Annotated in this window: 56 protein-coding genes, 3 tRNA genes and 1 pseudogene (2 of these 60 only partly in view); 43 read left to right on the forward strand and 17 right to left on the reverse strand. The window is 67.0% G+C overall.

Going from position 1 to position 55,746, the window contains the following annotated elements:
• Positions 1–449, forward strand: the 3' portion of a protein-coding gene (gene tpiA, locus RX333_RS05680) for a triose-phosphate isomerase (RefSeq protein ID WP_410056051.1). It extends 289 nt beyond the left edge of the window; the window shows 449 of its 738 coding nt (coding positions 290–738); its start codon lies off the left edge, out of view; the stop codon is at positions 447–449.
• Positions 450–497: 48 nt separating this feature from the next.
• Here tpiA and RX333_RS05685 read toward each other — a convergent pair whose 3' ends face one another.
• Both RX333_RS05685 and RX333_RS05690 read right to left on the reverse strand, forming a co-directional pair.
• A complete protein-coding gene (locus RX333_RS05685; RefSeq protein ID WP_316013956.1) occupies positions 498–947 on the reverse strand; it encodes a hypothetical protein in 450 nt (149 codons plus the stop codon).
• Positions 948–1,021: 74 nt separating this feature from the next.
• Positions 1,022–2,110 (reverse strand): DUF6456 domain-containing protein, encoded by a 1,089-nt coding sequence (locus tag RX333_RS05690; protein WP_316013957.1) that lies wholly within the window; start codon positions 2,108–2,110, stop codon positions 1,022–1,024.
• Positions 2,111–2,340: 230 nt separating this feature from the next.
• Here RX333_RS05690 and RX333_RS05695 point away from each other — a divergent pair, with 230 nt between their 5' ends.
• Positions 2,341–2,553 carry a DUF6477 family protein gene (locus tag RX333_RS05695; RefSeq protein WP_316013958.1) on the forward strand — a complete coding sequence of 71 codons (213 nt, stop codon included), beginning with the start codon at positions 2,341–2,343 and terminating at the stop codon, positions 2,551–2,553.
• A 3-nt stretch (positions 2,554–2,556) separates the two neighbouring features.
• Here RX333_RS05695 and RX333_RS05700 read toward each other — a convergent pair whose 3' ends face one another.
• Entirely contained in the window at positions 2,557–4,101 is a 1,545-nt protein-coding gene (locus RX333_RS05700) for a trimethylamine methyltransferase family protein (RefSeq protein WP_316013959.1), read from the reverse strand.
• 187 nt (positions 4,102–4,288) lie between these two features.
• On the opposite strand from RX333_RS05700, the gene RX333_RS05705 reads away from it, so the two are divergent.
• Complete coding sequence (locus RX333_RS05705; protein WP_316013960.1) at positions 4,289–5,152, forward strand: hypothetical protein; 864 nt, start codon at positions 4,289–4,291, stop codon at positions 5,150–5,152.
• Positions 5,153–5,223: 71 nt separating this feature from the next.
• On the opposite strand, the gene RX333_RS05710 is transcribed toward RX333_RS05705, so the two are convergent.
• Positions 5,224–5,583: an SUF system Fe-S cluster assembly protein gene (locus RX333_RS05710; RefSeq protein ID WP_316013961.1), complete on the reverse strand. Its 360-nt coding sequence runs from the start codon at positions 5,581–5,583 to the stop codon at positions 5,224–5,226.
• A gap of 209 nt (positions 5,584–5,792) precedes the next feature.
• Here RX333_RS05710 and tgt point away from each other — a divergent pair, with 209 nt between their 5' ends.
• Positions 5,793–6,920 (forward strand): tRNA guanosine(34) transglycosylase Tgt, encoded by a 1,128-nt coding sequence (gene tgt, locus RX333_RS05715; RefSeq protein WP_316013962.1) that lies wholly within the window; start codon positions 5,793–5,795, stop codon positions 6,918–6,920.
• Between the two features lie 13 nt (positions 6,921–6,933).
• Here the strand turns inward: tgt and RX333_RS05720 are convergent, their stop codons facing one another.
• The gene (locus RX333_RS05720) at positions 6,934–7,842 is read right to left on the reverse strand and encodes a hypothetical protein (protein WP_316013963.1); all 909 of its coding nucleotides are present in this window, start codon (positions 7,840–7,842) and stop codon (positions 6,934–6,936) included.
• A 192-nt stretch (positions 7,843–8,034) separates the two neighbouring features.
• On the opposite strand from RX333_RS05720, the gene lon reads away from it, so the two are divergent.
• From lon to RX333_RS05745, 5 genes are all read left to right on the forward strand, one after another.
• Positions 8,035–10,440 (forward strand): endopeptidase La, encoded by a 2,406-nt coding sequence (gene lon / locus RX333_RS05725; RefSeq protein WP_316013964.1) that lies wholly within the window; start codon positions 8,035–8,037, stop codon positions 10,438–10,440.
• A 111-nt stretch (positions 10,441–10,551) separates the two neighbouring features.
• A complete protein-coding gene (locus RX333_RS05730) occupies positions 10,552–10,911 on the forward strand; it encodes an HU family DNA-binding protein (protein WP_316013965.1) in 360 nt (119 codons plus the stop codon).
• Positions 10,912–10,986: 75 nt separating this feature from the next.
• Entirely contained in the window at positions 10,987–11,901 is a 915-nt protein-coding gene (gene yghX / locus RX333_RS05735; protein ID WP_316013966.1) for a YghX family hydrolase, read from the forward strand.
• A 200-nt stretch (positions 11,902–12,101) separates the two neighbouring features.
• The gene (locus RX333_RS05740) at positions 12,102–13,319 is read left to right on the forward strand and encodes an aminopeptidase P family protein (RefSeq protein ID WP_316013967.1); all 1,218 of its coding nucleotides are present in this window, start codon (positions 12,102–12,104) and stop codon (positions 13,317–13,319) included.
• 83 nt (positions 13,320–13,402) lie between these two features.
• A tRNA-Val gene (locus tag RX333_RS05745) sits at positions 13,403–13,478 on the forward strand.
• 462 nt (positions 13,479–13,940) lie between these two features.
• On the opposite strand, the gene RX333_RS05750 is transcribed toward RX333_RS05745, so the two are convergent.
• Complete coding sequence (locus tag RX333_RS05750; RefSeq protein WP_316013968.1) at positions 13,941–15,065, reverse strand: sensor histidine kinase; 1,125 nt, start codon at positions 15,063–15,065, stop codon at positions 13,941–13,943.
• Positions 15,066–15,308: 243 nt separating this feature from the next.
• On the opposite strand from RX333_RS05750, the gene RX333_RS05755 reads away from it, so the two are divergent.
• The 27 genes and pseudogenes from RX333_RS05755 (at position 15,309) to RX333_RS05885 (ending at position 37,552) form a co-directional block, all read left to right on the forward strand.
• Positions 15,309–15,385 (forward strand) — tRNA-Asp (locus RX333_RS05755).
• 177 nt (positions 15,386–15,562) lie between these two features.
• Positions 15,563–15,639 (forward strand) — tRNA-Asp (locus tag RX333_RS05760).
• A 167-nt stretch (positions 15,640–15,806) separates the two neighbouring features.
• Positions 15,807–16,169, forward strand: coding sequence for an NADH-quinone oxidoreductase subunit A (locus RX333_RS05765; protein ID WP_316013969.1), 363 nt, complete (start codon positions 15,807–15,809; stop codon positions 16,167–16,169).
• Positions 16,160–16,693 (forward strand): NADH-quinone oxidoreductase subunit B family protein, encoded by a 534-nt coding sequence (locus RX333_RS05770; RefSeq protein ID WP_316013970.1) that lies wholly within the window; start codon positions 16,160–16,162, stop codon positions 16,691–16,693. The genes RX333_RS05765 and RX333_RS05770 overlap by 10 nt, the downstream gene beginning before the upstream one ends.
• Positions 16,694–16,697: 4 nt before the next feature.
• Positions 16,698–17,312, forward strand: coding sequence for an NADH-quinone oxidoreductase subunit C (locus tag RX333_RS05775; protein WP_316013971.1), 615 nt, complete (start codon positions 16,698–16,700; stop codon positions 17,310–17,312).
• An 83-nt stretch (positions 17,313–17,395) separates the two neighbouring features.
• Complete coding sequence (locus tag RX333_RS05780; RefSeq protein WP_316013972.1) at positions 17,396–18,610, forward strand: NADH-quinone oxidoreductase subunit D; 1,215 nt, start codon at positions 17,396–17,398, stop codon at positions 18,608–18,610.
• Between the two features lie 17 nt (positions 18,611–18,627).
• On the forward strand, positions 18,628–18,957 hold the full coding sequence (locus RX333_RS05785) for a hypothetical protein (RefSeq protein ID WP_316013973.1): 330 nt from the start codon (positions 18,628–18,630) through the stop codon (positions 18,955–18,957).
• 4 nt (positions 18,958–18,961) lie between these two features.
• A pseudogene (nuoE, locus tag RX333_RS05790) lies at positions 18,962–19,627 on the forward strand (NADH-quinone oxidoreductase subunit NuoE); the annotation flags it as partial.
• 31 nt (positions 19,628–19,658) lie between these two features.
• The gene (locus RX333_RS05795) at positions 19,659–20,501 is read left to right on the forward strand and encodes a hypothetical protein (RefSeq protein WP_316013974.1); all 843 of its coding nucleotides are present in this window, start codon (positions 19,659–19,661) and stop codon (positions 20,499–20,501) included.
• Positions 20,498–20,722: a DUF5337 domain-containing protein gene (locus RX333_RS05800; RefSeq protein ID WP_316013975.1), complete on the forward strand. Its 225-nt coding sequence runs from the start codon at positions 20,498–20,500 to the stop codon at positions 20,720–20,722. The genes RX333_RS05795 and RX333_RS05800 overlap by 4 nt, the downstream gene beginning before the upstream one ends.
• 1 nt (position 20,723) lies before the next feature.
• Complete coding sequence (gene nuoF, locus RX333_RS05805) at positions 20,724–22,019, forward strand: NADH-quinone oxidoreductase subunit NuoF (protein WP_316013976.1); 1,296 nt, start codon at positions 20,724–20,726, stop codon at positions 22,017–22,019.
• A 62-nt stretch (positions 22,020–22,081) separates the two neighbouring features.
• Complete coding sequence (locus RX333_RS05810; protein WP_316013977.1) at positions 22,082–22,234, forward strand: hypothetical protein; 153 nt, start codon at positions 22,082–22,084, stop codon at positions 22,232–22,234.
• Positions 22,231–22,500 (forward strand): hypothetical protein, encoded by a 270-nt coding sequence (locus RX333_RS05815; RefSeq protein ID WP_316013978.1) that lies wholly within the window; start codon positions 22,231–22,233, stop codon positions 22,498–22,500. The genes RX333_RS05810 and RX333_RS05815 overlap by 4 nt, the downstream gene beginning before the upstream one ends.
• Positions 22,501–22,625: 125 nt before the next feature.
• Positions 22,626–23,087 carry a DUF5333 family protein gene (locus tag RX333_RS05820; protein ID WP_316013979.1) on the forward strand — a complete coding sequence of 154 codons (462 nt, stop codon included), beginning with the start codon at positions 22,626–22,628 and terminating at the stop codon, positions 23,085–23,087.
• A 4-nt stretch (positions 23,088–23,091) separates the two neighbouring features.
• Entirely contained in the window at positions 23,092–25,107 is a 2,016-nt protein-coding gene (nuoG, locus tag RX333_RS05825; protein ID WP_316013980.1) for an NADH-quinone oxidoreductase subunit NuoG, read from the forward strand.
• 39 nt (positions 25,108–25,146) lie between these two features.
• A complete protein-coding gene (locus RX333_RS05830; RefSeq protein ID WP_316013981.1) occupies positions 25,147–25,518 on the forward strand; it encodes a hypothetical protein in 372 nt (123 codons plus the stop codon).
• A gap of 105 nt (positions 25,519–25,623) precedes the next feature.
• Positions 25,624–26,655, forward strand: coding sequence for an NADH-quinone oxidoreductase subunit NuoH (nuoH, locus tag RX333_RS05835; RefSeq protein ID WP_316013982.1), 1,032 nt, complete (start codon positions 25,624–25,626; stop codon positions 26,653–26,655).
• A 69-nt stretch (positions 26,656–26,724) separates the two neighbouring features.
• Complete coding sequence (gene nuoI / locus RX333_RS05840) at positions 26,725–27,216, forward strand: NADH-quinone oxidoreductase subunit NuoI (RefSeq protein ID WP_316013983.1); 492 nt, start codon at positions 26,725–26,727, stop codon at positions 27,214–27,216.
• Positions 27,217–27,320: 104 nt separating this feature from the next.
• A complete protein-coding gene (locus RX333_RS05845; RefSeq protein ID WP_316013984.1) occupies positions 27,321–27,935 on the forward strand; it encodes an NADH-quinone oxidoreductase subunit J in 615 nt (204 codons plus the stop codon).
• A gap of 94 nt (positions 27,936–28,029) precedes the next feature.
• Positions 28,030–28,335 carry an NADH-quinone oxidoreductase subunit NuoK gene (nuoK, locus tag RX333_RS05850; protein WP_316013985.1) on the forward strand — a complete coding sequence of 102 codons (306 nt, stop codon included), beginning with the start codon at positions 28,030–28,032 and terminating at the stop codon, positions 28,333–28,335.
• Position 28,336: 1 nt separating this feature from the next.
• A complete protein-coding gene (gene nuoL, locus RX333_RS05855; RefSeq protein WP_316013986.1) occupies positions 28,337–30,487 on the forward strand; it encodes an NADH-quinone oxidoreductase subunit L in 2,151 nt (716 codons plus the stop codon).
• A gap of 3 nt (positions 30,488–30,490) precedes the next feature.
• On the forward strand, positions 30,491–32,044 hold the full coding sequence (locus RX333_RS05860) for an NADH-quinone oxidoreductase subunit M (protein ID WP_316013987.1): 1,554 nt from the start codon (positions 30,491–30,493) through the stop codon (positions 32,042–32,044).
• 2 nt (positions 32,045–32,046) lie between these two features.
• Positions 32,047–33,495 (forward strand): NADH-quinone oxidoreductase subunit NuoN, encoded by a 1,449-nt coding sequence (gene nuoN, locus RX333_RS05865; RefSeq protein WP_316013988.1) that lies wholly within the window; start codon positions 32,047–32,049, stop codon positions 33,493–33,495.
• On the forward strand, positions 33,496–34,236 hold the full coding sequence (locus RX333_RS05870; RefSeq protein WP_316013989.1) for a biotin--[acetyl-CoA-carboxylase] ligase: 741 nt from the start codon (positions 33,496–33,498) through the stop codon (positions 34,234–34,236).
• A gap of 4 nt (positions 34,237–34,240) precedes the next feature.
• Entirely contained in the window at positions 34,241–35,014 is a 774-nt protein-coding gene (locus tag RX333_RS05875) for a type III pantothenate kinase (protein WP_316013990.1), read from the forward strand.
• Positions 35,015–36,691, forward strand: coding sequence for a ribonuclease J (locus RX333_RS05880; protein WP_316013991.1), 1,677 nt, complete (start codon positions 35,015–35,017; stop codon positions 36,689–36,691).
• A 6-nt stretch (positions 36,692–36,697) separates the two neighbouring features.
• The gene (locus RX333_RS05885; RefSeq protein ID WP_316013992.1) at positions 36,698–37,552 is read left to right on the forward strand and encodes a serine hydrolase domain-containing protein; all 855 of its coding nucleotides are present in this window, start codon (positions 36,698–36,700) and stop codon (positions 37,550–37,552) included.
• Between the two features lie 3 nt (positions 37,553–37,555).
• On the opposite strand, the gene RX333_RS05890 is transcribed toward RX333_RS05885, so the two are convergent.
• Positions 37,556–39,145, reverse strand: a complete 1,590-nt coding sequence (locus RX333_RS05890; protein ID WP_316013993.1) for a DEAD/DEAH box helicase — start codon at positions 39,143–39,145, stop codon at positions 37,556–37,558.
• A gap of 290 nt (positions 39,146–39,435) precedes the next feature.
• On the opposite strand from RX333_RS05890, the gene RX333_RS05895 reads away from it, so the two are divergent.
• Positions 39,436–39,699, forward strand: a complete 264-nt coding sequence (locus tag RX333_RS05895; RefSeq protein ID WP_316013994.1) for a hypothetical protein — start codon at positions 39,436–39,438, stop codon at positions 39,697–39,699.
• Positions 39,696–40,013, forward strand: coding sequence for a hypothetical protein (locus RX333_RS05900; RefSeq protein WP_316013995.1), 318 nt, complete (start codon positions 39,696–39,698; stop codon positions 40,011–40,013). The genes RX333_RS05895 and RX333_RS05900 overlap by 4 nt, the downstream gene beginning before the upstream one ends.
• Here RX333_RS05900 and RX333_RS05905 read toward each other — a convergent pair.
• Positions 39,985–41,592, reverse strand: coding sequence for a peptide chain release factor 3 (locus tag RX333_RS05905; protein ID WP_316013996.1), 1,608 nt, complete (start codon positions 41,590–41,592; stop codon positions 39,985–39,987). The two genes, RX333_RS05900 and RX333_RS05905, sit on opposite strands and share 29 nt — an antisense overlap.
• Before the next feature lie 198 nt (positions 41,593–41,790).
• Between RX333_RS05905 and RX333_RS05910 the strand changes: the two genes are divergently transcribed.
• Positions 41,791–42,159, forward strand: a complete 369-nt coding sequence (locus RX333_RS05910) for a nuclear transport factor 2 family protein (protein WP_316013997.1) — start codon at positions 41,791–41,793, stop codon at positions 42,157–42,159.
• Between the two features lie 168 nt (positions 42,160–42,327).
• Here RX333_RS05910 and ccmB read toward each other — a convergent pair whose 3' ends face one another.
• A complete protein-coding gene (gene ccmB, locus RX333_RS05915) occupies positions 42,328–42,993 on the reverse strand; it encodes a heme exporter protein CcmB (RefSeq protein ID WP_316013998.1) in 666 nt (221 codons plus the stop codon).
• Positions 42,990–43,652, reverse strand: a complete 663-nt coding sequence (gene ccmA / locus RX333_RS05920; protein ID WP_316013999.1) for a heme ABC exporter ATP-binding protein CcmA — start codon at positions 43,650–43,652, stop codon at positions 42,990–42,992. Before ccmA ends, ccmB begins: the two co-directional genes overlap by 4 nt.
• Positions 43,653–43,895: 243 nt before the next feature.
• Between ccmA and acnA the strand changes: the two genes are divergently transcribed.
• Entirely contained in the window at positions 43,896–46,679 is a 2,784-nt protein-coding gene (gene acnA, locus RX333_RS05925) for an aconitate hydratase AcnA (RefSeq protein ID WP_316014000.1), read from the forward strand.
• Between the two features lie 48 nt (positions 46,680–46,727).
• Here acnA and RX333_RS05930 read toward each other — a convergent pair whose 3' ends face one another.
• Positions 46,728–47,060, reverse strand: a complete 333-nt coding sequence (locus RX333_RS05930; protein ID WP_316014001.1) for a VOC family protein — start codon at positions 47,058–47,060, stop codon at positions 46,728–46,730.
• 27 nt (positions 47,061–47,087) lie between these two features.
• Positions 47,088–48,755, reverse strand: a complete 1,668-nt coding sequence (locus RX333_RS05935) for an alpha/beta fold hydrolase (protein ID WP_316014002.1) — start codon at positions 48,753–48,755, stop codon at positions 47,088–47,090.
• Between the two features lie 154 nt (positions 48,756–48,909).
• Here RX333_RS05935 and RX333_RS05940 point away from each other — a divergent pair, with 154 nt between their 5' ends.
• The gene (locus RX333_RS05940) at positions 48,910–49,605 is read left to right on the forward strand and encodes a DUF1223 domain-containing protein (protein WP_316014003.1); all 696 of its coding nucleotides are present in this window, start codon (positions 48,910–48,912) and stop codon (positions 49,603–49,605) included.
• A gap of 10 nt (positions 49,606–49,615) precedes the next feature.
• Here the strand turns inward: RX333_RS05940 and RX333_RS05945 are convergent, their stop codons facing one another.
• From RX333_RS05945 to infC, 4 genes are all read right to left on the reverse strand, one after another.
• Positions 49,616–50,488: a lysophospholipid acyltransferase family protein gene (locus RX333_RS05945; protein WP_316014004.1), complete on the reverse strand. Its 873-nt coding sequence runs from the start codon at positions 50,486–50,488 to the stop codon at positions 49,616–49,618.
• A complete protein-coding gene (locus RX333_RS05950) occupies positions 50,485–51,786 on the reverse strand; it encodes an MATE family efflux transporter (RefSeq protein ID WP_316014005.1) in 1,302 nt (433 codons plus the stop codon). Before RX333_RS05950 ends, RX333_RS05945 begins: the two co-directional genes overlap by 4 nt.
• Positions 51,783–52,640, reverse strand: a complete 858-nt coding sequence (locus RX333_RS05955; RefSeq protein WP_316014006.1) for a DMT family transporter — start codon at positions 52,638–52,640, stop codon at positions 51,783–51,785. Before RX333_RS05955 ends, RX333_RS05950 begins: the two co-directional genes overlap by 4 nt.
• An 87-nt stretch (positions 52,641–52,727) precedes the next feature.
• Complete coding sequence (gene infC, locus RX333_RS05960) at positions 52,728–53,273, reverse strand: translation initiation factor IF-3 (RefSeq protein ID WP_410056052.1); 546 nt, start codon at positions 53,271–53,273, stop codon at positions 52,728–52,730.
• Positions 53,274–53,478: 205 nt separating this feature from the next.
• Between infC and RX333_RS05965 the strand changes: the two genes are divergently transcribed.
• The gene (locus tag RX333_RS05965; protein WP_316014008.1) at positions 53,479–54,111 is read left to right on the forward strand and encodes a lysoplasmalogenase family protein; all 633 of its coding nucleotides are present in this window, start codon (positions 53,479–53,481) and stop codon (positions 54,109–54,111) included.
• 37 nt (positions 54,112–54,148) lie between these two features.
• On the forward strand, positions 54,149–54,814 hold the full coding sequence (locus RX333_RS05970; RefSeq protein ID WP_316014009.1) for a lysoplasmalogenase family protein: 666 nt from the start codon (positions 54,149–54,151) through the stop codon (positions 54,812–54,814).
• 90 nt (positions 54,815–54,904) lie between these two features.
• Here RX333_RS05970 and thrS read toward each other — a convergent pair whose 3' ends face one another.
• Positions 54,905–55,746: the 3' portion of a threonine--tRNA ligase gene (gene thrS, locus RX333_RS05975; protein WP_316014010.1), read on the reverse strand. The gene runs 1,105 nt beyond the window's last position; 842 of the gene's 1,947 nt are visible here — the last part of the coding sequence; its start codon lies off the right edge, out of view; its stop codon occupies positions 54,905–54,907.

The raw sequence follows: 55,746 nt of genomic DNA on the forward strand, positions 1-55,746 counted from the left end.
GGCGCGCCGATCATGGTGAGGATGATGCGGCGGTGAAGGCGAAGGCGGAGGCGGCGCTGCGCGCGGGCCTGATCGCCATCGTCTGCATCGGGGAGACGGAGGAGGAGCGCGACGCAGGCCGCGCGCTCGACGTCGTTCTTGGCCAGCTCGCCGCCTCGCTGCCGGCGGGGGCCACCGCGGAGAATACCGTCATCGCCTACGAGCCGGTCTGGGCCATCGGCACGGGGCGCGTGCCCGAGATCGCCGACATCGCCCAGATGCACGACGCGCTGCGAGATGACCTGAAGGACCGGCTGAGCGACGGCGCGTCCGTGCGCCTGCTCTATGGCGGGTCGATGAAGCCTGGCAACGCGGCGGAGATCCTCGCCGTGGAGAACGTGAATGGCGGCCTGATCGGCGGCGCCTCGCTGAAGGCCGCCGATTTCGGCGCGATCATCGCCGCCGCGTGATCCCGAGCGGGGCGGCGCGGGCCGCCCCCTTCGGATTGGCTGAAATACTCAGTCCGCGCCCATCAGCTTGCGCGCCTGGCCGACCCAGTCGTCGCGCATCGGACGGTCGCGGAAGGCGGAGAGCTGGGCGCTGAGCTCCTGAATGTTCGCCTCGGTCATCTCGGCGATCTGGGCGAAGGTGGTCAGGCCCATCTCGTTGAGCTCGGCGGCGAGCTTGGGGCCGACGCCCTTGAGCTGCGTCAGGTCGTCGGCGGCCTCATCCGCCGCATCTTCCATCGCGTCGGTGGCGGCCTCGACGGCCTCCATCGGATCGCCCTCGGTCAAGAGCGCGGCACTCTCGGCGGCGGGCATGTGCCGGGTTTCGGCGGGGCCGTGCCAGAACATCGGCGAGAACCGCCAGTCGATGCCGAACAACGGGGCGGCGGGCGACAGGCTCATCCAGTAGTCGATCACGGTCTCGCCCCGGCGCGGGGCGAGGATCTGGGGCAGGGACTGCATTCGGGATCCTCCCGGATTGGAATGATTGCGCCGCAACGATAGCATGAATTTATGTTGCGGCGCAACAAAGCCGGTCAGAGGCCCATCGGCGCGGTGCGACGCAGGCCGTAATGCTGGGCGAGACGGCCGAGGGCGATCTTCAACACCACCTTGCCCGAACGGGCCGACCAGCCGAGCCGACGCTCCGCCGTTTCCAGCCCTTCGAGAAAGCAGCAGCAGCGCATTGCCACATCCGCAAGTCCCGGCCCCAGCGCGCCGAAGGCCGCCTGCACCCGGTCGCGCGCGTCCTGCGGCCCGGCCAGCGGGTCCGAGGCCGAGCCCGCACCGCCGTCGAGCGGGGCGAGGAAGCGGTCCCAGTTCTGCCCGACGCGCGGGCCCATCTGGGCGCGCTCGAACTCCTCGCGCAGACGCTCGCCCGCCTCCAGCTCCTCGGGGTTGAGGAAGGGCTTGCCGTCGCGGCCCTTGCGACGGGCGAGCAGGGCGAGCGGGCTTTCGGCGAGGTTGACGGCGAGGTTCGCGGGCGCGTCGCCCTCCATCACCGCGCGCGTCCCCGCGACGTGGTGCTGTGCTGCGAAGGGATCGGCCTCCCGCGCGCGCTTCGCCGCGGCGTCCTGTTCCAGCATCCGGGCGAGCGCGCCACGCCCGCCGGCGGTGATGGCGTAGCGCATCACGCGACCCTTGCCCTGCGGCGCGATCCAGTCGCGCACGCGGAACGCCTCGACCGCGGTGACGGGGCAGGTTGCGATGCGGGTGGTGGCGTCGCCCTGCGTTCGGAAGACGACGGCGGTGTCCATGCCCTTGGCGAGGGCGAGGAAGGCGCCGCTTTCGCCAAGGCGGCGCAGGATGCGGCGCGCCTCACGGGCGATTTCGGCGTCGGTGATGCGGTTGTCCAGTGCGGTGCGGGTCATGTTCATGATCTCCTTTGCCGGATGATCTGCGACCGCGCCCCGTCTCAGGCGATCCTCCGCGCGGGTCAAGCAGCGGTCGAGGAGGGGATCCTCGCGCCACCGCTCGACCCGCGCGACCGCCCGGCAGAAGGTCGAGGCGGCATGCCCCGTCTGACGGGCGAGCCCCCGCAGCGGCACCGACAGGCCGACATGCGCAAGGTAGCCGAGATAATGCAGGGGCACGTCGCCGGGCAATCCGGGGGCGTGTCCTGCCACGGCGAACGGGGCAGAAGGAGAAAGGGTCAAGGTCTGAATGTCCGGTCTGAAAATGGTTGGTGCGTGAAAATGCAGGTTCTTGAAATCGTCGGTGACACAAGGATTAGGCGCCGAATCTTTCCAGAGTCTTAACAACCCTTACCAACGCGCGCCGATCCGTTAATCGCGCAACACCTCGCGGATGGCGGGCAGCATCGATCCCACGCATTTACCAGCAAGGGATTCATTCGATGACCATTTCCACACGCCCCCGCATCCTGATCCGTGCCGCACGCGACATGGCGCGCAGCCTCACGGGTGCGCCGCAGGAGATCGCGAAGCTGTCGGAGCGCGAGGCAGCACTCGACGCCGCCCGCCGACAGGGGCAGGCGGGCTATTCTCCGATGGAGCATCTCGCGACGCTGGCCGCCCTGTTGGCCGGCCAGCGTGCCGCGAAGGTCTGAGGCTCAGCCGAACGCGTCCGGCTCGCTCTCCTTGCGGGTGCGGATATAGTCGTGCAGCCCCTCGGCGATGCCGGGGTCGAGGGGCGGGGCGACGTATTCCTCCAGCATCCGGGCGACCTTCGCCGAGGCGAGCGCCTGGCTGTCGGGGCCACCATCGTCGGCCCAGGTCTCGAACGGGCGGTAGTCGAGCACGCCGGTCCGCCAGAACGCCGTCTTGAAGTTCGCCTGGGTGTGTTCGCAGCCCAGGTAGTGCCCGCCCGGCCCGACCTCGCGGATCGCGTCCATCGCCTGGCCGTTCTCGCTGATATCCACGCCCTCGGCCAGCGAATGGAGGATGCCCAGCTGATCGGCGTCGAGCACGAACTTCTCGAAGCTCGCCACCAGACCGCCCTCCAGCCAGCCGCAGGCGTGCAGCATGAAGTTGACCCCGCCCATGAGCGCCGCGTTGAGCGTGTTCGCCGTCTCGTAGGCCGCCTGCGCGTCGGGCAGCTTGGAGCCGCACAGGCCGCCGCCCGAGCGGAAGGGCAGGTTCATGCGGCGGGCGAGCTGGCCCGCGCCCCACAGGATCTTCGACGCCTCGGGCGTGCCGAAGGTGGGGGCGCCGGAATTCATGTCGATCGAGGTCACGAAGGCGCCGAAGATCACCGGCGCGCCGGGGCGGATCAGCTGCGAATAGGCGATGCCCGCCATCGCCTCGGCCAGCACCTGCGTGAGCGTGCCCGCCACCGAGACGGGCGCCATCGCGCCGCCCACGATGAAGGGCGAGATGATGCAGGCCTGCATGTTGGCGGCATAAACTTCCAGCGCGCCCATCATCACGTTGTCGAAGGTCAACGGCGAGTTGACGTTGATCAGCGAGGTCATGTGCGGCCGCTCGGTCGCGACATCGCCGAACAGGATCTTGCACATCTCGACCGAATCCTGCGCGCGCGACGGTTCGGTGACGGAGCCCATGAAGGGCTTGTCGCTGAGCGTCATGTGCGCTTCGAGCATGTCGAGATGGCGCTTGTTGACCGGCACGTCCGTCGGCTCGCACACTGTGCCACCCGAATGGTGGACCCATTTGGACATGTAGGCGAGCTTCACGAACTGGCGGAAATCCGCGATCGTGGCATAGCGACGCCCCCCGGCCGCATCGCGCACGAAGGGCGGGCCGTAGACCGGAGCGAGCACCAGGTTGCGTCCGCCGATGACCACGTCGCGCTCGGGATTGCGGGCGTGCTGCGTGAATTCGGACGGGGCCGTCGCGCACAGTTTGCGCGCCAGGCCGCGGGGCAGGCGGACCCGCTCGCCCTGCACATCCGCGCCCGCCTCGCGCCAGCGCTCGAGCGCCTGGGGGTTGTCGACGAAGGCGACGCCGACTTCCTCAAGCACGGTTTCGGCGTTGTACTCGATGATCTCCAGCGCCTCTTGGGTCAGGATCTCGAAATCGGGGATGTTGCGCGTGATGTAGCGGGCGGCCTCGATCTTCGGGGCCGTGCGTTCCGCCCGGCGCGCCGCGCCGCCTCCGCCCCGCCGCCCGGTTCGCCGTGCTGCCATCTCGCTCATCGCGTCCTCCTAGAAGCCGTTGGCGCATTGTGCACTTGCAACCCGCGCGTGTTGGCGCAGATTAACGCGTGACGTGCGCGATCCCTCGGGAAATGCGCCTCTTGAAGTTCCGGATGCGACATGGTCGAAACACGCGCCGGGACTGAGGTATTGAGCAGTCGACCAAGGCAGATGGAGAACCCGAGACATGAACCGAGCCGCATTGCTGATGAGCGCCGCCGTGATCGCACTGGCAGGCTGCTGGGAGGACGAGGACGAGACCGCCGATGAAGGCGGCGAGACCGACCAGGTCGCGACCGCGCCGCTCGACGGAAACTTGCCCGAGGACGAGGGCGACACCAATATCGACGTCACCGTGACCGCCGACGCGGATGCCGAGGCGGATGCGGATACCGCAGAGGCGGACGCCCAAGCCGAGGCCGATGCCGAGCGCGAGGCCGCCGAAGCGGCGGAAGCCGAAGCCGCCGCCCAGGCAGAAGCGGAGGCGCTGGCCGCCGCGCAGGCCGAGCGCGAGGCCCTCGCCGAGGAGCGGGCCGCGCTGGAGGCCGAGATCGCCGAGCTGCGTGCCGAGGCCGAGCGTCAGGTCGAGGCGCTGCGCGCCGAGACCGCCAGCCGTCAGGCAGCGCTCGCCGCACAGCGCGCCGAGATCGCGGCACAGGAGGCCGCTGCCCGTCTGCGCGAGATGCAGATGGCGCTGGCCGAGACCGACGAGGGTGCCGAGGCCGAGGGCAACATCGCCGCGACCGAAGGCGAGGGCGACGCCGCCCCGACCGTCGCCGCCACCCCGCTGACGCCCTATACGGGTGGCTGGGCCGCGGATGCGGACGACGTCATGCCGGTCTGGGTGATCTCCGAGACCGCGCTGATCTGGAATACCGGCGCGTGCGAGATCACCGACGTGACCGACGAGGGTGACGGTCTGCGGGTCGAGGTGGGCAACTGCACCGGCGGCGTGGATGGCGGCACCATCGGCCTGAGCATGGCCGGAGAGGACCTCGACGTCGCGACCCCGATCGGCAGCTTCACGCTGGTTCCCGCCAGCGCGGGCTGATCCTCGCGAGACCCCGAAACGAGAAAGGGCGGCCCCGGTGGCCGCCCTTTTTTCGTCTGAATGATGTCCGTTTACATGAAGCCCAGTTCCAGCCGGGCCTCGTCGCTGAGCATCTCCATGCCCCAGGGCGGCTCCCAGACCAGCTGGACATTGACCGTCTTGACGCCGGGCAGCGGCTCGATCGCCTCGGCCACCCAGCCGGGCATCTCTCCGGCCACGGGGCAGCCCGGCGCGGTCAGGGTCATCAGCACGTCGACCTCGCCCCCTTCGGAGATGTCGATCGTGTAGACCAGGCCCAAGTCGTAGATGTTCACCGGGATCTCGGGGTCGTGCACGGTGCGGCACGCCTCGACCACGTTGTCGTAGAGCGGGTGATCCGTCGTGGACGGCTTGATGAGGGGCTGGCCCTCCATCGGTGCCTCGGCGTTCATGCGCGGCTCCTGTCGTAAATACCTGACAGGAGATATAGGAATTGCGGGCGGGGGCGTAAACCCGGCTTTCGGATTGGCGCAAATACTCAGGAGCGCGCGCATGCGGCGCCGTCGGATGCCTCCGGCGGGAGTATTTGGCCAATCCGAAGCGGTTGACGCGCGGCGCGTCGGGCGGCATCTGGTGCGCTTCGATCGGAAAGGACAGGGCGATGAGCGGTTTCGGGTTCAGCATTTCGGGCAGGGACGGGCGCGCGCGCACCGGCGCGATCACCACGCCGCGCGGCGAGATCCGCACGCCCGCCTTCATGCCCGTGGGCACCGCGGCGACGGTCAAGGCGATGATGCCCGAGAGCGTGCGCGCGACCGGGGCGGACATCCTGCTCGGCAACACCTACCACCTGATGCTGCGCCCGACGGCGGAACGGATCGACCGGCTCGGCGGGTTGCACCGCTTCATGAACTGGGATCGCCCGATCCTGACCGATTCCGGCGGCTTCCAGGTGATGAGCCTCGCGGGACTGCGCAAGCTGACCGAGGACGGCGTGCGCTTCAAATCCCATATCGACGGGTCCGAGCATGTCCTGAGCCCCGAGCGCAGCATGGAAATTCAGAAGCTGTTGGGCTCGGACATCGTCATGTGTTTCGACGAGTGCCCGGCGCTACCCGCCGATCGCGTGCGCATCGAGGAGAGCATGGAGATGTCGATGCGATGGGCCGCGCGAAGCCGCGACGCCTTCGGCGATCGGCCCGGGCACGCGCTCTTCGGTATCCAGCAGGGCGGGCTGGAGGAGGACCTGCGTGCCCGCTCGGCGGAGGCGCTGCGGTCCATCGGCTTCGACGGCTACGCGGTCGGCGGCCTCGCCGTGGGCGAGGGGCAGGAGGCGATGTTCGGGTGCCTCGACTACGCGCCCGAGCAGCTGCCGGACGACAAGCCGCGCTACCTGATGGGTGTGGGCAAGCCCGACGACATCGTCGGGGCGGTCGAGCGGGGCATCGACATGTTCGACTGCGTGCTGCCCTCGCGCTCCGGCCGGACGGGGCAGGCGCAGACGCGCATGGGTCAGGTCAACCTGCGCAATGCGCGCCACGCGGACGATCCGCGCCCGCTCGACCCCGAATGCACCTGCCCGTGCTGCACCAACTACTCGCGGGCCTATCTGCACCATGTCCACCGCGCGCAGGAGATGATCGCGGGGATGCTGCTGACCTGGCACAACCTGCATTATTACCAAGAGCTGATGCAGGGCCTGCGCGACGCGATCGCGGCGGGCGAGCTGGCGGGCTTCGTCGCAGCGTTCCACGCGCGGCGGGCGGAGGGGGATCTGGAGCGGGTTTGAGCGGTCCCTGTAGTCAGTCCTTCCGGGCCGCGTCGAGATAGGTTTGCATCAGCGTCGTCGCCTGGCCGCCACGGACGCGATTTCGGATGAACCGCTCCGTATCGCGCTTGGAATCGTCGAGCCAGACCTGCAGCCAGGCCGAGACGCTCGTGAAGGGATGCGTCACCACGATGCGCGCCCGCGTGGTGCCGTCGCCGGGCAGGGACAGGTCGACCGTAACCTTCGTGCCTGCAATGTTCGTCGAATGACGGTCCTCATCCGGCATCAGCTCGTATGAGCAGGACAGCGGCGCCTTGACCCGTCGCAGTCTCGCGATGACCGGCAGGTATCGCCCCTTCCTGGTGACATAATCGATGCGACAGGCGTCGAATTCCTCCTCGTGCATCACGATACCGTCCTGTGCGAGTAGCGCGTATTGGTCGGCATGTCCCGCGGTCGGAACGGTTGCCGCCCACATGTCCTCGATCGCCACGGGCAGTGCGAAATCCATCTCCAGCCGGACCGGTGCCGAGATGTTGTCTGCCAGCCATTCCGCCCCGATCACGACGGCCAGAGCCGCGAAGAGGACGCCGACGACGGGAACCCCCGGTGCCGCGATTTGCAAAACCTGCCAGACGGGCAGTATCAGGGATGCGAGGGTCAGCACTCGGAGCGCTTCGAGCCAGTAGGGCAGGCCGCTGGAGAACGCGTAGACCCCTCCGATGACGAGAGCAAAGCCCAGCAGCGCAGCCGTGACGCGCAACCAGTCACCTGTCCACATCGTGCCGCTCGACGAGGACATCATTAGCGAGACGACAAGCGCGGCCGCGATCACGGCGATCCGGCGACGGTGGACGATCACGATCTCCGCGAAGCTCGACATCTCGGCAGTCTCCCATTTGCATTGCTGCGACATCTGGTCCGCCGGGTCGGCGAAGAGCAAGGGGTCGGGCCGAGGTTATTGCAAAGGTGCCGTGATTGCCTTGCGCCCGCTATCTGCGCGGCGCAACATGAATCCGTCGACCCGTCGCACCCCTTGAACGCACCGTGAACGACGCACAGATTACAAAACCATGACGGAAGCGCCCATGTCGCCGATGGCCGGGGCGGGGCGCTTTGCGAGAAAGGACATTTCATGACCGACAACACCCAGATCACGTTGCCCGTGCTGCCCTTGCGCGACATCGTGGTGTTTCCGCACATGGTCGTGCCGCTCTTCGTCGGGCGCGAGCGGAGCGTCAAGGCGCTCGAAGCGGTGATGAATTCGGGCAAGCAGATCCTGCTCGCCGCGCAGCGCGATCCCGGCGAGGACGAGCCGACCACGGGCTCGATCTACACCACCGGCGTGCTGGCGAGCGTGCTGCAACTGCTGAAACTGCCCGACGGCACCGTGAAGGTGCTGGTCGAGGGGCAGTCGCGCCAGCGGCTCGATGCGATCCGCGATGCGAGTGAGTTCTTCGAGGCCGACGCCACGCAGATCGTCGAGACGCGCGAGGACCCGGAGGCGGTCGAGGCGCTCGTGCGCAACATCGCCGGCGATTTCGAGCGCTACGCCAAGCTCAACAAGAACATCCCCGACGAGGCTGTCGCCGCGGTCGGAGAGATCACCGATCCCGACAAGCTGGCCGACACGGTCGCTGGGCATCTGGGCGCCAAGATCGAGCAGAAGCAGGACCTGCTGGAGACCGCCGATCTCGGCGCGCGGCTGGAGAAGATCTTCGGCCTGATGCAGGGCGAGATTTCCGTGCTGCGCGTGGAGAAGAAAATCAAGTCCCGCGTGAAGACGCAGATGGAGCGGACGCAGCGCGAGTACTATCTCAACGAACAGATGAAGGCGATCCAGAAGGAACTGGGCGACGGCGACTCGAACGAGGACGCAGTGGCCGAGTACGAGGAGAAGATCGCCGCCACCAAGCTCAGCGACGAGGCGAAGGACAAGGCCGAGGCGGAGCTGAAGAAGCTGCGCAACATGAGCCCGATGTCCGCCGAGGCGACGGTGGTGCGCAACTATCTTGACTGGATGCTGTCGATCCCGTGGGGCAAGAAATCCCGCGTGAAGAAGGATCTCGGCAAGGCCGAGGCCATCCTCGACGCCGATCATTACGGGCTGGAGAAGGTCAAGGAGCGGATCGTCGAGTATCTCGCCGTGCAGCAGCGCAGTCAGAAGCTGCGGGGCCCGATCCTGTGCCTCGTCGGCCCGCCGGGCGTGGGCAAGACGAGCTTGGGCAAATCCGTGGCCAAGGCGACGGGGCGGGAGTTCATCCGCATCAGCCTCGGCGGTGTGCGCGACGAATCCGAAATTCGCGGTCATCGGCGCACATATATCGGCTCGATGCCCGGCAAAATCATCCAGTCGATGAAGAAGGCCAAGACCACCAACCCGCTGATCCTGCTCGACGAGATCGACAAGATGGGCCAGGATTTCCGCGGCGATCCGGCGAGCGCGATGCTGGAGGTGCTGGACCCCGAACAGAACGCGACGTTCAACGACCACTATCTCGAAGTGGATTACGACCTCAGCAACGTGATGTTCATCACCACGGCCAACTCCTACAACATGCCGCGTCCGCTCCTCGACCGGATGGAGATCATCTCGGTCGCGGGCTACACCGAGGAGGAGAAGGCCGAGATCGCGCGCCGTCATCTGCTGCCCAAGCAGGAGAAGGGGCATGGTCTCAAGAAGGGTGAGTTCACCCTGACCGACGATGCGCTGTTGCAGGTCATCCGCACCTATACCCGAGAGGCGGGCGTGCGGAATCTGGAGCGGGAACTGGCCAAGCTCTGCCGCAAGGCGGTGACGCAGCTGGTCAAGAAGGAGGTCCAGAAGGTCGAGGTGACGGCGGAGAACCTGTCCGACTATCTCGGCGTCGAGCGCTTCAAGTTCGGGCTGGCCGAAGAGGACGATCAGGTCGGCGTCGTCACTGGCCTGGCCTGGACCGAGGTGGGCGGCGACCTTCTGTCCATCGAGGCGCTGCGCCTGCCGGGCAAGGGCCGGATGAAGACGACCGGCAAGCTTGGCGACGTGATGAAGGAATCGATCGACGCGGCTTCCTCCTACGTCCGGGCGCGCGCCCTGACGCTGGGCGTGAAGCCGCCGGAGTTCGAGAAGCTCGACATCCACGTCCACGTGCCCGAGGGCGCCACGCCCAAGGACGGGCCGAGTGCCGGCATCGCGATGGTGACCTCTATCGTATCGGTCCTGACGCAGATCCCGGTGCGCAAGGACGTCGCCATGACGGGCGAGGTCACGCTGCGCGGCAATGTCCTGCCGATCGGCGGGCTGAAGGAGAAGCTGCTGGCCGCCCTGCGCGGGGGCATCAAGACGGTGATGATCCCCAAGGACAACGCCAAGGACCTGGTCGACATCCCCGACAGCGTGACGGAGGGGATGGAGATCATCCCGGTCTCGAACGTGACCGAGGTGCTGGAGGTCGCGCTGACCCGTCAGCCCGAACCGGTCGAGTGGGACGAGGAGGCCGAGCCGATGATCGGCAACGCGCCCGCGACGGGGACCGCCGGGACCGGCGTCGCCGCGCACTGAGCGGCGGAAAGATCGCGGCCGATCCCGCGATGCGGGGTTGACCTTTCGCCGGGGCGGGTGACCACTTGGGTCATCCGCCCCGAAGCGTTTTGAGAACCGGAGCAAGACCAGATGACCGAGCAACTTCCCGAAGACGAGATCGCGCAGGACGAGGGCCACGACAGCGGCGCCGAAGCCGATCAGGACACCCCCGACTTCGTGCGCAAGCGCGAGATCGTCGCCTACACCGCCGAACAGACGGGCCAGTCCAAGGCCGATGTCCGCGCGATCCTCGACGCGGCCTTCGCCTTCATGCGCGCCGAGCTGCTGGAGGGGAAGGACCTGCACTACCCCACCTTCGGCAAGGTCCGCATCAAGTACCCCAATCGCGAGGGCGCCGACCCGATCTTCCGCGTGATCCCGGCCAAGCAGGACGCGAACGCGCTGCAGGCGATGGAGGACGGTGCCGACAGCCCCGACGAGGCGGATTGACGCGGCGTCGTGAATCGTGAACGCGGGCCCGCGAGGCCCGTGCTAGCCTTCCCGCAACCAACAGGGAGAGGCACGATGAACGACCAGACACCGCAGACCCGGCTGACGGCGGCCGATTTCGATCAGGAGCTGCTGGACCTCTACGACTACTACGCCCACGGCAAGATCACGAAGCGCGAGTTCCTCGACCGGGCGGGCAAGTGGGCGGTCGGCGGTCTTACCGCCGTCGCGATCCTCAAGACGCTGGCCCCGAACTACGCGCTCGCCCAGCAGGTGGCCGAGGACGATCCCGACATCATGGGCGAGGACATCACCTATCCGAGCCCGAATGGCACCGGCGAGATTACGGCTTATCTCGTCCGCCCCACGGACATGGACCCAGACAACCCGCCCGCCGCGGTGCTGGTGGTGCACGAGAATCGCGGGCTCAACCCTTACATCCGCGACGTGGTGCGCCGCTTGGCCAAGGCAGGCTTCGTCGCGATGGGGCCGGACGGGCTCTCCTCGCTCGGCGGCTATCCCGGCAACGACGACGAGGGGCGCGAGATGCAGCGGACGCTCGATCAGGAGGCGCTGCTCAACGACTTCTTCGCCGGGTTCGAGTATCTGCAGGCGCTCGACGGCACCAGCGGCAAGGTCGGGGCCACCGGGTTCTGCTATGGCGGCGGCGTGGTGAACAAGCTGGCCGTGGCCTATCCGGAGATGGGGGCGGGCGTGCCCTTCTACGGTGCCGCCCCCGATGCCGCACAGGTGCCGATGATCGAGGCGCCGCTGATGATCCAGCTCGCCGCCCTCGACGGGCGGATCAACGCGATGTGGCCCGACTACCAGAAGGCGCTGGAGGAGAACGACAAGCGCTACGAGGCGCATATCTACCCGGACGTGAACCACGGCTTCCACAACGACACCACGCCCCGCTACGATGCGGAGGCCGCGGCGCTGGCGGAGGAGCGCATGATCGCCTGGTTCCGCACCTATCTAGCAGGATGAACGCCGGGCGGCGGGGCTTGCCAGTCGCGCCGCGCCGCCTGTAACGTCCGGGGCAGGGGATCGGCGATGGCGTCGCCGTCGGCCTCGGGCCGAAACGTCCCCTCACCCATCCTGAACGCCGGGATCTTGCTTTGCCGCCATCGCGCGGTGGGGGGAGATCGCCTTGCCCCCCGCGTGGCGGCGTATTCAGGAGTGATCCAATGGACGGACCCATCCAGACCCGCCCCGAGTTCCACCGCTTTCATCAGGGCGAGAAGGTCCTGCCCTTCGCCGAGGCCGAATACGAAACCCGACTGGTGGGCCTGCGCGCCGCGATGGTCGCGCAGGGCGTGGACGCCTGCGTGCTCACCTCGATGCACAACATCGCCTATTACTCGGGCTTCCTCTACTGCGCCTTCGGACGGGCTTACGCGCAGGTCGTGACGGCCACCGGGACGGTGACGATCAGCGCGGGTATCGACGCGGGCCAGCCCTGGCGGCGCGGCTATGGCGATAACATCACCTATACCGACTGGCAGCGGGACAATTACTGGCGGGCGATCCGCTCCGTCACCGGCGCGGGCGGGGTGATCGGCTACGAGGGCGATCACCTCTCGCTGGCGCAGATGGCGCTGCTGCGGGACGTCCTGTCGCCGTCGCGCACCGTCGACATGGCGCCTGCCACGATGCGCCAACGGATGCACAAGTCGGCGGTAGAGATCGAGCTGATCCGCGCCGGGGCGGCGGTCGCCGATCATGGCGGCCATGCCATCCGCGACGCGATCCGCGAGGGCGTGCGGGAGATCGACGTGGCGATGGCCGGTCGCGACGCGATGGAAATGGAGATCGCCCGCCGTTTTCCCGACGCCGAATATCGCGACACATGGGTCTGGTTCCAGTCGGGCCTCAACACCGACGGTGCGCATAACCCGGTAACGTCGCGGCGGCTGGCGCGGGGCGATATCCTCAGCCTCAACACCTTCCCCATGATCTCGGGCTACTACACGGCCTTGGAGCGCACGCTGTTCCTGGGCGAGGTGGACCCGGCATCGCAGGCCATCTGGGAGGCGAATGTCGCCGCGCACGAATACGGGATGAGCCTGCTGCGACCGGGCGTGCGCTGCGCCGAAGTCACGGACGCCCTCAACGCCTTCTTCGCCGAACGCGACCTGCTGCAATACCGCACCTTCGGCTATGGCCATTCCTTCGGTGTGCTCAGCCACTATTACGGGCGCGAGGCTGGGCTGGAGCTGCGCGAGGACGTGGACACCGTGCTGGAGCCGGGCATGGTCATCTCGATGGAGCCGATGCTGACCATTCCCGAAGGCCAGCCGGGGGCGGGCGGCTACCGCGAGCATGACATCCTGATCATCACGCGGGACGGCAACGAAAACATCACCGGGTTCCCCTATGGGCCGGAACACAACGTGGTCGCTTGAAACGATCTGCGCCCGGCTCACGGCCGGGCGCGTGAAAAACCCGCTGGACCGGCACGTTCGGCTGCCTTAAACCCCGTCGCCAGGGGCGGTTAGCTCAGTTGGTAGAGCAATTCGTTTACACCGAATGGGTCGGGGGTTCGAGCCCCTCACCGCCCACCATCCATCCTTCGGCCTGAAGGCGCGCGCCAGTGATTTCGACGGTTGCAGCCGTCGTTTTTTCCGCCGCCGTCCGACGATTTCCCTGGCGAAACAGCTGGTGACCACGGCGCGGGAAGTGCTGCCGCGCGCCTTCCCGGTTCATCCCTGCATCGGGCCCGGCGGGGACTTGGACGCGGACAGGCGTTCGTATCGGATACAACAAGACGTGGGCAACATGCCTCGCTTCGGCCCCGCGATGCGGCAGGCTAGGGCAGGGGATGTCGCAGCCGAGCGCCTCGCGGCCGCGAGGAGTATGAGGAGTGGGCGTCGCATTGGCCCAATACGATTCCGGGGCCGTGGCGCCTGCGGTCGCGGATGGTGTGCGCGACACGCCTCCGTCGACCCACGCGACGCATGAAAGCCGATGATGTCCCAGCCGGATCGGGACCGCAGGCCGCGACAGCGACCGCAGCGCGCTGGAAACTATTCGGCCACGGCCAGCAGCCGGTTGGCATTCGTGCTGAGCTTGTAGAAATAACCGCGCGGGCCGAACCCCTGGTCGAGCGTGCCGCCCAGTTCCGCCGGAATGATCTTGCGCAGGAGCGTCGCGCCGAAGCCCTGACGCTCGGATCGCGGTCCGTTGGCGCTGCCATCCTCGACCCAGTCGATATGGAAGCTGCCATCTTTCTCGACACCCCAGCTCAACCGGACCCGGCCGCCCTCGTCGCGCAGCGCGCCATGCTTGATCGCGTTGGTGCCGAGCTCGTTGATGAGCAGGGCGATCGACATCGCGCCGCGCGCCCCCACCTCGCAGGTCTTGCCCGTAAGCGTCACCTGGTCCGAATAGCCGCCCGCACCCCCGAAATCACGCACCGCATCGCCGATCAGTGCGGCGAGGTCCGCGCTCGCGAAGTCGCGATCGGCCAGCCGCCGCTGCGCGTTGGCCATCAGGCCCAGCCGCCCCTGCAGCTCCGCCATGAACTCCGCATGGCTGAGCGTGCCGTCGTCCGAGTTGCGGATCAGCGCGCCGATATTGGAGTAGAGATTGCCCATCCGATGCTTCAGCTCGGCGATCACGACCTCCTGGTCGGCGAGCCGCCGCGCGGACAGCGCATCGGAGACATGGGCCTCGATCTCGATCAGCAGGGTGGAGGCGAGATCCTCCAGCTCCGCTATCCCGCGAATCTCGTCCCCGCGCCGCGGCTTTGTGTCGATGACGCAGAGCGAGCCGATGCAGTGCCCGCTGCGCAGCCAGAGCGGCACGCCGGCATAGAACCGGATCTGCGGATCACCGGTGACCAGCGGATTGTTCACGAAGCGCGGATCGTTGAGCGCATCCTCGACGATCATCGTGCGCTGGTGCTGGATGGTGAAATCGCAGAACGCGTCCGAGCGGGGCGTCTCCGACACCGCCAGTCCGACGCGCGACTTGAACCATTGCCGCCGGTCGTCGATCAGCGAGATCAGCGCGATCGGGCAGCCGGTCAGCGCGCCGGCCAACCGCGTGTAGCGATCGAAGCGCTCTTCCCTGGCAGAGTCGAGAAGACCCGTCGCGACGAGCGCGTCGAGCCTGTCTTCTTCTTCGCGATGTTTCCTGGTCGTCGTCATCCCGGAGGGACCTTGCATGAAGTGCGGGTGTTGTCGCTGCTTATACCACAGATGCGGGCAGTTACAGCCACAAATTGTCGAGAGGTGATAGGTAAGTTTCTGAAACTTCAGGTTTAACGATTGCGAGAACGCCTTCGTCGGACCCTTCGCGCAAACCGCCGATTTTTTGCGCTTGACGCCCCCCGGCGGCCTGCCTAAACACCTCCCCACGCCGCCGGGGACACCCCGACCGGCACGAGGCGAGCGGTTGTAGCTCAGTTGGTTAGAGTACCGGCCTGTCACGCCGGGGGTCGCGGGTTCGAGCCCCGTCAACCGCGCCATCGCCTCCCGATCATTAGATCAGTCGCCGGACAATTCACTCCCCCGAACGGGGGAGGGTCGCGGCGATGATCTGCCATCCGACACCCGCCCGGAAATCTGCGCCTGGCCCGCGCGATTGCGCTTGACCGCCCCTGTCGCTGCGACTAGACCGCCCCCATCCCGCCAGTCGGGATCGCGCGGTTGTAGCTCAGTTGGTTAGAGTACCGGCCTGTCACGCCGGGGGTCGCGGGTTCGAGCCCCGTCAACCGCGCCACTTTCCTCCCCCTTCATCCGATGATGTTCGCGAGGCGTTCGGCCTGTCCCGCGATCGCGCATGTGCTCTCAAACCGCATGCAGAAATGCGGCAGATGCGTTGACCCTATCCTGCGCTGGGTTTAGATCGTCTCCAAACAGCGATCCAACGTGAAGAGGAGTCGCGGCATGGAGCTCGTCCTGCGCGAATATCTGCCCATCCTGGTCTTTCTGGGGCTCGCCATCGCGCTCGGCCTGATCCTGATCTTCGCGGCGATCATCGTCGCGGTGCGCAACCCGGATGCCGAGAAGGTGTCGGCCTACGAGTGCGGGTTCAACGCCTTCGATGATGCGCGGATGAAATTCGACGTGCGCTTCTACCTCGTCTCGATCCTCTTCATCATCTTCGATCTGGAGGTCGCGTTCCTGTTCCCGTGGGCCAACGCGTTCCCGCATAACGACGTGGCCTTCTGGTCGATGATGCTGTTCCTCGCCGTCCTGACCGTCGGCTTCGTCTACGAGTGGAAGAAAGGGGCCCTCGAATGGGAGTGAGCACCAATATCAACACCGCAGGACCCGATCGCGAGGTCGCGACGCGCCAGCTGACCAATCAGCTCGCGGACAAGGGCTTCCTGCTGACCACCACCGACGACATCATCAACTGGGCGCGCACCGGCTCGCTGCACTGGATGACCTTCGGTCTTGCCTGCTGCGCTGTCGAGATGATGCACACCTCCATGCCCCGCTACGATCTGGAACGGTTCGGAACGGCGCCGCGCGCCTCGCCGCGCCAGTCGGACCTGATGATTGTCGCGGGCACGCTGACCAACAAGATGGCGCCCGCGCTGCGCAAGGTCTACGACCAGATGCCCGAGCCGCGCTACGTCATCTCCATGGGGTCCTGCGCCAATGGCGGGGGCTATTATCACTACAGCTATTCGGTCGTGCGCGGCTGCGACCGCATCGTGCCGGTCGACGTCTACGTGCCCGGCTGCCCGCCGACGGCGGAGGCGCTGCTCTACGGCATCCTCCAATTGCAGCGCAAGATGCGCCGCACCGGCACGATCACGAGGTAACGGCATGTCGGAAGCCCTGCGCGAACTCTCCGGCCATATCGAGACGCATCAGGGCGATGCGGTGCTCGAGACGGCCATCACCGGCGGCGAGCTGACCATCACGGTCGTGCCCTCGTCGCTCGCCAAGTTCCTCGCCTTCCTGCGCGAGGACAAGACCTGCAATTTCGGTACGCTGGTGGACATCACGGCGGTGGACTGGCCCGGCCGCGACAAGCGGTTCGACGTGGTCTACCACCTGCTGTCGATGTACCAGAACCACCGCATCCGCGTGAAGGCGGGCGTGCGCGAGAAGGAGATCGTCCCCTCGATCACCGGCGTCTACAAATCCGCCGACTGGTACGAGCGCGAGATCTTCGACATGTTCGGTATCCTGTTCTCGGGCCACCCGGACCTGCGGCGGATCCTGACCGATTACGGCTTCCGCGGCTATCCGCTGCGCAAGGATTTCCCGACCACCGGCTATACCGAAGTCCGCTACGACGAGACCGCCAAGCGCGTGGTCTACGAGCCGGTGAGCCTGGTGCAGGACTACCGCACGTTCGACCTGATGAGCCCGTGGGAGGGTGCCGACTACATCCTGCCTGGCGACGAGAAGGCGGAAGACGCGCCCAAGGGCTGACGCCCGACAGGTGCCATACGCTTGCCATACGCATCGCATACGCATGGCAGCCCCGGTTTTTGACCTCGAAGGAGGGGTGACAGATGGACGGTTCGAAATTCGACGACGTGCTCACGGGTGAGCAGCAGATCCGCAATTTCAACATCAATTTCGGTCCGCAGCACCCCGCGGCCCACGGCGTTTTGCGCCTGGTGCTGGAGCTCGACGGCGAGATCGTGGAGCGGTGCGATCCGCATATCGGCCTGCTGCATCGCGGCACCGAAAAGCTCATGGAATCACGGACTTACCTCCAGAACCTGCCCTATTTCGACCGGCTCGATTATGTCAGCCCGATGAACCAGGAGCATGCCTGGTGCCTCGCCATCGAGAAGATGACGGGCACCGAGGTGCCGCGCCGCGGCTCGCTGATCCGCGTGCTCTATTGCGAGATCGGCCGCGTTCTCAACCACCTGCTGAACGTGACCACGCAGGCGATGGACGTGGGCGCCCTGACCCCGCCGCTCTGGGGCTTCGAGGAACGCGAAAAGCTGATGGTCTTCTACGAGCGCGCCTGCGGGGCGCGGCTCCACGCCGCCTATTTCCGGCCCGGCGGCGTGCATCAGGACCTGCCGCAGGCGCTGTGCGACGATATCTGGCAGTGGACCGAGGAGTTCGGCCATGTGCTTGATGACATTGACGGATTGCTGACCGAGAACCGGATATTCAAGCAGCGCAATGTCGATATCGCCATCGTCAGCCAGCAGGAATGCCTCGACCTCGGCTTCTCGGGCGTGATGGTGCGCGGCTCCGGCATGGCGTGGGACCTGCGCCGCTCGCAGCCCTACGAGTGCTATGATGAGATGGATTTCCAGATCCCCGTCGGCACCAATGGCGACTGCTACGACCGCTACCTGATCCGCATGCAGGAAATGCGCGAAAGCGTGAAGATCATCCGTCAATGCCTTGAAAAGCTTGAGCTGGTGAAGGGCGAGCCGGTGCAGACCAAGGGCAAGATCGCCCCGCCGCGCCGCGACGACATGAAGACGTCGATGGAGGCGCTGATCCATCACTTCAAGCTTTACACCGAGGGTTTCCGCGTCCCGCCGGGCGAGATCTACGCTGCGGTCGAGGCCCCGAAGGGCGAGTTCGGCGTCTATCTCGTGTCGGACGGCACCAACAAGCCCTACCGCGCCAAGCTGCGCGCGCCCGGCTTCGCGCATCTGGAAGCGATGGACCACCTGTGCAAGGGCCACCAGCTGGCGGACGTGTCGGCGATTTTGGGCTCGCTGGATATCGTGTTCGGCGAGGTGGATCGGTGATGCGAGTTGCGGCGGCCATGTTATTTTCCGTTGGCCTGTCCGCGTGCGGCTCGGACTGGGAATACTCCACACCGGGCCTTGCGGAAGCGGCATGGGCCAATGGTTTTGCGGAATTGGGGTGTAGCACGCCCGTAGATGGAGCAGACGCTGCATTGGCGTCGACGACGGCTTTCCAGAACTATAGCGGGTGGGGAAATTGGGTGACCGAGCACGGTATCGACCAGATGGGCCGCCAAAATTATATCAAGCAGACCGCCGGAAACTACCTCGAAGATGCGATCGAGCAGGGCAACGTCGTTCGCGAAGGCGACCTCTACCGTTTCCTTGCCGGTCCTTGCGCAGAGTGATCGAATGCTACGTAGACTTCACAAAGACCAACCCGACAGCTTCGCCTTCACCGACGCCAACCAGGCGTGGGCGGAGAAGCAGATCGCCAAATATCCCGAGGGGCGGCAGGCATCTGCCATCATTCCGCTCTTGTGGCGCGCGCAGGAGCAGGAGGGCTGGCTGACCCGGCCCGCGATCGAGCATGTGTGCGACATGCTGGGCATGGCCCATATTCGCGGGATCGAGGTCGCGACCTTCTATTTCATGTTCCAGCTCGCCCCCGTTGGCGATGTGGCGCATGTGCAGGTCTGCGGCACCACGTCGTGCATGATCTGCGGGGCGGAGGATCTGATCGCCGTCTGCCGCGACAAGATCGCGCCCAAGGCCCACGAACGCTCCGCCGACGGCAAGCTGAGCTGGGAGGAGGTCGAGTGCCTCGGCGCCTGCTCGAACGCGCCCATGGCCCAGATCGGCAAGGATTACTACGAGGACCTGACGGCGGAAAGCTTCGCCGAGATCCTCGACCAGCTCGCCGCGGGCGAGGTGCCGGTGCCTGGCAGCCGCAATGGTCGCTTCGCCTCCGAGCCCGCTTCGGGGCTGACCTCGCTGACCGAGCTGGCCGAAGGGCGCAACGACGCCAACATGTCCGTGACCCTCGCCAAGCAAAAGGGTGATACGATCGCCCGCATCACCGACGGCTGACCCGAACAGGAGAGAGACGATGAGCGATCAGGCCCCCCAGATGTCCCGCACCGTCTTCGCGATGCTCGTCAGCGTCGCGGTGGCGTTCCTCGCGGCGCTCATCATGATCTTCGTGATCGGACTGGCGGTCGGGACCGGCGTGTTCGTCGGGCTGACGCTGGTGCTGATCCTGTTCGCGCTCATCATCTACTTCCTCGGCGATGCGGAGCTGGTCGATCAGGTGCAGAGCCGGACGGGTGTCGAGCTGCCGGTCGCCACGCCGAAGGCGGAGACCGCGTCACCCGAGGCAGCGGCCCCCGAGACCGCGCCCGCCCCGCAAACGCCCGCCGTTCCGGCGGCGGAGCCCGCGCCGGTTGCCGCAACCGCCGAGGAGACCGCGCCCGCTAAGGCGGCGACCCCCGAACCCGGCCCGGTCGCCGAACCTGCGCCTGCGCCCGAGACGATGCCCGAAGCAGAGGTCGAGACGACCGAGGCGCAGATGGGCGATGTCGATCCCGCAGCCGACCCCGCCGCCGTGCCGGTGGACGAGCCCGAGGATGTGCCCGCGCCCCGCGCGGCGGAGGAGGAAGTCGCCCCCGTCGCGACGTCCGCCCCCGCACCGGAGGAGACCGGCGACGACCATGCGAAGCCCGCGACGCTGGACGCGCCGCGCGAAGGTGGGGCGGATGATTTCAAGCAGATCAAGGGTATCGGTCCGAAGCTGGAGGAGCTTCTTCATTCGATGGGCTTCTACCATTTCGACCAGATCGCATCCTGGAGCGATGCGGAGATCGCCTGGGTCGATGCCAATCTCGAAGGGTTCCGCGGCCGCGTGACCCGTGACGACTGGGTCGGGCAGGCCCGCGAACTGAGCAAGGGATGACGGAGGAGCGCGAGGCGCAACTGAGGCGGCAGACACGGGCGGCGGCGGCGGTCATCGTCATCGGCTTCCTCGGCTGGATGGGGTTCAGCCTTCTGGGGGCGGAATTGGAATTGCCGGTCCGCTTTGCCTTCCTCGCCGATTTCGCGATGCTCGCGGCGCTGATCTGGGCGCTCTACGTTTTGTACAATGTCCGGCGCGCGCGTCGGAGCGAAGGGGACTGAAATGCTGACCGACAAGGACCGCATCTTCACCAATATCTACGGCATGGCCGACCGCTCGCTGAAGGGCGCGCAGAGCCGGGGCGCCTGGGACGGCACCGCCGACATCATCGGCAAGGGCCGCGACTGGATCATCGAGGAGGTCAAGGCCTCGGGCCTGCGCGGGCGCGGCGGCGCGGGCTTCCCGACGGGTCTCAAGTGGTCCTTCATGCCGAAGGAGAGCGATGGGCGGCCGTCCTACCTGGTCGTCAATGCCGACGAGTCGGAGCCGGGCACCTGCAAGGACCGGGAGATCATGCGGCACGACCCGCACCTGTTCATCGAGGGCTGCCTGATCGCCAGCTTCGCGATGAACGCCCATGCCTGCTACATCTACATCCGTGGCGAGTACATCCGGGAGCGCGAGGCGCTGCAGATCGCCATCGACGAGGCCTATGATGCGGGCCTTCTGGGCAAGAACGCCGCCGGGTCGGACTGGGATTTCGACATCTACGTCCACCACGGGGCAGGGGCCTATATCTGCGGCGAGGAAACCGCGCTGCTCGAGTCGTTGGAAGGCCGCAAGGGCATGCCGCGTCTCAAGCCGCCCTTCCCGGCGAATACCGGCCTCTACGGCGCGCCGACCACGGTGAACAACGTCGAGTCGATCGCGGTGGTCCCCACCATCCTGCGCCGGGGTGCCGGCTGGTTCGCGAGCTTCGGGCGCGAGAACAACGCGGGCACCAAGCTTTTCGCCATCTCGGGCCATGTCGAAAACCCCTGTGTGGTCGAGGAGGCCATGTCGATCCCGCTGCAGGAACTGCTGGAGAAGCATTGCGGCGGCGTTCGCGGTGGATGGAAGAACCTCAAGACCGTGATCCCCGGCGGGTCCTCCGTCCGTTGCCTGCCGCATACGAAATGCGACGAGGCGATCATGGATTTCGACTGGCTGCGCGGCGAGGGCTCGGGCCTCGGCACCGCCGCCGTGATCGTGATGGATCAGTCGACCGACATCATCAAGGCGATCTGGCGGCTGTCGAAGTTCTACAAGCACGAAAGCTGCGGCCAGTGCACGCCTTGCCGCGAAGGCACCGGCTGGATGATGCGCGTGATGGACCGGCTGGTGACGGGCGAGGCGGAGGTCGAGGAGATCGACATGCTGCTCGACGTGACCAAGCAGGTCGAGGGCCACACGATCTGCGCGCTCGGCGATGCCGCGGCCTGGCCCATCCAGGGCCTGATCCAGCACTACCGCGACGAGATAGAGGACCGCATCAAGCACAAGCGCACGGGCCGCGTCAGCGCGGTGGCGGCGGAGTAGGGGTGCTTAGCCCGCCCATTAGAAGCGAAGTCGCGCTGGCCCTCTGCAAGGATTGCGGCGAAATGCAACTGTCGTCCGGGCATGTTTGCGATGGTTGCGGCGGGGAACTGGAGGATCGTCGGCTGCGCACCGACCGGCTCGTCTGGTGGCAGATCGTACTCGGCGGTACCGTGCTGGCGGCGGTGATGGTTCTGATCGGCGTGGTGCTGGGATGACGCGCAAGGAGAGCATCGGGCTGACCGCGCTGATCTGGCTGTGCGTCGCACCTTGCGTGATGTTCGTGAGCTACCTGTTCGAGTGGTTCGACATCGACTGGCCGCTCTGGGCGCGGGTGCTGGTCTCGACCGGGTTCACGGTGCCGTTCATCGAGTTCATCGTGACGCCGCGGGTAGAACGGATTATAGCTGCGGCGCAGGACAAGACCCGCGCCGAGTTGAAACGGCAGGAGGCGCGCGAGGCCTCCGATGGAGCGGACCCGTGATCGACGCGACCGGCGCGTGTTAAGTGCAGTGACTTGAAAATCGTCCGACCGGACGCGCGACCTACGGCCACAGCCTGACTGGCCATGTCGCGAAATTGGAAATTCCCGAAATACGAAGGCCCAGAATGACGACCACCCTTTCCGCCCAGAAAAATACCGCGCGCCCGGTCCGGACCACAGCGCTTGCGATCCTGTTCGGGCTAGCAGCCTGTGCGCCGCAGCCTGCCATCCGCAGCGACGGGTCGCCGATCGTCATGCCGCCGGAGGTCCTGAATACGATCACGGCACAGCAGCTCGCGCGTCAGGTGGCGGGCGAATGCAGTCGTTACACCTTCAATTTCGGCCGCGAGCAGTCCGAGCAGCGCGCGCTGATTCCCGTGGTAAGGGCGTCGGGTTTGACCGAACGCGACCTGAGGCTCTGGGCCAACAACATTCCCGATGACGTGCAGCGCGACCTTCAGGGCCGCGTAATTGGCTTTATCGACGAACACGATATCCTTATGACCGATCCCGACTCCTTCTGCGCGGCCGGCGATACGGAAGTGGCAGATGGCAGCGAAATCGGCAGCTATCTCATTGCGAGGTGACCCCATGACCGACCTGAGAAAAATCATCATCGACGGCGCCGAGGTCGAGGTCGATCCGGCCATGACGATCCTTCAGGCCTGCGAGACGGCGGGCGTCGAGATCCCGCGCTTCTGCTATCACGAGCGGCTGTCCATCGCGGGCAACTGCCGGATGTGTCTGGTCGAGGTCGTGGGCGGCCCGCCCAAGCCCGCCGCCTCCTGCGCCATGCAGGTGCGCGACCTGCGCGGCGGCCCCGACGGCCAGCCGCCCGAGGTCAAGACCCGCAGCCCGATGGTCAAGAAGGCGCGTGAAGGGGTGATGGAGTTCCTGCTCATCAACCACCCGCTCGACTGCCCGATCTGCGACCAGGGCGGCGAATGCGACCTTCAGGATCAGGCGATGGCCTACGGCGTCGATTTCTCCCGCTACCGCGAGGAAAAGCGCGCGGCGGTCGATCCCGATCTCGGGCCACTGGTCGGCACCAAGATGACGCGCTGCATCTCCTGCACGCGCTGCGTCCGCTTCACGACCGAGGTCGCGGGCGTGGCCGAGATGGGCCAGACGGGGCGCGGCGAGGATTCGGAGATCACCTCCTATCTCGGCCAGATGCTGACCTCCGAATTGCAGGGCAACGTGATCGACCTGTGCCCGGTGGGCGCGCTGACCTCGAAGCCCTACGCCTTCACCGCGCGGCCCTGGGAGTTGAAGAAGACCGAGAGCATCGACGTGATGGACGCGCTCGGCTCCTCGATCCGGGTGGACACGCGGGGGCGCGAGGTCATGCGGATCATGCCGCGCAACCACGATGGCACCAACGAGGAATGGCTGTCGGACAAGTCCCGCTTCGTCTGGGACGGGCTGCGCCGCCAGCGGCTCGACCGTCCCTATGTGCGGCGCGACGGCAAGCTGACGCCTGCAAGCTGGACCGAGGCTTTCCTGGCCATCGCCGAGGCGGCGAAGGGCAAGAAGGTCGCGGCACTGGCCGGGGACCTCGCCCCGGTCGAGGCAATGTTCGCGCTCAAGCAGCTTGTCGAGGGGCTGGGCGGCACGGTGGAATGCCGGACCGATGGCGCGAAGCTGCCGGTCGGCAACCGCTCGGCCTATGTCGGCACGGCGCGCATCGAGGATCTGGACCGGGCGCAGGCGATCCTGCTGGTCGGGACGAACCCGCGCAAGGAAGCGCCGGTGCTCAACGCCCGCATCCGCAAAGCGTGGCTGCACGGCGCGGATATCGCGCTGGTCGGCGAGGCGGCGGATCTGACCTATGACTACCACCACGCGGGCGACACCATCGCCGCGCTGACTCAGATGGCGGACAAGGGCGTCTCGGACGAGACCCGCGACAAGGACACGATCGTCGTGATCGGGCAGGGCGCGTTGATCGGCGATCACGGCGCGGCGAACCTCGCCGAGGCCATGCGCATGTGCGAGGTCTCGGGCTCGAAACTGCTGGTGCTGCATACGGCGGCCAGCCGCGTGGGCGGCATAGATGTCGACTTCACCAACGATGCCGGACTCGGCGCCATCAACGAGGCGGACGTGGTCTGGAACCTCGGCGCGGACGAGGTGGAGATCGGAGCGGGTCCCTTCGTGATCTACCAGGGCAGCCACGGCGACCGCGGCGCGCACCGCGCGGACGTGATCCTGCCCGCGGCGGCCTGGGTCGAGGAAAGCGGGATCTTCGTCAACACCGAAGGTCGCCCGCAGCTGGCGGTCCGCGCGGGCTTCGCACCGGGCGAGGCGCGCGACAACTGGGCGATCATCCGCGCGGCCTCTGCCCATCTCGGCTCCGCGCTGCCCTACGATTCGCTGGCGGACCTGCGCAAGGCGCTGTTCGAGGCGGTGCCGCACCTCGCCACGCTCGACACCGTGCCGGAAAACGAGTGGCAGCTGGTCGACCGCGGCGAGACGGGCGACGCGGTGATCGGCACCACCGTGCTCGACCACTACCGCACCAACCCGATCGCGCGCGCGTCCGAGGTGATGGCGGAATTGTCGCGGCTCGCGCATGAGCGGGACCTGCCGGTCGCGGCGGAATAGGCCAGACTGACCCGGTTCAACCGGGAGAGGAGTGACGCGATGCGACTGAGAGTTATGGCAACCGGGCTGGTCCTGATCGCGCTCGCCGCGTGCAGCGGGCGGTCCGACAACTTCGCGGGGCAACCGATCGAGAAGGTGGCGCGAAACCTGGGCTACCCCACGCGGGTGATCGACCTGCCCGACGGGCGGCGCACCTTCAGCTGGGATATCGAGCAGCGCGCCGCCGTCGGCCCGATCCGCCCGCAACTGGGCGGCATCGTCATCGGCACGGGCGGCGCCAGCGTCGGTGTCGGACTGGGCCGCGACGTGGTCAGCACCGGGACCTGCACCTACACCCTGACGGGCGAGCGCGTGGGCGAGACCTACGTGATCCAGCCCGGACCGGTCGGCAACCCCGGCTGCGTGATGTGAAACAGTGCCCCGCCATGCCGGTTTCGCTGGCAGCGCGGCGCCAAATACCTTAAGCGCAGGGCCTGACGGGCCCCGCGCCGAGACGAGACGAAGGACAGCACCGACATGAGCTTCTGGGACGGGAATTTCGGGATCTTCCTTATCATCCTGGCGCAGTGCCTCGCGGTGACGGTCAGCGTCCTGGTGGCGCTGGCATTCCTGATGTATGCGGACCGCAAGGTCTGGGCCGCGGTGCAGATGCGCAAGGGACCGAACGTGGTTGGCGTGTTTGGCCTGCTGCAAAGCTTCGCCGATTTCATCAAGTACATCGTCAAGGAAGTCGTGGTGCCCGCGGGCGCGGACCGGACGGTGTTCTTCCTCGCGCCCATGATCGCCTTCGTGTTGGCAGTCGTTTCCTGGGCGGTGATCCCCTTCGCCGAGGGCTGGGTCGTGGCCAACATCAATATCGGCATCCTCTATATCTTCGCCATCTCCTCGCTCGAGGTCTACGGCGTCATCATGGGCGGCTGGGCGTCGAACTCGAAATACCCGTTCCTGGGCTCGCTGCGCTCGGCCGCGCAGATGATCTCCTACGAGGTGTCCATCGGTTTCATCATCGTGGGTATCCTGATCTCGACCGCGTCGCTGAATCTGACCGACATCGTGCTGGCACAGTCGGGCGGCTGGTTCTGGAACTGGTACTGGCTGCCGCATTTCCCGATGGTGTTCCTGTTCCTGATCTCAGCCCTGGCCGAGACGAACCGCCCGCCCTTCGATCTGCCCGAGGCGGAGGCCGAATTGGTCGCCGGCTATCAGGTCGAGTACTCCTCTACGCCGTTCCTGCTCTTCATGATCGGCGAGTTGATGGCCGTCGTGCTGATGTGCGCGCTCATCACCATCCTGTTCTTCGGCGGCTGGCTGAGCCCGGTGCCCTTCCTGCCCGACGGCGTGTTCTGGTTCGTCATCAAGGTGCTGTTCTTCTTCTTCATTTTCGCGATGGTGAAGGCGATCGTGCCGCGCTTCCGCTATGACCAGCTGATGCGGATCGGCTGGAAGGTTTTCCTGCCGCTGAGCCTCGGCTGGGTCGTCTTCGTCGCCTTCGCCGCGCATTTCGGCTGGTTCTGGGGTGCCTACCAGCGCTGGATCATCGGCGTCTGAGACTGAATGATGGGGGCGCGCACCAGGGGGTGCGCTGCCGCCCGCAATCGAATTCGAGGGGAGTTTCCCATGGCAGTCACATTCGAACGGGCCGCGAAATATTTCCTGCTTGCCGACTTCTTCGGCGGGTTCAAACTGGGCCTCAAGTACTTCTTCGCGCCCAAGGCGACGGTGAACTACCCGCATGAGAAGGGGCCGCTGAGCCCGCGCTTCCGCGGTGAACACGCGCTGCGCCGCTACCCGAACGGGGAGGAGCGCTGCATCGCGTGCAAACTGTGCGAGGCGATCTGCCCCGCGCAGGCGATCACCATCGATGCGGAGCCGCGCGAGGACGGATCACGCCGGACCACGCGCTACGACATCGACATGACCAAGTGCATCTATTGCGGCTTCTGCCAGGAGGCCTGCCCGGTCGATGCCATTGTCGAGGGACCGAATTTCGAGTTCTCGACCGAAACGCGCGAGGAGCTTTTCTACAACAAGGAAAAGCTGCTGGCGAATGGCGAGCGGTGGGAGGTCGAGATCGCCCGCAATCTCGAACTGGATGCGCCGTATCGCTGAGCGGATTTCTGCCCGCCCCGACCTTGAGCCGGGACGGGCCTGACGTTAGAGAGACGCCAACCGGGGCTCTTGATCCCGGACCGGCCTCAAACCAAGGGATCGCCATGACCGTCGCGGCCTTCGTCTTCTACCTCTTCGCCAGCATCGCCGTCGCGGCCGGCCTGTTCGTCGTCCTGGCGCGCAACCCGGTCCACTCGGTGCTGTGGCTGATCCTCACCTTCTTCTCCGCCGCGGGCCTGTTCGTCCTTATGGGGGCGGAGTTCGTGGCGCTTCTGATGGTGGTGGTCTACGTGGGCGCGGTCGCGGTGCTGTTCCTGTTCGTGGTCATGATGCTCGACGTCGACTTCGCCGAACTGCGGCAGGGCATGGCGCGGCACATGCCGCTGGCCATGCTGATCGGCATCGTGCTGGTGATGGAACTGCTGCTGGTGATCGGCGCGAACATCTGGGCCGATCCCGAGACGACGACCCGAGTCGCGGTCACGCCGGTTCCGACCGAGCTGCAGAACACGCAGGCGCTGGGGCGTCTGATCTACGACCAGTACATCTACCTGTTCCAGGCCGCGGGCCTGATCCTCTTCGTCGCCATGATCGGCGCCATCGTGCTGACCTTGCGCCATCGCGCGGACGTCAAGCGGCAGAACGTGCTGCGCCAGATGTACCGTGATCCGGCGGAGGCCATGATCCTCAAGGATGTGAAACCAGGACAAGGACTGTAAAAATGGGCGACCTCATCTACTACGCACTGATCATTGCGGCAGGCGTCATCGGCTACGGCATCGGCCGCAAGACGAGCGAGCGGGAAGACAAGAAGTGATTTCACTCGGCCACTACCTGACCGTTGCCGCGATCCTGTTCGTGACGGGCATCTTCGGCATCTTCCTCAACCGCAAGAACGTCATCGTCATCCTGATGTCGATCGAACTGATGCTGCTGGCCGTGAACATCAACATGGTCGCGTTCTCCTGGCATCTGGGCGATCTGGCCGGGCAGGTCTTCACCCTGTTCATCCTGACGGTCGCGGCGGCAGAGGCGGCGATCGGGCTGGCCATCCTCGTCTGCTTCTTCCGCAACCGGGGCACGATCCTGGTCGAAGACGTCAACGTGATGAAGGGCTGACATGTACCACATCATCCTCTTCGCGCCGCTGATCGCGGCCATTCTCGGCGGGTTCTTCTGGCGCTTCATCTCCGAGAAGGGCGCGCAGATCGTGACCACCGGGGCCGTGATGCTGGCCGCGGTGCTCAGCTGGGTGCTGTTCCTGGGGATGGACGGGTCCGTCTCCGACGTGATCCCACTGTTCCGCTGGATCGACAGCGGCGCGATGGAGGCCTACTGGTCGATCCGGGTCGACACGCTGACCCATGTGATGCTGGTGGTGATCACGACCGTCTCGGCGCTCGTGCATCTCTACTCCTTCGGCTACATGGATCACGACCCGGAATGGCGCGAGGGGGAGACCTACAAGCCGCGCTTCTTCGCCTACCTGTCCTTCTTCACCTTCGCGATGCTGATGCTGGTGACGGCGGACAACCTCGTGCAGATGTTCTTCGGCTGGGAAGGGGTCGGCGTCGCCTCCTACCTCCTGATCGGCTTCTACTGGCGCAAGCCCTCGGCGGGGGCCGCGGCGATGAAGGCGTTCATCGTCAACCGCGTGGGCGATTTCGGCTTCGCGCTGGGGATCTTCGCGCTGTTCCTGCTCACCGACAGCGTCGAATTTGGCGTGATCTTCGACATGGCGCCGCAGCTGGCGGAAACGACGATCGGCTTCCTCGGCATGGAGCTGGCCGCCCTCGAAGTGGTCGGGTTCCTGCTGTTCATCGGGGCGATGGGCAAGTCGGCGCAGCTGATCCTGCACACCTGGCTCCCCGACGCGATGGAAGGTCCGACGCCGGTCTCGGCGCTGATCCATGCCGCGACGATGGTGACGGCGGGCGTGTTCCTCGTCTGCCGCATGGCGCCGATCTACGACCTCACGCAATACGCACCGGCCTTCATCACCGGGCTCGGCGCCGTCACGGCCTTCTTCGCCGCGACCGTTGGCTTGGTGCAGAACGACATCAAGCGGGTGATCGCCTATTCCACCTGTTCGCAGCTGGGCTACATGTTCGTTGCGGCGGGCGTCGGCTTCTACGAGGCGGCGATGTTCCACCTGTTCACGCACGCGGCGTTCAAGGCGATGCTGTTCCTAGGTGCGGGTTCGGTCATCCACGCGATGCATCACGAGCAGGACATGCGCCATTACGGTGGCCTGCGCAAAAAGATCCCGATGACCTTCTGGGCGATGATGATCGGCACGCTCGCCATCACCGGCGTGGGTATCCCGTTCAGCTACGACATTATCGGCCTGCCCATCGGGTTCGCCGGGTTCGTGTCCAAGGACGCGATCATCGAGGGCGCCTTTGCCGGCCATGCTTATTTCGCCTTCACCGCGCTGGTGATCGCGGCACTGTTCACCAGCTTCTACAGCTGGCGGCTGATCTTCCTGACCTTCTACGGCACCCCGCGCGGCGATGCGCACACGCATGACCACGCGCATGAGAGCCCGGCGGTCATGACCATTCCGCTCGGCGTGCTGGCGGTGGGTGCGGTGCTGGCGGGCATGGTCTACTACAACAGCTTCGTCGGCAAATACGCCGAGGACTTCTTCGGCCCGTCCCTCAACTACGCGGCGGCCGACGCGGCCCATGCGGATGACGAGGGCGACGCGTATGGCGAGGATGTCGTCAGCGTGGACGAGGCCGAGGTCGCGGCGGACGAGGCCGGTCATGGGGCCGATGAGGCTGCCGAGGGTGATGCGGCCTACGCGGACGATCATTCCGAGGACGCCTATGGCGACGACCACCACGGCGACGACGTGCTGCATTCCTATCACTACGTCCCGTGGTGGGTGAAGCTGTCGCCCTTCCTCGCCATGCTCATCGGACTCGCGCTGGCCTACCAGTTCTACATCCGCGATCCGGCGACGCCGGGCCGGGTGGCGGCGCGGATGCCGGGGCTCTACCGCTTCCTGCTGAACAAGTGGTATTTCGACGAGGCCTACGACGTGCTGTTCGTCCGGTCGTCCAAGTCGCTGGGCCGCTTCCTGTGGAAGAAGGGCGACGGCAAGGTCATCGACGGCGGCATCAACGGACTCGCCATGGGCATCGTGCCGTTCCTGACCCGCATCGCGGGCAAGGCCCAGTCCGGCTACGTCTTCCACTACGCCTTCGCGATGATCGCCGGTCTGGTCGCGATCATCACCTGGTTCGCGATCCGAGGGGCCTCCTGACCGATGGATAACTACCTGCTTTCCCTCGTCACCTTCCTGCCTGCGATCGGCGCGGTCGTGATGGGCCTGCTGCTGCGCGGCGAGGACCGCGCGGCGGTGCGCAACGCGCGCTGGCTGGCGCTGTTCGTGACGGTCGCGACCTTCCTCGCTTCGCTGTTCATCATCACCGGCTTCGATCCCGACGATACCGGCTTCCAGTTCGTCGAGGAGGCGGAGTGGCTGGGCGGTCTGACCTACCGCATGGGGGTCGACGGTATCTCGGTCCTGTTTGTCATGCTGACCACGGCGCTGATGCCGCTGGTGATCGGTGCAAGCTGGGGGGTGGAGCACCGGGTCAAGGAATACATGATCGCGTTCCTGCTGCTCGAGACGCTGATGATCGGTGTCTTCTGCGCGCTCGACCTGATCCTGTTCTACCTGTTCTTCGAGGCGGGTCTGATCCCGATGTTCATCATCGTGGGCATCTGGGGCGGCAAGGACCGCGTCTACGCCGCGTTCAAGTTCTTCCTCTACACGCTGCTCGGCTCCGTCCTGATGCTGATCGCGATGATGTTCATGATCGCGGATGCGGGCACGACCGACATCGCGGCGCTCCTGATGCACGAGTTCGGGTCCGACACGGTCTCGATCGCCGGCATCCATATCGTCGGCGGCGCGCAGACCCTGTTGTGGCTGGCCTTCTTCGCAAGCTTCGCGGTGAAGATGCCGATGTGGCCGGTGCACACATGGCTGCCCGACGCGCACGTGCAGGCGCCCACCGCGGGCTCCATCGTGCTGGCGGCGATCCTTTTGAAGATGGGCGGCTACGGCTTCCTGCGGTTCAGCCTGCCGATGTTCCCGGTCGCCTCCGACCTGATGGCGGATTTCGTGATGTGGCTGTCGGTGATCGCCATCGTCTACACCTCGCTGGTCGCGCTGATGCAGGACGACATGAAGAAGCTGATCGCCTATTCCTCGGTCGCGCATATGGGCTTCGTCACGATGGGGATCTTCGCGGCGAACCGGCAGGGGGTCGACGGCGCGATCTTCCAGATGATCAGCCACGGCTTCATCTCGGGCGCGCTGTTCCTCGCCGTCGGCGTGATCTACGACCGGATGCACACGCGGGAGATCGGGGCGTTCGGGGGCCTCGTGAACCGGATGCCCGCTTTCGCGCTGGTCTTCCTGCTGTTCACGATGGGCAATGTCGGTCTGCCGGGCACCTCGGGCTTCGTGGGCGAGTTCCTGACGCTGTCGGGCGCGTTCCAGGCCAATACGTGGATCGCCTTCTTCGCCACCACGGGCGTGATCCTGTCGGCGGGTTATGCGCTGTGGCTCTACCGCCGGGTCGTCTTCGGCGATCTGGTCAAGGAAAGCCTGCGCGGCATCCGCGACATGACCGGACGGGAGAAGCTGCTCTTCGTGCCCTTCGTGTTCTTCACGCTGCTGCTGGGCGTCTATCCCAGCCTCGTCACCGACATCATCGGCCCCAGCGTCGAGGCGCTGCTGGGCTCCTACGAGCAAGCGCTTGAGCAGGCGGGCACCACCCTCGCCGCCGCGCCCGAGACGGGACACTGATCATGCTGAGCCAGTCCATCTCCATCGTCCTGCCCGAGATCGTGCTCGCGGCCTACGCAATGGCTGCGCTGATGTTCAGCGTGTTCACCGGCAAGGATCGCAACGCGAACGCGGTGCTGCTGCTGACCTCGGCCGTGCTGGCCGTGATCGCGCTCTGGATCGCCACCCGCGACCAGGGCCCGACTGCAGCCTTCGGCGGCATGTTCATCGACGATGCATTCGCGCGCTTCGCCAAGGTCACGCTGCTGCTCGGCTCGGCGATCATGTTGCTGCTCAGCCGCGACTACCTGCGGCGGGTCAACATCCTGAAATTCGAGTTCCCGGTCCTCATCGCGCTCGCCAATGTCGGTATGATGATGATGGTCTCGGCGGGCGATCTGATGGCGCTCTACATGGGGTTGGAGCTGCAGTCGCTGTCGCTCTACGTCGTCGCGGCCTTCCGGCGCGATTCCCTGCGGTCGACCGAGGCGGGGCTCAAGTATTTCGTTCTGGGCGCGCTCAGCTCGGGCCTGCTGCTCTACGGGGCGAGCCTGGTCTACGGCTACACCGGCACCACGCTGTTCGCCGGGATCGAGGCGGTCATCGCGCTGGAGGGCGTGTCGCTGGGTCTGCTCTTCGGCCTCGTCTTCGTGACCACGGGCCTTGCCTTCAAGATCTCCGCCGCGCCGTTCCACATGTGGACGCCGGATGTCTACGAAGGCTCGCCCACGCCGGTCACCGCCTTCTTCGCCACGGCGCCCAAAGTCGCGGCGGCGGGGCTGTTCGCGCGGGTGCTGGTCGACGGGTTCGGCGGCGCGGTTGCTGACTGGCAGCAGATCCTGACCTTCCTCGCGATCCTGTCTATGTTCATCGGCTCGATTGCGGCGATCGGTCAGACCAACATCAAGCGCCTGATGGCCTATTCCTCGATCGGTCACATGGGCTTCGCGCTGGTCGGGCTCGCCGCCGGCACGGTCGAGGGCGTGGCGGCGCTGCTGCTCTACATGGCGATCTACGTGGTGATGAATGTCGGCACCTTCGCCTTCATCCTGAACATGGAGCGGGACGGCCGCCCCATTACCGACATCAATGCGCTGGGGCTCTATTCCCGCGTCGCACCCGCGCGCGCGCTGGCGCTGGCGATCCTGATGTTCAGCCTTGCGGGCATCCCGCCGCTGGCCGGGTTCTTCGCGAAATACTACGTCTTCCTCGCAGCGGTCGAGGCCGGGCTGGTGCCGCTCGCCGTGCTGGGCGTGATCGCGAGCGTGATCGGCGCGTTCTACTATCTGCGCATCGTTCTCCTGCTCTATTTCGGCGAGGAGGTCGATCCGTTGACCGGCCGGATGCCGGTGATGCACGGGCTTGCGCTCGGCGTCGCCGCGGTGGTCATGCTGATCGGTGCGCTGCCGCTGGTGAACCTCTTCGGGGTCGAGGCGCTGGCCGTCGAGGCCGCCGCATCCCTGTTCCGCTGAATGGAGGTCTGGCCCCAGGGGACCGGGCGCCTGATCCTCGATGAGACCGGCAGCACGCAGGGCGAGGCCTTCGCCCGTGCGGGCGATGCGCCGATCTGGGTGATGGCCCACCGCCAGACCGCCGCGACCGGGCGGCGGGGCCGGGCCTGGGCGATGCCCGACGGCAATTTCGCAGCCACGCTGGCCATCCGCCCAGACGGTCCGGTCGCGCGCCGCGCGCTGCGCTCCTTCATCGCGGCGCTGGCCTTGCGGGATGCGCTGATCGAGCTGACGGGCCAGCCTGCGCTGTTCACCCTGAAATGGCCGAACGACGTGCTGTGCCGGGAGCGGAAGCTGGCGGGCATCCTGCTAGAAAGCCGCGGCGACGTGCTGCTGGTCGGGATCGGTGTCAACCTCGTGGCCGCACCGCCGCAGGTCGAGCTGGAGCCGGGCGCGAGCCTCGCCACCGATCTGCTGAGCGCGACCGGCATGCGCTACGACCCAGAGGCGCTGCTCGACCCGCTCGCGCGCAGTTTCGCCGCGCGCGAGGCGCGGTTGGCGCAGGAGGGGTTCGGCCCACAACAGGCCGAATGGATGCGGGGCGCTGCCCGGATCGGCGAGCAGATGACCGCGCGGCTGGTGGGCCGCGAGGTGACGGGCCGTTTCGACGGAATAGACGCGGACGGCGCGCTTCTGCTCGCCACCGCCACGGGTATCGAGCGGCTGCCCGCCGCCGAGATCTACTTTCACGAAGGGGGATGACCCGATGCTCCTCGCCATAGACGTGGGCAACACCAACACCGTCTTCGCGGTGCATGACGGCACGCGGTTCCTCGGGGAATGGCGTTGCTCGACCTACGCGGCACGCACGGCGGACCAGTACTACGTCTGGCTGCGGCAGCTGATGGAGTTCAACGGGCTCGACGTGACCATCGACGAGGTAGTGATCTCCTCTGTCGTGCCGCAGGTCGTCTTCAACCTGCGCGTCCTGTCCGACCGCTACTACCACTGCCGCCCGCTGGTGGTGGGCAAGCCCGATTGCGCGCTGCCCGTCGACGTGCGCGTGGATGCGGGCACGACTGTCGGTGCGGACCGTCTCGTCAACACCGTGGCGGGCTTCGACAAGTTCGGCGGCGACCTCGTCATCGTGGATTTCGGCACCGCCACCACCTTCGACGTGGTGGACGACGACGGCGCCTATATCGGTGGCGTCATTTCGCCGGGTGTTAATCTGAGCATCCGCGCCCTACATGAGGCTGCAGCGGCGCTGCCCAATATCGACGTGACCAAGCCCGATCGCGTGGTCGGCACCAATACGGTGGCCTGCATGCAATCGGGCGTGTTCTGGGGCTATGTCGGCCTCGTCGAGGGCATCTGCAGACAGATCAGGGGTGAACGCGACCGCCCCATGAAAGTGATCGCGACAGGGGGGCTATCGACCCTCTTCAACCAGGGGACCGAGGTCATCGACCATATCGATACCGAATTGACGATGCACGGCCTCGTCCTCATCTACGAGCACAATAGAAAGCAAGACTAAATGAGCAAGACAGACAGCCTCGTCTACGTCGCCTTGGGCGGCGCGGGCGAGATCGGCATGAACATGTATCTCTACGGCTATGGCCCGGAGAACAAGCGCCGCTGGATCATGGCGGATGCGGGCGTGGCCTTCCCGGACATGGATTCGAGCCCCGGCGTGGACCTGATCACCGCCGATCCCGCCTTCATCGCTGAACGCGCGCACGCGCTCGACGCGATTTTCATCACCCACGCGCACGAGGATCACGTGGGCGCTATCGGGCGGCTTTACCCGCAGCTCGACGCCCCCGTCTATGCCCGCGAATTCACGGCAGAGATCGCGCGCGGCAAGATGGAGGAAGCCGGCCAGCCGACCGAGGCGGTCAAGACCGTCGGCGCCTGGCCGGAGCAGGTGGAAGTGGGTCCCTTCAAGGTCGGCTTCCTGCCGATCAGCCACTCGGTGCCCGAAAGCTCGGCCCTCGTCATCGACACACCCGCGGGGCGCGTCTTCCACACCGGCGACTTCAAGGTCGATCCCGATCCCCAGATCGGCGAGCCGTTCGACCCCGACCTGATCCGCGAGGTGTCGAAGGACGGCGTGCTCGCACTGGTCTGCGACAGTACCAACGTCTTCTCCCGCCACGCGGGCCGGTCGGAAGCGGAGCTTGTCGGCCCGATCACCGAGATGCTGCGCAGCCAGCCGGGCATGGTGGTCGCGACCACTTTCGCCTCCAATGTCGCGCGCCTGCGCACGCTGGCGCTGGCCGGGCAGGCGGCGGGCCGTTCCATCGTGGTGATCGGCCGGGCCATGCACCGCATGATCTCCACCGCGCGCAAGGTCGGGCTGCTGACCGACTTCCCCGACATGGTCGACGTGAACGACGCGGCGAACCTTCCGGCGGAGAACGTCATGGTGCTCGCCTCGGGCAGCCAGGGTGAGCGGCGCGCGGCGTCCGCCCAGCTCGCGCGGGGCGGCTACGGCAAGCTGGAGATGAAGGAGGGCGACACCTTCCTGTTCTCCTCCAAGACCATTCCCGGCAACGAGGTGGCGGTCGCCTATATCGAGAACCAGCTTGCGATGCTGGGCGTCGATATCGTGGACCATGACGGCGGGCTCTACCACGTCTCGGGCCACGCCAACCGGCCGGATCTGGAGACGATGCACGATCTGGTGAAGCCGCAATTCCTGATCCCGATGCATGGCGAGTACCGGCACCTGCGCGAGCATGCCAAGCTGGGCGCGTCCAAGGGCATCACCCCGGTCATCGCGCCCAATGGCACGATGGTCGAGCTGACGGGCAACGAGCCCAAGGTCGTCGACATGATCGAGACCGGACGGCGCTATGTCGACGGCTCGGTGATGATCGGCGCGATGGACGGCATCGTCCGCGACCGTCTGCGCATGGCGATGCGCGGCATTCTCGTGGTCAACGTCGTGCTCGACGAGAAGAGCGATCTGCTCGGCGATGTCTGGGTCGAGGCGAAGGGCCTCTTCACCGACATGGACGGGCAGGAAGGCGCGCTCCAGACCCAGCTCGAGGAAGGGCTGACCAAGGAGCTGACCGAGGCGAAGCGCAAGCTCCGCGCCGATGACGAGGCGGTGGAGAAGCTGATGAAGCAGGCGGCGAGCAACCGCGCGAACCGCCTGATCGGCAAGAAGCCCGACACGATCGTCATGATCAACCGCGTCGAGGACTGACGCGGGGTGCCCGCCTTCACCTGCCATATCGGCCCCGACGGGGTCGTGACGGGGCAGGGGGCGGGTGCGATCATGCCGTGGTGGAGCGTTACCAAGACGGTCATCGCGGCACTTGCCCTGCGGCTGGAGGCGGCGGGGCAACTCGACCTCGACGACGGCGACCCGTCGCTGGAGGCACTGCTGCGGCATGAAGGCGGCCTGCCGGATTACGGCGGGCTGGCGCATTACCACGAAGCGGTCGCGCGCGGAGATGAACCGTGGTCGCGCGACCGGTTTCTTGCTGAGGTCGGCGGGCCGATCTTCGCGCCCGGTGCGAGCTGGGCCTATTCCAATATCGGCTACGGCCTCGCGGTCGAGCGGATCGAGGCGGCGACGGGTCTCACGCTCGCCGACCTGATAGAGGCCGAGATCTGCGCACCGCTCGGCCTCGCGGCCAGGCTGGCCGACACGCCGGAGGATATGGCGGAGGTCGCGGTGCCGACGGGCGGCTACCATCCCGGCTGGGTCTTCCACCGCTGCCTGATCGGGCCGGTGCAAGATGCGGCGCGCCTCGTGCACGCGCTTGCGACCGGGCGGCTCGTGAGGCCCGACGCGCTCGCCCGTATGACCGATGCGCGCGTTCTGGGGCCGGGGATCGCCGGGCGGCCCTGGACCTCGCACGGCTACGGCATCGGGTTGATGATGGGGGAGATCGAGGGCCGCGCCTGTTTCGGCCATTCGGCGGGCGGGCCGTTCAGCGGCGGCGCGGTCTATCATGCTCCCGAAACGAAGGAGACCGCCGCAGCGTTCTGCGACGGTCCCGGAGAGATCCGATCGGAATGGTTGGTCGCAGGAATGCTCGGCGCGGTGCCCGCGCCCTGAGGATCAGGCCGCGGCGCCCGAGCTGCCCTGATCCTCGTTAACACCCTGATCCGCCTCGTCCTTGTCGCTCGTCTTGCGACGCGTGGCCTTGGGGATCTTGATCTCGCGCAGCATGAAGGCAGGGACGTGGTCGCCCATGCCCACGACGCGGTTGTCCTGACCGCCGCGGCCACGATTGTTGCGGCCGCCACGGTTGCCGTTATTCGAGCGATCGCGGTTGCCGTCCGAGCTTCGCCCCGATTGGCGCTGCGGCTGCTCGTCCTGCGTCTTCTGCGGAGCCTGCTGCGTGCGGGTCGGCTTAGCCTCGGGCTGCGCGGCCTCCGACGGTGCGTCGCCCGCCTGTGCCTCGGCCGGGGCGTCGTCGTTCTTGCGGCTGCGGCTGCGCGAACGGCTGCGGGATTTCGGCTTCTCCTCCGCCTCGTCCTGCGCGGGCTGTTCCGGCGCACTTTCGAGCGGGCTGTCCAGACGCGGCACGGCCTTTTCCACGAGCTCCTCGATCTTCTCCAGATACTTCTCCTCGTGCGGGAAGCAGATCATGATCGCCTTCCCCTTGCGCCCTGCGCGGCCCGTGCGGCCGATGCGGTGCACGTAATCCTCGGAGTGGATCGGCACGTCGTAGTTGAAGACGTGGGAGACGTTCGGGATGTCGAGACCACGCGCGGCGACGTCCGAGGCGACGAGCAGCGTCAGCTCGCCACTGCGGAACTCGTCGAGCGTCTTCATCCGCACCGACTGGTCGAGATCGCCGTGGATCGCGGCGGCGTTCATGCCGTGCTTCTTTAGCGACTTGGCGACTATGTCCACGTCGCGCTTGCGGTTGCAGAAGATGATGCCGTTGGTCAGCTCGCCCTCCGCCTCGATCAGGCGGCGCAGCACCTCGCGCTTCTCCCCGTCCGCGCCCTTCTTGCCCGAGGGGCGGTGCAGCACGACGCCCTGCTCGATGGTCTCGGAGGTCGTCGCCTGGCGGGCGACCTCGACGCGGACCGGGTTGTGCAGGAAGGTCTCGGTGATGCGCGTGATCTCGGGCGCCATCGTGGCGGAGAAGAACAGCGTCTGCCGGGTGAAGGGCGTCAGGCCGAAGATGCGCTCGATATCGGGGATGAAGCCCATGTCGAGCATCCGGTCGGCCTCGTCCACGACCATGACCTTCACATCCGTCAGCATCAGCTTGCCACGCTCGTGATGGTCGAGCAGGCGGCCCGGCGTCGCGATCAGCACGTCGACGCCGCGGTCGATCAGCTTGTCCTGATCCTTGAAGCTGACGCCGCCGATCAGCAGCGCCATGCTCAGCTTGTGGTACTTGCCGTAGACTTCGAAATTCTCGGCGACCTGCGCTGCCAGCTCCCGCGTCGGGCACAGGATCAGGCTCCGCGGCATCCGCGCCTTGGCCCGTCCCTTGGCGAGGATCGAGATCAGCGGCAGCGTGAAGCTCGCCGTCTTGCCGGTGCCGGTCTGCGCGATGCCGAGCACGTCCTTGCCCATCAGCGCATGCGGGATCGCCTGCGCCTGGATCGGGGTGGGGGTCTCGTAGCCTGCCTCGGTGACGGCCTTGAGGACCTTCTCGTCGAGGTCGAGATCGGTGAATTTCGTCATAGGGATCCTTCGCGCTGTGCTTGTGCGGCGGGGTGAGTGGCCGCATGCATCATCGCGACCCGACGCACCCGGATCGGTGCGCCTTCAGGAACTTGCGCGCATATGCCCAATCCGGGCGCCGAAGTCAATAATTCATGCCTTTGGACGGCGCGGCATCTGGAAATCTGGGTGAATCTGCCGCTAGTCTGCGTGGCAAGCGCGATGTCCGGCCCCGTCATCCGCGCTTTCGTCACCATCGCGCCGCGATTCGGCCATCAAACGCTGTCAGCACGGACGAGGAAGGGAATATCATGCTCGAAGGGCTGATCGAAATCTTCATGCGGCCCATCGGCCTGGTGTTGCGCGGCGTCATGGCGATCGTCGCTCAAGGTCCGGTGCGCGGATCGCTGATCGCGGTCGCGCTGCTTCTTGCCCTCTGGCTGCTGGTCAGGATCCTGCAGCAGATCGGCGAGCGCAAGGTGAACCGGAAGGCCAGCCGCAGTCGGACGCGTGTGGACAGGAAGGCGCTGCGCGACATGCGCCGGACGAGGATGGGGCGAGGCGTGGACAGATGATGGACGATATCGACGAGCACACCGGGCACCGTTACGTGCCGGGCCACGAACGCGAAGACTATAGCTGGCTGCAGGAACTTCTGGCGACCGCGATGGAGTTCTGGGCGCTGATCGCGATGGTCGCGGGGGGCGCGCTGCTGATCGCCGTGCTGTTTGGCGTGCACCGCATGCTCAAGGCGATGAAGGAGGAGCGTTCGGCCCCGCGCCCCCGCAGCGAGGCGGAGAAGCGGGACCATATCCGCGCGATGCGCGAGTTGCGCCAGACGAAGGCCGACGCCGACGCGGTCAGACCATCATCTGCTTCACGTCCGTGAGCTTCAGCTCAGGCCAGTCGCGCTCGACCCGATCGATGTCCCACTGAAGGCGGGTCAGGTAGACCGGATCGCCGTCGTGGTCGGTCGCCATGTGGCCCTTGTTCGACTGGGCGAACCGCTCGACCTCGGCGCGCGGTCCGGACACCCAGCGGGCGGAGGTGAACTGCGTCGGCTCGAAGCGGACGGGCAGGCCGTATTCCAGCTCGATCCGGCTCGCCAGCACCTCGAATTGCAGCTGGCCTACGACTCCGACGATGGCGCCTGAGCCGATCATCGGCTTGAAGATCTTGGCCGCGCCCTCCTCGGCGAATTGCTGGAGCGCCTTGTCGAGATGCTTGGCCTTCATCGGGTCGCCCGCGCGCACCGATTGCAGGAGTTCCGGCGCGAAGGAGGGGATGCCCGTGAACTTCAGATCCTCCCCTTCGGTCAATGCGTCGCCGATGCGCAACTGGCCGTGGTTGGGAATGCCGATGATGTCGCCGGCCCAGGCCTCCTCGGCCAGTTCGCGGTCGGAGGCGAGGAACATCACCGGGTTGGAGACGGCCATCGGCTTCTTCGTGCGGACGTGGTGAACCTTCATGCCGCGCTTGAAATGGCCCGAGCACAGGCGGACGAAGGCGACGCGGTCGCGGTGCTTGGGGTCCATGTTGGCCTGCACCTTGAAGACGAAGCCAGCGACCTTGGTTTCCTCCGGGCCCACGGCGCGCGGCTCGGCCGGGCGGACCTGCGGCTCCGGGCCGAATTCGCCGATGCCGCGCATCAGCTCCTGCACGCCGAAGGAATTGATGGCCGAGCCGAACCAGATCGGCGTCAGCGTGCCGTCGAGGAAGTCCTGCCGGTCGAAGGCGGGCAGCAGCTCGCGCACCATCTCGACCTCCTCCCGCAGTTTTTCGAGCAGGTCGGCGGGGATGTGTTCGGCGAGCTTGGGGTCGTCAAGCCCTTCAATCTTCACGCTTTCCGCGACGGTGTTGCGGTCGGCGCGGTCCATGAGTTCGAGGCGGTCGTGCAGCAGGTCGTAGCAGCCGAGGAAGTCGCGGCCCTGGCCGATGGGCCAGCTGGCGGGGGTCACGTCGATCGCAAGGTTTTCCTGGATCTCGTCGATGATCTCGAAGGTGTCGCGGCTCTCGCGGTCCATCTTGTTGCAGAAGGTCAGGATCGGCAGGTCGCGCAGGCGGCAGACCTCGAAGAGCTTGCGGGTCTGGCTCTCCACCCCCTTGGCGCCGTCGATGACCATGACCGCGGCATCCACCGCGGTCAGCGTGCGGTAGGTATCCTCGGAGAAGTCGGAGTGGCCCGGCGTGTCGACAAGATTGAACCAGAACTCCTTGAACTCGAACGACATTGCCGAGGCCGAGACGGAGATGCCTCGGTCCTTTTCCATCTGCATGAAGTCCGAGCGGGTGCGCCGCGCCTCACCCTTGGCGCGAACCTGACCGGCCATCTGGATGGCGCCGCCATAGAGCAGGAATTTCTCGGTCAGCGTCGTCTTTCCCGCATCGGGATGCGAGATGATGGCGAAGGTGCGGCGCCGGGAAATCTCGGCGGGCAGGTCGGGGCGGTTATGGGCGCGGTCCAGCATGGGCGGGATATAGCGGCGGGCCGGGGCAGGCGCAATCGTGGCGAGGTAAACGCGAAAATCGCGGTCTGCGATGCGTATGGCACGCGTATGGCATGCGTATGGCAGATGGCTGGCGCGGATGAATTGGTTAACGGTGCGCTTTGGCGCTGCGTCGCGAATCTGCTAGGTGAGCGCATGTTGAACAACAGGAGGCGTCCCATGTCGGTTCAGGAGATCGGAAAGCAGCTCGTCGCGCATTGCCGGGCGGGCACGGAGGCCGAGGCGCTCGCCACCCTCTACGCCCCCGATGTGGTGTCGGTCGAGGCCGCGGATGCCGGCAATGGGCGCGAGGTCCAGGGCATCGACGCGATCCGGGGCAAGCACGAGTGGTGGGCGGAGAATTTCGAGGTGCATGGCGGCTCGGTCTCCGACCCGATGCCGCACGGCGACGACCGCTTCGCCGTGATCTTCGGCATCGACGCGACGCACAAGGCGAGCGGCACGCGCGAGACGATGGACGAGGTCGGGGTCTATCACGTGAAGGACGGGAAGATCGTGCGGGAGGAATTCTTCTATCCGGTGGGGTAGGGGGTTGGCGCGGAGTCAAGCCGAAGGCGCCGCGCATCGCCGGGCCGCCCCCCCGGCACGGCGATTGGGCTGATCGAGGCGCGACGGGCCGAGGTTTGGCGGACTTGGCTAGCATAAAGTGCCGTGCACAGATCGAGGATCGCCGTACCGCGGCCCGTCGATGCGCGGCTACCGCAAGTTCACACGCAGGGCCGCGGCGGCGACGAAAGGCGCGGCGGCGACGCTCAGGAGCGTGATCCCGGCGAGGAAGGGCAGCGCGGCACCCGGTTCCAGCCCGTCGCCCGCCCGCGCCGCGATCTGTGCGCCGAAGATCAGCGTCGGCACGTAGAGCGGCAGGACGAGCAGCGACAGCAGCAGCCCGCCGCGCCTCAGCCCCACGGTCAGCGCCGCCCCGATCGCGCCGATGGCCGACAGCGCAGGCGTGCCGAGCACCAGCCCCGCGATCAGCATCGGCTGCGCCACGTCGGGCAGGTTGAGCGTCAGGGCCAGCACAGGCCCGGCCACGACCAGCGGCAGGCCGGTGGTGATCCAGTGGGCGAGCGCCTTGAGCGCCACAACGGCTTCGAGCGGCAAGGGGGAGAGGGCGAGGATGTCGAGCGTTCCGTCCTCCCAATCCGCGTGGAACAGCCGGTCGAGCGACAGCAAACAGGCGAGCAGCGCCGCCACCCAGACGAGGCCGGGGGCGACCTGGCCGAGAAGCTGCTGATCGGGGCCGATGCCGAGCGGGGCGAGCAGGATCACGATCAGGAAGAAGGCGAGGCCCAGCCCTGCACCGCCCCCCGCGCGGGTGGCGAGGCGCAGCTCGCGCATCAGGAGGGCGAGCGGCGCGCTCATGCGAACTCGCCCGACAGGAACGGGTCGTCTGAGGGGGCGCCCGGACCGGCGGGGCGCTCCTCGGGCGGGGTCAGGTGATGTTCGGCGAGGTCGAGGCCGAGGGTGATATGGGTCGCGATCACCGCGAGCCCGCCCCGGTCGAGATGCGCGCGCAGCAGCTCGGCGAAGCGCGCGACATGGCCCGCGTCGAGCGAGACCGTCGGTTCGTCCAGCAGCCAGAGCGATCGATGCCCGAGCGCCAGCCGCGCGAGGCCGAGGCGGCGTTTCTGTCCGGCGGAGCAGAGCCCCGCGGGCCGGTCGGCGAGCGGGGCGAGGTCGAAGGCGGCGAGGGCGGTATCGACGTCGCCGCCCAACAGCGCGGCCCAGAAGGCGAGGTTCTCGCGCACGCTCAGCGCCGCCTTGATCGCGTCGCGGTGCCCGGCATGGGCGATGGCGTCGACCCAATCGTCCGAGCCGAGCTGACGGTCCCCCAGCCGCGCGGTGCCGGTGGCCGGCAGCAGCCCCGCGAGTGCCCTCAGCAGCGTCGATTTGCCCACGCCATTGGGGCCGCGCAGGGCGAGGGCGGTGCCGGGCGCGACCTCGAAGGAGACGTCCGAGACGATGCGGCCGCCCGCGCGGGCGACGCTCAGGTTGTCGAGGATGAGGGGGGCGGCGGTCATGCGCACCGGCTTAGCGCAGGCGCGGTGCGGGCGCAAAGCGGGGTTTTGGTATGCAGCGGCACACAATGGCTTGCAATGCGGGCCCGGATGGGGCAGGGAAGGCCCACGCGACCCCGCGATTTCGCATGCCGCCCGCATGGTCGGACGGCGCGCGGGCACTAGGTCGCGAGGCATAATCCCGGCGCGTGCGCCCATCCGCGGACCCGCGCCCCCGGTCGAGACACAATCCAGGAAGAGGTTCCCATGCCCATCACAGTCGGTCACGACAGCAACAAGACCCGCCGCGAGCTTTCCGCGGGCGGGGCGTCCTACGCCTATTACTCGATCCCCGCCGCGGGCGAGGCGGGCCTGGGCGATTTCTCGCGCCTGCCGATCGTGCTGAAGGTGGTGCTGGAGAACATGCTCCGCTTCGAGGACGGCAAGACGGTCACGACGGACGATATCAAGGCCTTCGCCGAGTGGGCGGAGAAAGGCGGCAAGAACCCGCGCGAGATCGCCTACCGCCCCGCGCGCGTGCTGATGCAGGACTTCACCGGCGTGCCGGCGGTCGTGGATCTGGCGGCGATGCGCGACGGGATCGTGGCGCTCGGCGGCGACGCGCAGCAGATCAACCCGCTGAACCCGGTCGATCTGGTCATCGACCACTCGGTGATGATCGACGAGTTCGGCAACCCGCGCGCCTTCCAGATGAACGTGGACCGCGAATACGAGCGGAACATGGAGCGCTACCAGTTCCTGAAATGGGGTCAGAAGGCGTTCGACAATTTCCGCGTCGTGCCGCCGGGCACCGGCATCTGCCACCAGGTGAACCTGGAATACCTCGCCAAGACGGTCTGGGCGGACAAGGATCAGGCGGGCACGCAAGTGGCCTATCCCGACACGCTGGTCGGCACGGACAGCCACACCACGATGGTGAACGGCGCGGCCGTGCTCGGCTGGGGTGTCGGCGGGATCGAGGCGGAGGCCGCGATGCTGGGCCAGCCGATCTCGATGCTGATCCCCGAGGTCGTGGGCTTCAAGCTGACCGGCGCGATGCCCGAGGGCACGACGGCGACCGACCTGGTGCTGAAGGTGGTCGAGATGCTGCGCGAGAAGGGCGTGGTCTCGAAATTCGTCGAGTTCTACGGCGACGGGCTCGACAACGTGCCGCTGGCCGACCGCGCCACGATCGGCAACATGGCGCCGGAATACGGCGCGACCTGCGGCTTCTTCCCGATCGACGCCGAGACCATCCGCTACCTGCGCCAGACGGGCCGCGAGGAGAGCGTGCTGGAACTGGTCGAGGCCTATGCGAAGGCGAACGGCATGTGGCGCGAGCCGGGCTACGAGCCGGTCTATACCGACACGCTGGAACTGGACATGAGCACGGTCGTGCCCGCGATCTCGGGCCCCAAGCGTCCGCAGGATCACATCGCGCTCGACGCCGCGGCACAGACCTTCCACAAATATGTCGAGGGCCAGCGCAGCGCGAAGGACGGGTCCGAGCGCTCGGAAGCGCGCTGGGAGGCCGAGGGCGGCCAGCCCGAGCCGCGCGACATTCCCGGCGATACCGGGCATCACGCGAAGGGCTGGGTCACGTCCGAGAACGGCAACTACCAGATGCATGACGGCTCGATCGTCATCGCGTCGATCACGTCCTGCACCAACACCTCGAACCCTTACGTGATGATCGGGGCGGGTCTGGTGGCGCGCAAGGCGCGCGAACTCGGCCTCGACCGCAAGCCGTGGGTGAAGACCTCGCTGGCGCCCGGATCGCAGGTCGTCAGCGCCTATCTGGAAGCCGCGGGCCTTCAGGAGGATCTCGACGCGATCGGGTTCAACCTCGTCGGCTATGGCTGCACGACCTGCATCGGCAATTCCGGCCCGCTAGAGCCGGAGATTTCCAAGTGCATCAACGACAACGACCTGATCGGCGTGTCGGTGCTGTCGGGCAACCGCAACTTCGAGGGCCGCATCAGCCCCGACGTGCGCGCCAACTACCTCGCCTCGCCGCCGCTGGTGGTGGCCTACGCGCTGGTGGGCGACATGAATGTCGACATCACCAAGGAGCCGCTGGGCCAGGACAAGGACGGCAACGACGTGTTCCTCAAGGATATCTGGCCGTCGCAGTCCGAGATCGCCGAACTGGTCGAGGCGACCGTGACGCGCGAGGCGTTCCAGTCCAAATATGCCGACGTCTTCAAGGGCGACGACAAGTGGCAGGGCGTGGAGACCACCGACAGCGAGACCTATGACTGGCCGGCGTCGTCGACCTACGTGCAGAACCCGCCCTATTTCCAGGACATGGACAAGGAAGCGGGCAGCATCGAGAATATCGAGGGTGCGCGGGTCCTCGCGATCCTCGGCGACATGGTCACGACCGACCACATCTCGCCCGCCGGATCGTTCAAGGAGACGACGCCCGCGGGCCGCTACCTGACCGATCGCCAGGTGCAGCCGAGGGAGTTCAACTCCTACGGCTCGCGCCGCGGCAATCACGAGGTGATGATGCGCGGCACCTTCGCCAATATCCGCATCCGCAACGAGATGCTGGACAATGTCGAGGGCGGCTACACGCTGGGCCCGGACGGCGAGCAGGTCTCGATCTTCGACGCGGCAATGGCGTGGCAGGAAAAGGGCGTGCCGCTCGTCGTCTTCGGTGGCGAGCAGTATGGCGCGGGCTCCAGCCGCGACTGGGCGGCCAAGGGCACCAACCTGCTGGGCGTGAAGGCCGTGATCGCCGAGAATTTCGAGCGGATCCACCGCTCGAACCTCGTGGGCATGGGCGTGATCCCGTTCGAATTCACGAATGGCGACACGCGCAAGAGCCTGGGCCTGAAGGGCGACGAGACCGTCTCGATCACCGGGCTGGAGGGCGATCTGAAGCCGCTGGCCGAGGTCCCCGCGACGATCACGATGGGCGACGGCTCGACCAAGGAGATCACGCTGAAATGCCGGATCGATACCGAGGTCGAGATCGACTACGTGCGTAATGGCGGCGTGCTGCACTACGTGCTGCGCAACCTCGCGGACAGCGCCGCGGCCTGATCGCGGCCCGAGAGTTGAGAGGGGCCGCCCGGTTGGGTGGCCCTTTTCCTATTCGGCCAGCACGACGAGGTTTCCGTCCGGGTCGCGCAGCCGGACGAGGCTGACGCTGTCGCCGCGTTCAAGCGGGCCGGGGGCGAGGTTTGCGGCGTCGAGGCGGGCGTGTTCGGTCGCGAGGTCGCGCACGATCAGCGTGAGGGTGCCGCGCCCTGCATCGTCGGGGTTTTCGAAGAGTTGCAGGCCGGCGCGGCCCTCGTGGTGCCATTCGGCAAGGCCGGTCATCGGACGGGCATCGGGGGCGCGGTCGAAGAGGCGCGCGAACCAGTCGAGGCTGGCGTCGAGGCTGCGGCACGACAGATGGGCGTAGATGCGGTGGATGGGCAAGGTCGCGTCCTTCTGCTTCCGGCGCGCTCAATCCAGCCAGGCGGCGGCGCGGCGCATCACGTCGAGCGCCCGTTCCGGCACGTCGTAGAGGAGATGCACGCCGCAGTCGGGCGCGATCTCGATCGGGTGGTTGGTGTGGGTGCGGATGTAATGCTCCAGCTCGCGCGCATCCATGACGGGGCAATGCGCGCCGTGCAGCCAGAGCTGACGGCAGGTGACGGCCTGGAAATCGGCGGTCCAATCGGCCATGGCGGAGGCCCCGTCCCGCAGGATGGTGCGCGGGCCCTGTGCGATCATGTGGAGCGCGCCCGCGCGCAGGGCGGCGAAGACCTGCGGATCGTCGAGCGAGGCGCGGTCCACGGGATCGTTGCGGAAATAGTATTCGAGGTAGCGGCGCGGTCCGTCCGCGTCGCGCGTATAGGCGTGCACGCCGACCCGGATCAGCAGGTCCAAAAGCGCGGGCGTCCGCTTGGCCGCCAGCGCCGCCATTCGCGTGATCGCGTTCATCTTCGGTACGTGCCGGGTCATGTCGATGGGCACGCCCGCGCTGATCATCAGAAGCCCCGGCACCCGGTCGCCGAGGGCGGCCACGGTACGGAAGGCGTGGGACCCGCCGCCCTGATGCCCGAGGACGATGAAGCGTTCGATGCGTTCCGACTCCAGCACCGCGAGGGCGTCCTCCACCACCGTGCGGTCGAATTCGCGGTCGGTGGCCGAGGGGGCGGTCTCTCCGAATCCCGGACGCGAGGGGGCGATGAGGCGGATGTTTTCGCGCGCGAGCCCGCGTTCGAGCGCAGGGGTGAGGAAGGGGCCGAGTTGCAGTCCGTGGAAGAACAGGAAGGGCGTGCCGCCCGCCGGGCCGAAACAGCGCCAGGTGACACGGCGACCGTCCGCCCGGACGAGGCTTTCGAGCGATTCGCGGGGCGGTTGCGGCGGGGCGACGGTGCGTTCGGCGGAGAGGCAGGCGGCGGAACTGGCGAGCAGCACCAGATCGGCCATCCGTGCCATGCCGGTCCGGGCCAGCAGGCTCTTCGACTGGCTGCGGATCGTCTCGACCGAGCGGCCGAGCCTCGCAGCGATCTCGCTCAGCCTCTCTCCTGCCAAGGCACCGCGCAGCACCTCGACCTCACGCGGAGAGAGGGCGAAGGGCCGGGCGATGCGGGCGATCATCTCGTCCGTCCAGCGCAGCGCGGTGAAGCGCAGCACGGTCCCCGCCGACATCGGATCGGCGAGGACGAGAACCGGCCTGCCGTCGCGCGTATCCGTCAGAAGGTGCAGATCGGCGGGCCGGCCCGCGCGGATCGTGGCAAGCAGGTTGTCGAGGCCGAAGCTCTCGAAAGGAAGATCGTGCAGGTGGGTGGGCGGCGCGTCGCAGAGCGCGGCGAATGCGTGGTTGCCGCCTGTCAGGCGCCCGGTGGCCGCGTCGAGTGTCACGCTCGGCACGCCGCTGGTTCGCAACGCGCCCCCGGTGGCCGCGACGACGCCGTCGGGCGAGGCCCCGGTCATGCCGAACAGCCGTGCGATCCGATCGGCATGCAGGGCCAGCTCCGCCGCCGTCTCGGGCCGCTCCTCGTCCGGTGCGGCGTCGAGGATGTCGGTGGCATGGCAGAACACGCTGTGCGGCACGTCATGGCCCTCGCCCACGGCGTAGGCCCGGTCGATCAGGGTCAGCAGGCTTGCGGGGCGCGATGTCACGGCGGGGGGCTCCGATCAGGGACTTGACCGGAGTTTCCGCCCCTTCCACCAGTCTGGCAAGTGCGCGTGCGCACGCTTTCTCGTTCTGTTGATTGGACCGGAGGGGGTGGAGGACATAGCTAAGGCGGTAACGAAGCCCCCGAGGACCATTCCTATGTCGCTGCGATCCATCGCCCTTGCCGCAATCCTGCTCGCCACCCCGCTTACCGCGCAGGTCGGCGACAGACCGGTGGTGGTCGAGCTGTTCACCTCGCAGGGCTGCTCCTCCTGTCCGCCTGCCGACGATTTCCTTGCCGAGCTGGCGGAGCGCGACAACGTGATCGCGCTGTCGCTGCATGTGGATTACTGGGACTATCTGGGCTGGCAGGACCCGTTCGCCTCCCCGGCGATGACGGCGCGCCAGCGGGCCTATGCGGCGCGGCAGGGCACGCGCTCGGTCTTCACGCCGCAAATGATCGTGCAAGGGCAGCTGTCGGCGGTGGGTCATCGCAGGCCCGAGGTCAATGCCGCCATCGCGGCGGTCGCCGACCGGGCGGGGGCGACCGTCGAGCTGATGCGGGTCGAGGATCATCTGGAGGTCCGCATCGCGCCGCTGCGCCCGGATCTGAGCGGGACGGTGCATGTCGTCAGCTATGACGAGCCGCATGTCCAGGATATCGCGCGGGGCGAGAATGGCGGGCGCAGGCTGACCTATACCAACGTGGTGACCGGCTGGATGACGCTGGGACGCTGGAACGGCCAGGACATGCGCACCACGATCCCCATGCCGGTGATGGGGCGCGGGGTCGCGGTGCTGGTGCAGGACGGAGAGGCCGGTCCGATCCTCGGCGCGGCGAAGCTGGAGCCGTGAGGCGCGATTCCTAGCGCCAGCGGCGGTGGAACCAGAACCATTGTTCGGGATGGGCGCGGATCCACGCGCTCAGCTGGTCGTTGACGGCGCGCATCATCTCCTCCTCCGTTCCGACGGGGATCGGGGCGGCGACGATGCTGTCGAAGCTGAGCCCGTCCTCGGCCCGGCTCGAGCAGACGGGGATCAGCGGGATGTCGAGGGACCTGGCGAGCTTGGCCGCGCTCAGCGTCGTTTCCGCCGGGTGGCCGAGGAAGGGGATCAGCGGCGCGCGCGACTGCTTCTGATCGACGAGGATGGCGACGATGCCGCCGCGCTTTAGGAAGCGCAGCAGGTCGCGCATGCCGCTGCGGCCCTTGGAGAAGGCGTTTTCGTTGAGCACGCGCAGGGTCGCGACGAAATCCTCGTTGTAATAGGGGTTGTTGTGCGCGCGGTAGACGCCGCCGATCGGCACGCCCGCATCGCGCGCACTGGTGCGAAGGCCCTCCCAGTTGCCGAAATGAGCGGTGGCGAGGATGGCCCCCTTTCCCTCTGCCGCGCGCTCTTGCAGCAGCGGCCAGCCGGGGCCGGAGATGCGGAAGCGGGCGGGGTCGGCGATGACGTCCTCCATCATCATCTCCTCCACCAGCACGCGGCCGAAATTGTCGCCGACGCCGCGGCCGAGCGTGCGGCGCTGCTCAGCATCGAGTTCGGGCATGATGCGGGTGAGGTTGCGCTCCACCCGCTTGCGGGCGGCGGGGATGCGCATCAGGACGTTGCGGCCCAGCCAGCCGCCGAAATGGACCCGCCGGTCATAGGGCAGCAGGCGCAGCAGGCGACCCATCACGCGAAGCACGCCGTTCGACAGGTAATGGCCCCAGTCGGTGAGCCTTTCGGACAGGGTCATGCCGCCCCCCGTGTCAGGTGACGCAGGCGCAGGGCCAGCAGCCCGGCGGTGGTGATGCAGCCGAGTGCGGTGGCGACGAACAGGCCCATTTCATCGAGATCGGTGCGCATGCCGAGGATATAGCCCATCGGGATCATCACGCACCAGAAGCCGAGGAAATAGCGCAGCGTCGTCTGCCAGCTTTCGCCCATCGCACGCGAACATTGCCCCAGCACCGCCTGCGCCGCGTCGAAGATCAGGCTGATGCCGAGCACGACGAAGAGCGGGACGAGCCGCGCGGCAAGGCTCGTGTCCGGGGCGAAGAAGGCGGAGACCGGGCCCGAAAGCAGTACCAGCGTGAGCGAGGCGAGGCCGATGGTCAGGCAGGTCAGCGAGGTGGCGGCGACGATCTCGGTCCGCGTGGCCTTCAGGTCGCCGCGGCCGAAGGCTTCGCCCGTGCGCACGGCGGCGGCAACCGACAGGCCGAGCGCGGTCATGAAGATCAGCGCCTCGAGACTGTGGGCGATGGAATAGGCGGCGAGCGCGCGCTCCCCGATCAGGCCGGCCATCTGGTTGAGCGCGGCGAAGGCGCCGGTCTCGAACAGGTAGGCGACGCCACCCGCGGCCCCGATCGCGATGACGGGCCTGAGGGGCAGGGGGGCGGGCGGACCGTCGCGCCGCGCCCGCATCTCGGGCCGGGTCAGCACGGTGCCGAGCATGATGGCGAGGGCGACGCCGCGCGCGATGGTGGTGGCGAGCGCGCCGCCCTCGGCCCCCATCGTGGGGATCAGCAGGGAATTGCCCGCGATGTTGACGAGGTTGGCGGCGATCATCGCGATGAGCGCGGGGGCCGAGCGGCGGGTTCCTTCCAGCCAGAAGGCGCAGGTGACGAACAAGACTTGGAACAGCGCGCCGGGCACCAGCATGTGCAGGATCGGGCGGGCCTGGGCGATCAGGTCCTCCTCCTGCCCGACGAGGCGCAGTATGTGATGGGTGTTCCAGGTCAGCGCGACCGCGACGAGGCCGACGATGCTCGCCCAGATCAGCCCGGCGCGGAAGGCGGCGGCCATGCCCGGCGCATCGTTGGTGCCCGAGCGCTGCGCGGTGACGGCGATCACGCCGGTCATGCAGCCGATGCCCGTGACCATCACCGGCAGGAATACCGAGTTGGCGAGCGCGAAGGCCGCGAGCGGCGTCGCGCCGAGCGTGCCGATCATGCGGATGTCGACCAGCATCAGCACCAGGATGCCGATGCGCGACAGCATTATCGGCCAGGCGAGGGCGAGAAGGCTGCGCCAGATGGGGAGGAGCGTGCTCATGCGCTGCGTCCCCGGTACCAGACGAAGAGCCCCGCGCCGACGATCATCGCGGCCCCGGTCAGCGTCGCCGCGTCGGGCCATTCGTCGAAGAACAGCACGCCCCAGACGGTCGCGATGGCGAGGCCGACATAGAGGAAGGGCGCGAGTGTCGAGGCGGGGGCGTAGCGCAGCGCGAGGATCAGCAGGAGCTGCCCCAGTGCGCCGATCGCGCCGAGGGCCGCGAAGAGCCACCAATCCTCGCTCGCGGGCATCTGCCAGGTCCAGAGCAGCGCCACCGAGGTCACGGCTGCGCCGAACAGGCCAGTATAGACGAAGCTGGTCATCGGATCCTCGTCCTGCCCCAGCGCGCGGGTCACGATGGCATAGGCGGCATAGCTGGTCGCGGCCAGCATCGGCAGCAGTGCGAACGGGTCGAACAGGTCGGCACCGGGCCGGATGATGACGAGCGCGCCCGCGAAGCCGACGAGCAGCGCCGCCCATCGCCGCGGCCCGACCCGTTCGCGCAGGAAGAGGACGGCCAGAAGCGCCGTGACCAGCGGCGCCACCTGGAACACCGCCACAGCCGAGGCGAGCGGCAGCCGCGACAAGGCAAGGACGAAGCACAGGGTCGCCCCGAACAGCAGCGCCGAGCGGGTCAGCTGCAGCCCCGGATGCCGCGTGCGCAACAGGCGCGGCAGGCGGGGGGCGAGCAGCAGCACCGTCCAGAACACCTGGCCTGCATAGCGCGCCCAGACGATCATCAGCGGCGGGTTGTCCGCGGTCAGGGCCTTGGCGCTCGCATCCATCAGGGTGAAGCAGAGGATCGAGCCGAGCATCAGCAGGATGCCGCGCTTGAGGTCGATTTCGGGCAGCATGGCCGATCCTGGTGGTCTGTAGGAAAGAGATCTGGAAGAAAAAAGGCGACGCCGAAGCGTCGCCCTGTCGTTCGGGTGGGGCCGCGGTCAGGTCTTGACCGGCGACACCATCATGACCATCTGCCGGCCCTCGACCTTGGGCATGTTGTCGACCTTGCCCAGGCCCTCGATATCGGCGGCCACGCGTTCGAGCAGGTTGCGGCCCAGATCCTGGTGCGCCATCTCGCGCCCGCGGAAGCGGAGCGTGACCTTCACCTTGTCGCCGCCCTCGAGGAACTTGACGACATTGCGCATCTTGACGTCGTAGTCATGCGTGTCGGTGTTGGGGCGGAACTTCACCTCCTTCACCTCGATCGTCTTCTGCTTCTTGCGGGCCTCGGATTCGCGCTTTTGCTGTTCGTATTTGAACTTGCCGAAATCCATGATCTTGCACACGGGCGGCGAGGCGTTGGGCGAGATCTCGACGAGGTCGAGACCGGCCTCTTCGGCCATCTCGATACCCCGGCGGGGCGAGACGACGCCGACCTGTTCGCCGTCGGCGCCGATCAGGCGAATCTCGGGCGCGCGGATACGATCGTTGACACGGGGACCCGTGTCGCGGGTGGGGGGCGCATTATGCGGTCTTCTGGCTATGGTCTTCGCGTCCTTCTGTTGTGGCGCAAGCATGTCGAATTCGAGCGGTGCCCGACGGTCACACGCTGCAGTTGATCTGCAGCGGGAGCGCACACGGGCTTGACCCCCCATGCGCGAGCCGGGACAACAAGGGATTGATGTGGAGCCTTATCCGTCTCGGGTCAAGAGTGGATCGGGCGACGTGGGCGTTTGCTGGACCTGAAAGATGATTGTCGAGACCGCGCTGATCGTCGCGTCCGTCGGGGCGGCGCTCGCCTATCTGGTGCATTTCCGCCTGCAGCCGCCGACGCGGGCGCGGATCGCCGTGAAGACCGTGGCGGCGGCCGCGCTGGCGCTGGCCGCGCTGATCGGCGGTGCGGGCGTCACGCTGATCGTGTTCTTCGCGCTCGCCGCGATCGCGGACGGGCTTCTGGCGCGCGAGGATGCGGCCGGGTTCCTCGGTGGGCTGGGCGTCGCGGTCGGCTCGCTGCTGTTCCTGTGCCTGTTGCTTGCACAGGCCTGGACGGGGATGGAGGCGCCGGTCGCCGCGACGCTGGGCCTGATCGGGGTCTGGGTCGGGTTCTTCATGCTGATCTGGTCGTCGATCATGCAGTACCGGCCCGCCGTCCTGGTCTTCGCCGTCGCGATGATGGCGGCGACCTTCCTGGCGCTGGGGACCGAGACCTATGGCCAGCTCGCGGTGGCGGGGGTGCTGCTCTACGTGCTGGCGCAGCTGGTCCACGCGCTGGAGCTGTTCGTGCTGGAGGACCGCCCGTTCGAGCGCGCGCTGACCGGGCCGGTGATCTGGTCGTGCTACTATGCCTCGCTGATCCTGATCTTCGCCGCCTTTCGATGGTGAGCGTTGCCACGCGCGCGTGGCGCTGTAGCATCGGCCCATGATGAACGCATCGCAGATCGTCGGGCTGGAGACCATCTTCCTGCTCGTGGCGCTCGGCGCCGCCGGGGATTACGGCATCCGGCAATCCTGGCGCACCGTGTCGATGGAACGGTCGCTGACCAAGACCACGGCGACGGTGGCGCTGATGGTCTGGGCGTCGATGCTGGGGGCGCCGAGCGTGGTGGTCGTGGCCCTCGGCTTCGCGGCCGTGGGCGATTTCGCGAGCTCCCGCGGCTCGGCCAACTGGCAGCTGATGAGCGCGGTCGCCTTCGTCGCGGTCCACCTGCTCTACGTGCTGCAATATGTCGAGCTGATCGGCCGCAGCCCGGTCGAGGCGGGGCCGGCCGTGCTGCTCGCCCTGTCGGTCAGTGCCGGGGTGCTCGTCTTCTCGCGCCGGGAGCTGGTCGGGCGGTGGGCGGCGGCGCTGCTCTACGCCGTGGTGATGAACCTGCAATTCGCGCTGGGACAGGTGGTGGCGGTAGAGCATCTGCTGCTGGCCTACACCACGACGCTGTTCCTGATCTCCGCCCAATTGCTGGGGTTGGAGCTGCACGTCTTCGCGCGGCGCGATCCGCGGCGGCGCGTCACCTCGCCCATCGTCTGGACCGCCTATTTCATGGCGCAGGCGATGACCGTGCTGGGGTTGACGGTGGCGGCCGGGTAGGGGGCGCCGCCCCCGAGGGCCGGTGGCCCTCTCTCCGGGGATATTTCGACGAAGCAGAAGGGGCGGGCGCGCCGCCCCCTCCGGCCCGGATCAGCGCAGGTCGGGGGCGACGGCCTCGCCCGCCAGCCGCTCGACGGCGGTTGCGATGTCGAGCGTCTCGGACTGTTTCTCGCCCAGGCGGCGCAGCGAGGCGGTGCGCTCCTCCACCTCGCGGCGGCCGATGGCGAGGATCGCGGGGACCTTGGCGAGGCTGTGCTCGCGCACCTTGTAGTTGATCTTCTCGTTGCGGATATCCGCCTCGGCCCGGACGCCGCGCGCGCGCAGCATCTCGACGATCTCGGCGACGAACTCGTCCGCATCCGAGACGATCGAGGCCACGACCACCTGGCGCGGGGCCAGCCAGAAGGGCAGCTTGCCCGCGTAGTTCTCGATCAGGATGCCGAGGAACCGCTCGAAGGAGCCGAGCACCGCGCGGTGCAGCATGTAGGGGCGGTGCTTGTCGCCATCCTCGCCGATGAAGGAGGCGTCGAGCCGTTCGGGCAGCTGGCTGTCCACCTGGAAGGTCCCGCATTGCCATTCGCGCCCGATCGCGTCGGTCAGCTTGAAGTCGAGCTTCGGCCCGTAGAACGCGCCCTCGCCCGGATCGACCTCGTAGGGAGCACCGATGGACTTGATCGCGGCCTCCAGCGCGCCTTCGGTCACGTCCCACTCCTCATCCGTGCCGATCCGCTGTTCGGGGCGAGTGGAGAACATGATCTTGAAGCTGTCGAAGCCGAGGTCGCGGTAGACCCGCTCCAGGAGCTTGATGAACTTGGCGCATTCCGCCTCGATCTGCGCGCCGGTGCAGAAGATGTGCGCGTCGTCCTGAACGAAGCCGCGCACACGCATCAGGCCGTGCATCGCGCCCGACGCCTCGTAGCGGTGGCAGGAGC

This window comes from Roseobacter sp. HKCCA0434 (assembly GCF_032464675.1).
Classification (GTDB): domain Bacteria; phylum Pseudomonadota; class Alphaproteobacteria; order Rhodobacterales; family Rhodobacteraceae; genus Pontivivens.

Bases quoted from the DNA above. Each gene is read 5' to 3' on its own strand.
- RX333_RS05815 (WP_316013978.1), top strand. From the start codon at position 22,231: ATGACGCGCAAGGAGAGCATCGGGCTGACCGCGCTGATCTGGCTGTGC.
- nuoL (WP_316013986.1), top strand. From the start codon at position 28,337: ATGTACCACATCATCCTCTTCGCGCCGCTGATCGCGGCCATTCTCGGC.
- RX333_RS05795 (WP_316013974.1), top strand. From the start codon at position 19,659: ATGAGCGATCAGGCCCCCCAGATGTCCCGCACCGTCTTCGCGATGCTC.
- RX333_RS05785 (WP_316013973.1), top strand. From the start codon at position 18,628: ATGTTATTTTCCGTTGGCCTGTCCGCGTGCGGCTCGGACTGGGAATAC.
- RX333_RS05895 (WP_316013994.1), top strand. From the start codon at position 39,436: ATGCTCGAAGGGCTGATCGAAATCTTCATGCGGCCCATCGGCCTGGTG.
- RX333_RS05685 (WP_316013956.1), bottom strand. From the start codon at position 947: ATGCAGTCCCTGCCCCAGATCCTCGCCCCGCGCCGGGGCGAGACCGTG.
- yghX (WP_316013966.1), top strand. From the start codon at position 10,987: ATGAACGACCAGACACCGCAGACCCGGCTGACGGCGGCCGATTTCGAT.
- ccmA (WP_316013999.1), bottom strand. From the start codon at position 43,652: ATGACCGCCGCCCCCCTCATCCTCGACAACCTGAGCGTCGCCCGCGCG.
- nuoF (WP_316013976.1), top strand. From the start codon at position 20,724: ATGCTGACCGACAAGGACCGCATCTTCACCAATATCTACGGCATGGCC.
- RX333_RS05705 (WP_316013960.1), top strand. From the start codon at position 4,289: ATGAACCGAGCCGCATTGCTGATGAGCGCCGCCGTGATCGCACTGGCA.
- RX333_RS05750 (WP_316013968.1), bottom strand. From the start codon at position 15,065: ATGACGACGACCAGGAAACATCGCGAAGAAGAAGACAGGCTCGACGCG.
- RX333_RS05955 (WP_316014006.1), bottom strand. From the start codon at position 52,640: ATGCTGCCCGAAATCGACCTCAAGCGCGGCATCCTGCTGATGCTCGGC.
- RX333_RS05710 (WP_316013961.1), bottom strand. From the start codon at position 5,583: ATGAACGCCGAGGCACCGATGGAGGGCCAGCCCCTCATCAAGCCGTCC.
- RX333_RS05945 (WP_316014004.1), bottom strand. From the start codon at position 50,488: ATGACCCTGTCCGAAAGGCTCACCGACTGGGGCCATTACCTGTCGAAC.
- acnA (WP_316014000.1), top strand. From the start codon at position 43,896: ATGCCCATCACAGTCGGTCACGACAGCAACAAGACCCGCCGCGAGCTT.
- RX333_RS05700 (WP_316013959.1), bottom strand. From the start codon at position 4,101: ATGAGCGAGATGGCAGCACGGCGAACCGGGCGGCGGGGCGGAGGCGGC.
- RX333_RS05870 (WP_316013989.1), top strand. From the start codon at position 33,496: ATGGAGGTCTGGCCCCAGGGGACCGGGCGCCTGATCCTCGATGAGACC.
- nuoN (WP_316013988.1), top strand. From the start codon at position 32,047: ATGCTGAGCCAGTCCATCTCCATCGTCCTGCCCGAGATCGTGCTCGCG.
- RX333_RS05775 (WP_316013971.1), top strand. From the start codon at position 16,698: ATGTCGGAAGCCCTGCGCGAACTCTCCGGCCATATCGAGACGCATCAG.
- RX333_RS05900 (WP_316013995.1), top strand. From the start codon at position 39,696: ATGATGGACGATATCGACGAGCACACCGGGCACCGTTACGTGCCGGGC.
- RX333_RS05800 (WP_316013975.1), top strand. From the start codon at position 20,498: ATGACGGAGGAGCGCGAGGCGCAACTGAGGCGGCAGACACGGGCGGCG.
- RX333_RS05905 (WP_316013996.1), bottom strand. From the start codon at position 41,592: ATGCTGGACCGCGCCCATAACCGCCCCGACCTGCCCGCCGAGATTTCC.
- RX333_RS05910 (WP_316013997.1), top strand. From the start codon at position 41,791: ATGTCGGTTCAGGAGATCGGAAAGCAGCTCGTCGCGCATTGCCGGGCG.
- RX333_RS05860 (WP_316013987.1), top strand. From the start codon at position 30,491: ATGGATAACTACCTGCTTTCCCTCGTCACCTTCCTGCCTGCGATCGGC.
- RX333_RS05950 (WP_316014005.1), bottom strand. From the start codon at position 51,786: ATGAGCACGCTCCTCCCCATCTGGCGCAGCCTTCTCGCCCTCGCCTGG.
- lon (WP_316013964.1), top strand. From the start codon at position 8,035: ATGACCGACAACACCCAGATCACGTTGCCCGTGCTGCCCTTGCGCGAC.
- RX333_RS05820 (WP_316013979.1), top strand. From the start codon at position 22,626: ATGACGACCACCCTTTCCGCCCAGAAAAATACCGCGCGCCCGGTCCGG.
- RX333_RS05810 (WP_316013977.1), top strand. From the start codon at position 22,082: ATGCAACTGTCGTCCGGGCATGTTTGCGATGGTTGCGGCGGGGAACTG.
- RX333_RS05965 (WP_316014008.1), top strand. From the start codon at position 53,479: ATGATTGTCGAGACCGCGCTGATCGTCGCGTCCGTCGGGGCGGCGCTC.
- RX333_RS05770 (WP_316013970.1), top strand. From the start codon at position 16,160: ATGGGAGTGAGCACCAATATCAACACCGCAGGACCCGATCGCGAGGTC.
- RX333_RS05845 (WP_316013984.1), top strand. From the start codon at position 27,321: ATGACCGTCGCGGCCTTCGTCTTCTACCTCTTCGCCAGCATCGCCGTC.
- tgt (WP_316013962.1), top strand. From the start codon at position 5,793: ATGAGCGGTTTCGGGTTCAGCATTTCGGGCAGGGACGGGCGCGCGCGC.
- RX333_RS05880 (WP_316013991.1), top strand. From the start codon at position 35,015: ATGAGCAAGACAGACAGCCTCGTCTACGTCGCCTTGGGCGGCGCGGGC.
- RX333_RS05765 (WP_316013969.1), top strand. From the start codon at position 15,807: ATGGAGCTCGTCCTGCGCGAATATCTGCCCATCCTGGTCTTTCTGGGG.
- RX333_RS05875 (WP_316013990.1), top strand. From the start codon at position 34,241: ATGCTCCTCGCCATAGACGTGGGCAACACCAACACCGTCTTCGCGGTG.
- RX333_RS05830 (WP_316013981.1), top strand. From the start codon at position 25,147: ATGCGACTGAGAGTTATGGCAACCGGGCTGGTCCTGATCGCGCTCGCC.
- RX333_RS05940 (WP_316014003.1), top strand. From the start codon at position 48,910: ATGTCGCTGCGATCCATCGCCCTTGCCGCAATCCTGCTCGCCACCCCG.
- RX333_RS05740 (WP_316013967.1), top strand. From the start codon at position 12,102: ATGGACGGACCCATCCAGACCCGCCCCGAGTTCCACCGCTTTCATCAG.
- nuoG (WP_316013980.1), top strand. From the start codon at position 23,092: ATGACCGACCTGAGAAAAATCATCATCGACGGCGCCGAGGTCGAGGTC.
- nuoH (WP_316013982.1), top strand. From the start codon at position 25,624: ATGAGCTTCTGGGACGGGAATTTCGGGATCTTCCTTATCATCCTGGCG.
- RX333_RS05695 (WP_316013958.1), top strand. From the start codon at position 2,341: ATGACCATTTCCACACGCCCCCGCATCCTGATCCGTGCCGCACGCGAC.
- RX333_RS05730 (WP_316013965.1), top strand. From the start codon at position 10,552: ATGACCGAGCAACTTCCCGAAGACGAGATCGCGCAGGACGAGGGCCAC.
- nuoI (WP_316013983.1), top strand. From the start codon at position 26,725: ATGGCAGTCACATTCGAACGGGCCGCGAAATATTTCCTGCTTGCCGAC.
- RX333_RS05780 (WP_316013972.1), top strand. From the start codon at position 17,396: ATGGACGGTTCGAAATTCGACGACGTGCTCACGGGTGAGCAGCAGATC.
- RX333_RS05970 (WP_316014009.1), top strand. From the start codon at position 54,149: ATGATGAACGCATCGCAGATCGTCGGGCTGGAGACCATCTTCCTGCTC.
- ccmB (WP_316013998.1), bottom strand. From the start codon at position 42,993: ATGAGCGCGCCGCTCGCCCTCCTGATGCGCGAGCTGCGCCTCGCCACC.
- RX333_RS05890 (WP_316013993.1), bottom strand. From the start codon at position 39,145: ATGACGAAATTCACCGATCTCGACCTCGACGAGAAGGTCCTCAAGGCC.